The sequence below is a fragment of the Bacteroides sp. RCH18 genome, from assembly GCF_058231005.1.
Map to the genome: position 1 here is coordinate 1 of NZ_JBIPTC010000002.1, position 57671 is coordinate 57671.

Genomic DNA, 57671 nt, shown 5'->3' on the forward strand with positions numbered 1-57671 from the left:
TTCTTTCGGGGCATGCAGCTATCTTCGTCCATCGGGAGGACGTGGGCTGACGCTGGATAACACCAAACTTCCGGCTCCGGATGCGCCTTATTATACGACGGATGCTTTTGCTGATTATGCTATCCAGTTTGTGGATGAACAAAAGGATGACCGCCCTTTCTTTCTCTATTTGGCTTTCAATGCTCCTCATTGGCCGCTACATGCGAAAGAGAAAGATATACAGAAATTTACAAAGATATATCGTAAGAAAGGTTGGGATGAAATTCGGGAAGCACGGCGTAAACGGATGGCAAAGATGGGGATTATTGATTCAAATACAGACTTTGCCGAATGGGAAAACCGGAAATGGGACGAACTGACAGAACAGGAAAAGGACCAAGTCGCTTATCGGATGGCTGTATATGCAGCTCAGGTGCATTGTGTAGATTACAATATCGGCAAACTGATTGATTGCTTAAAGAAGAATCATAAAATGGACAATACTCTTATTTTGTTCATGTCCGACAATGGTGCTTGTGCCGAACCTTATGAAGAGCTGGGAGGAGGAAAGGTGGAGGAAGTGAATAATCCGGCTTCGAGTTTTGCGCCGACTTATGGCAGGGCGTGGGCGCAGGTTTCTAATACTCCTTTCCGAAAATATAAATGCCGTGCTTATGAAGGTGGCATTTCTACTCCTCTTATTCTGTCGTGGAAAGGAGCATTAGGGAATAAGAAAGGTAAGTGGTGTCGTGTTCCCGGATATTTGCCGGACATCATGCCGACTATTTTAGAAGCAACCGGAGCTAAATATCCGGAGACTTATCATGGAGGAAATAAAATTTATCCGTTGGTCGGCAGCAGTCTTTTTCCTGCTGTCCATAAGAAAACGGACTCCTTGCATGAATATATGTATTGGGAGCATCAGAACAACAGAGCGATCCGCTGGAGAGATTGGAAGGCTATCCGTGATGAAAAAGGCAAGGAATGGGAACTGTATGATGTCGTAAAAGATCGGACAGAACGCTTTAATGTGGCAGAACAGCATCCGGAAGTATTGACAAGATTGGTTACGGAATGGGAGCGTTGGGCGCATGCAAACTTTGTTTTACCGAAACATCCGAAAAAATAAAAGAAGGACAGATAATGAATAAACTGATCTTGGGGGCGTCTATGGTAGTAAGTGCAACTACATTGTCGTTTGCACAGCAGGTAGAACGCCCTAATATCGTTATTGTACTTGCTGACGATTTGGGATGGGGAGATGTCGGATTTCATGGCAGCGAGATAAAAACTCCTTGTCTGAACGCTTTGGCAGCAGAAGGAGTTGTACTGGATCGGTTCTATACAGCTCCTATCAGTACGCCCACTCGTGCCGGACTTATGACAGGGCGTTATCCCAATAGATTTGGCATACGTACAACCGTTATTCCGCCTTGGCGTGAAGACGGATTGGATGAAAATGAAGAAACTCTGGCCGATATGTTGGCACGTAACGGATATAGTAACAGAGCCATTATCGGCAAATGGCATTTGGGACATACCCGGAAGGTACATTACCCGATAAATAGAGGCTTTTCCCACTTTTACGGGCATCTGAATGGTGCAATTGATTATTTCGATCATATGCGTGAAGGAGAATTGGATTGGCACAATGACTGGGAGACTTGTTATGATAAAGGATATTCTACTGAATTGATTACCCAAGAAGCTGTCAGATGCATCAATACTTATGAGAAAGAAGGTCCGTTCTTGTTGTATGTAGCTTATAATGCCCCTCATACACCGTTGCAAGCGCAGGAAAAAGATATAGAACTTTATTGTGATGACTTTGGTAGTCTGACACCGAAAGAGCAGAAGAGAGTAACGTATCAGGCAATGGTGTCCTGTATGGATAGAGGAATTGGTACGATTGTGGATGCTTTGAAGAAAAAAGGGATAATGGATAATACATTTTTGATCTTTTTTAGTGATAATGGTCCCGCCGGTGTACCGGGATCGTCATCCGGCAAACTACGGGGCAGGAAGTTTGACGAATGGGACGGAGGTGTGCGTGTGCCGGCTGTCTTTTATTGGAAAAGGGCGGAAAGTAACTATAAGAATCTGAGTTCTCAAGTGACTGGATTTGTAGATATCGTTCCGACATTGAAAGAGTTAGTAGGAGATAAGAATCGTCCGGAACGTGCGTATGACGGAATCAGTATACTTCCGTTGTTAATAGGTAGTACCAGTTGTATTGACCGTAATTTCTATTTGGGATGTGGAGCTGTTGTGAACAAAGACTATAAATTGATCAGAAAAGGGCGTAAGCCGGGATTGAATTTGCCACAAGACTTTCTGGTAGACTATCAAACAGACCCTTACGAGAAAAAGAATGCTTCTAATGGAAATGAACAGATTGTGAGATCTTTGTATCAGGTTGCTCTGAAATATGATACCATTACTCCTTGTTTACCCGAGATTCCTTATGGTAAAGGACGTGAGGGGTTTAAAGCACCTGTGGAGTGGAAAGTAACACGCTGAATGAATCGGGCCGAGGCATTCCGAAATGCAGGGTATGTGTTATTAATTCGAGAGACTACTCAATTATAAGACAGCCTCTTTATTATATTTACATATCTTTCAATCCCAGAACTTGTGTCTCAATATCATATTTAGACATTTCTTTTTGTTTTAAATGTTCCACTTTCTCCATGAAAACAGTATGGCTATAGTTGTTCTCAGGAACTCGTTTAACTTCAGCAATAAGAGCTTTCTTACCACTGGATTTAAGAGCAACAATATCTATTTCATAAGAATTTATTCGTTGTTTGCCAATAGAACTTTTTGTTTCCCACCAAGAGCCTATTTCCTTGAAACCTCCGGTTTCTGCCAGTTTCTGTTTGAAGTATTTCTCTAACACCCTACCTGAATAGGTCGGATAATCAGCTTTTGCTAATTGTCTCAAATCATCAAAATTCTGTAATTCAATATAAGAGCGATTCTGCTCAATATATTTAAACCAGAAATTCAAGAAATTATCACCAATAACATATCGTACATTTTTCTTAGTTCCGGGTTTTGCAAAAATAGGACGTTCCCGGGTTATTAAATTGTATACATTCTCCAGTTTGCTTAAATAACCTCCGATAGCTGTACCGCCCAATGCCGATTCTATCTCGCCTTGCGTATAGTGCCCGTTGGCGATTTCTGACAAAATGGAAAAATAGGTACCATAGTTTTTCCCAAACTCAGTTATCAATAAATTACGTCCTTCATCTATAAACAAGGAGTTTTCCGAAAAGACAAAGTCATACATCTTATCTATAGTAAGCGCTTGGTTATCACAAAACAACTCTACATATTTAGGGATTCCTCCTGTCAACGTGTATAAAGCTAATAAGTCATCATTGCTATATCCGGAAGCAAGATCCTCCATTATTTGTTTCAGGACACCGATCTTAAAAGCACGCAGACATAAAATATTGTCAGCACGCCCAAATAGGGGTTCATTATGATCAGTGAATATTTTCTGCATTAAGGAGTACACAGAACCACTGATGACCAAATTTATTTTAGTTTCTTGTTTATACTCATCCCAAAGATTCTGCATATCACTAAAGACGTCAGGTCGGATATTATAAAACTCTTGAAATTCATCTATGACAATATTAAAAGCACGTGTTTTACCAACTTCAAAAAGATATTGCATCAAATTGGTAAAAGTAGGTATTCCTTCAGGAACGAATATGGATAGAGTTTCACGTACTATCTTTACAAAATCAGTAACTAATATGCTTTCAGCTTTTCTTCCAATGAATAAATAAACTGTAGGCGTTCCTTTCAAAGCCTCCTTTATGAGACTGGTTTTACCAATGCGTCTACGTCCTGTGACCACAATCATTCTGGAATTTTGAGTAAATGCAAGCTCTTGCACACGCTTCAATTCCGCAACTTCTTTTTCTCTATTATAGAATTTCATAATGATGATTTGTTTTCTCAACGGCCATTGACTCAACCGCTGTTGCGAAAATACAAAATAAATTGAGAACAATCAATTTTAGCATGCAAATTATGAATGTTTCATCCTATATTATAATTCTTTAAGTAATGCAGATTAAGTTTCTAATTCCGTTATAACATATCTTTCTATATGTCCAAACATTTTTATAACATGGGGGTATATGAATCGGATTAGAGGAGATAATGCAAATTTGTTGACATAGTACTATTGATAAATAGCATAAAGATTGAGTTAGAACAACACAAATACAATACGTTACCGAATTAAACCGTTGATAATATGCCGTTTACAACCTTGCTATACGGTTTGGACAGGACCCGGAGAACCAATTATGCACTGATGACTTCGCCGGTCATTGGGCTCATAATGCGAACCTTTCGGTAAAAGCGATCATGGGGGTAGCCGGATATAGCGAAATGGCGCACATGCTTGGCTTATATGATGTTGCAGAGAAATATGCAGGTATAGCCAAGAAAATGGCGGTGAAATGGGAAGAAATGGCAAATGAAGGTGATCACTATCGTCTTGCTTTCGACCGTGAGAATACCTGGAGCCAGAAATATAATATTATTTGGGATAAAATGTGGAATTTGAATTTATTCCCGAATAATGTAATCGACAAAGAAATTAACTATTATTTAATGAAACAGAATCCTTATGGATTACCATTAGACTCTCGCAAAGAGTATACTAAGTCTGACTGGATTATGTGGACAGCTGCTATGTCTCCAGATTTAGAAACTTTCAAGAAATTCATTGATCCACTCTATAAATATATCAATGAAACGACTTCACGGGTACCTATTAGTGATTGGCATCATACAGATAGTGGTGAATGGGTTGGGTTTAAAGCGCGTTCGGTTATTGGAGGATACTGGATGCAAGTGTTAATGGACAAAACTCGATGAAATGTTTAATTAACTATACATTTATTATTAACTAGAATGAAAAACATGAAATGTAAAATGAAAAAAGTATTGAAGGAATGGCGGTGGATATTGCTGGCATTATTCACGATTTGCATTTGTAGTTGTAAGGACGATGACAATGTAGAGACTGGAGCCTTTGATCCATCAAAACCTGTAGCAATTTCTGATTTTACTCCGAAAGAAGGAGGAGCCTATCAGAAACTATTGATTTATGGTGAAAATTTCGGAACAGATGCTTCGAAGGTAAAAGTGAAGATTGGTGGCAAAGATGCTATTGTTATTAATGTAAAAAGTACTTATGTTTACTGTTTTGTTCCTTCAGGAGCTTTTAGTGGTGAAATTGAAATCACTGTAGGAGAAGGAGAGAATGCAGTAACAACGACTGCGAGTACTACTTTTAGCTATGAGAAAAAGATGGTGGTAGGTACGCTTTGTGGCTATCGCAATAATCGTGATGATCAAGGTTGGAGAGACGGACCATTTGATGGACCGGAAGGTGTCAAATGCTGTGGCTTTAGCGATAACGGACGATTAGCTTTTGATCCGTTGAATAAGGATCATTTGTATATTTGTTACGATGGACATAAAGCTATACAGTTGATCGATTTAAAAAATCGTATGCTTTCTTCTCCTTTGAATATCAATACTATACCTACTAATCGTATACGAAGCATTGCTTTCAATAAGAAGATAGAAGGATATGCTGATGAGGCGGAATATATGATTGTAGCTATTGATTATGATGGTAAGGGAGATGAAAGTCCTAGTGTATATATTATTAGACGTAATGCGGATGGTACATTCGATGATAGATCTGATATACAATTGATAGCTGCTTACAAACAATGTAATGGAGCTACTATTCATCCAATCAACGGAGAATTATATTTTAATAGTTATGAAAAGGGACAAGTATTTCGTTTAGACTTGGTTGATTACTTTAAAACTATTAAGAATGGTGGAAGTTGGGATCCTATAGTAAAGAACAATCCTAATACTTTTAAGCAGTTATTCACTATTGCTGACCCAAGTTGGGAATTTCAGATTTTCATTCATCCTACTGGAAAGTATGCTTATTTTGGTGTGATTAACAATCATTATTTCATGCGTTCCGACTATGACGAGATAAAAAAGGAATTTATCACACCGTATAATTTTGTCGGGGGATATAAACAGACAGGTTATAGGGATGATGTAGGAACTGAGGCCCGTATGCACAATCCGTGTCAAGGAGTATTTGTGAAAAATCCGGATTACACTGGTGAAGAAGAGTATGATTTCTATTTTGTAGATCGATTAAACTTCTGTGTGCGTAAAGTAACTCCAGAAGGTATCGTATCGACTTATGCGGGACGAGGAGCGTCAACTTCCTTAGCTGACGGAAACCAATGGGGAACTGATGATGGTGACCTACGAGAAGTGGCTCGTTTCCGTGATGTAAGTGGACTTGTTTACGATGATGCGAAAGATATTTTTTATGTACATGATCAGGTGGGACATACTATTCGCACTATTTCAATGGAGCAAGAAGAGAATGTAGCCGGTGACGAGAATATGCCGGAAGATGAATCAACAGTGGAATCTAACGAATAAACACATTTATCAGATTATGAAAAAATATTTAGCCATTTTTTTGTTGATGCTAGTTGTCCCATTGACGATTTCAGCACAACAAACAATTACCGTGACTGGTACGGTTACCGACACACAAGATGAGCCGATGATTGGTGTTAATATCACTGTAAAGGATGTAGCAGGTTTGGGAACCATTACAGATATCAATGGTAATTTTTCTATAAAGATGGAACCTTATCATCGACTAGTCTTCTCATACATCGGATATGATGATGTGGAAGTACTTGTAAAAGAACAGCATACAGTTAATGTAAAGATGAAAGAATCAGAGGCCAGTGTACTGGATGAGGTTGTGGTAACTGGTATGGGGGCACAGAAAAAACTGACAGTGACGGGAGCTGTAACCAATGTGAATGTGGGAGATTTAAAACGTTTCCCTACTTCCAATATGTCTAACGCCTTGGCCGGTAATGTTCCGGGTATTATTGCCCGACAAACTTCTGGACAACCGGGAAAAAGTACTTCTGAGTTTTGGATACGTGGTATTTCTACTTTTGGAGCCAGTTCAAGTGCTTACATTCTGGTGGATGGCTTTGAACGTAGCAGTTTGGATGAACTTAATATCGAGGACATCGAATCATTCACAGTATTGAAAGATGCGTCAGCTACTGCTATTTATGGTTCTAAAGGTGCAAATGGTGTAGTATTGATTACAACAAAACGTGGTAAAGCTGGAAAAATCAATATAGATGCCAAGGTAGAAACTTCTTATAATACGCGTACCATCACTCCGGAATTTGTAGACGGTCTTTCTTACGCCAGTCTGATGAACGAAGCATTAGTGACTCGAAATTTAGGAATGGCCTATCAACCGGAAGAATTAGAGTTATTTCGTACACAAATGGATCCGGATTTCTATCCGAATGTGGACTGGATGGATTTGATCCTAAAAAACGGAGCATGGAGTTATCGCGCTAACTTGAACATGAATGGTGGTGGTAACACTGCTCGTTATTTTGTTTCTGCAAGCTATACGGAAGATCAAGGTATGTATAACACAGACCAAACGTTACGTGATGATTACGATACAAATGCCAACTATAAAAAGTGGAATTATCGTATGAATGTTGATATAGATATCACCAAATCGACTTTATTGAAACTAGGTATAGCAGGTTCATTAGCCAAACGTAATAGTCCAGGACTGGCTGATAACGAGATGTTATGGGGTATGCTTTTCGGATACAATCCTATTGCAACGCCTGTATACTATTCCAATGGATACGCGCCTATTTCCCACCGGGATAACGTAAACAAACTTAATCCCTGGGTTGCATCTACGCAAACTGGATACAATGAAGATTGGCAGAATAATGTACAAACTAATGTTACATTAGAACAAAATTTTGATTTCATTACCAAGGGATTGAAGTTCGTAGGGCGTTTTGGTTACGATACAGACAACAGTAACTGGATTAATCGTCATCGTCAACCAGATTTGTATAAAGCGAACGGACGTAGACAAGAAACGGGAGAGATTATTTATGAGAAAATGTTTTCCGCATATGACATGACACAATCAAGTGGTAGCTCTGGCAAACGTCGTGAATTCCTTGATTTACTGTTAAGCTGGGAACGTGCTTTCGGAAATCATCATGGAGGAGTTACTTTCCGTTACACACAAGATAGTGAGAAGCGGACAGTAGACATTGGTACGGATATCAAGAATGGAGTATCAAAACGTAATCAAGGGTTAGCTGGACGATTTACTTATAACTGGAACTATCGTTACTTTGTTGATTTTAATTTTGGTTATACCGGATCGGAAAATTTTGCACCAGGAAATCAATTCGGTTTCTTCCCGGCTTTTTCTCTTGCATGGAACGTTGCCGAAGAGTCATTTGTTAAGAATAACCTGAAATGGATGAATATGTTTAAAATACGTTACTCTCATGGTAAGGTAGGTAATGATAATATTGGAGATAATAACCGTTTTCCATACTTATATACTATAGCCACTACAGGATATAATAGCGAAGGAAAGCCTAATTATGTATATAACTGGGGATTTGGTGATTATGGAAAATCATTCATAGGAACTCATTACACTCAGATGGCTTCTAATGGTATTACCTGGGAAGTTGCGACCAAGGATGACTTGGGTATTGATCTTTCTTTATTTAATGACAAATTTACAGCGACGGTTGACTATTTCCACGAAAAACGTACAGGTATCTTTTTGACACGCGAGTTCTTGCCTGAAATTGCAGGTCTCGAGAGTAAACCAAAAGCGAATGTAGGTGAAGTGAAATCTCAAGGTTTTGATGGCAATTTTGCTCTTAAGCAGAAACTGGGTGAGGTGGATATGACTATTCGTGGGAATATAACTTATAGTAAGAATGAAGTGCTCGAAAAGGATGAAGAGAATCAAGTCTATTCCTATTTATATCAAAAAGGGTATCGTGTAGATCAAGTTAAAGGATTGATAGCTGAAGGATTGTTTGCTGATTACGATGATATTCGTACCAGCCCGAAACAAGAGTTCGGTACAGTGCAGCCTGGAGATATCAAATATAAAGATGTAAATGGTGATGGTGTTGTAAACGATAATGATAAAGTTGCTATTGGTGCTACTACCACTCCAAACTTAGTATATGGTATAGGGGCATCTTTCGCATGGAAAGGAATTGATATAAATGTTCATTTCCAAGGTGCCGGTAAATCCACTTTCCCTATTTATGGTAAGTGTGTATATGCATTCAGCGAAAGTGACTGGGGAAATATCTTTAAAGATATGATAAGTGATCGTTGGGTAGATTCAGAGACTGCTGCCAAACTGGGATTGCATGCTAATGAGAACCCCAATGCAACATATCCGCGTTTAACTTATGGGGAAAATAAAAACAACCAACAAACCTCTACTTATTGGATGCGTGATGGTCGATATATTCGTTTGAAGAATCTGGATATCGGTTATACTTTGCCAAAAAGCATAGTCAATAAACTGCATTTCAATAATATTCGTATCTATATTGCAGGATCAAACCTGATTACATGGTCTAAGTTCAAAACATGGGACCCGGAAACTGGCAATCCGCGGGGTGAAGCCTATCCGCTAACAAAATCGGTTACTATGGGTTTATCTGTTAACTTATAAAAATACTAAGAGATTATGATAAAGAAGATTTATATGTTATTATTAACCGTATTAGGGATGGGAGTAATTTCTTCTTGCTCTGATTACCTGAATTCGGAGAAATATTTTAAGGATCGTCTGACACTGGAGAAAACTTTCGAAAGCAAGGATCATGTGGAAGAATGGTTAGCTTATGCTTTTTCATTTATAAAAAATGAAAACTATGAGGTGACGACTAAAGGGCCAAGTGAGAATTCGTTTTGTTTTTCAGATGATATGTATTATGGTGACCGCGATAAGACAATCGATGCAACAAAGAATGAATTGTCATATAATATGTTCAAGTTAGGAGAATATGATGAGAATACTTATAATGTTGGGGCATGGGGGGCATGTTATAAAGGAATTTTCCAAGCATCAGTATTTATCCATAATGTTGACCGGTGTCAAGAGATGGCTAATTGGGAAATACTAGATTATAAGGGGCAGGCTCGTTTTGTTCGTGCTTACTATTACTGGTTGCTCTTACGTCGTTATGGTCCAGTGCCTATTATGCCGGACGAAGGAGTGGATTATACTCAAAGTTATGATCAAATAGCTACTCCACGTAGCTCATACGAAGAAGTGGCACAATATATCAGTGACGAAATGGTACAGGCTACTAAAGAGTTACAATATGACCGTCGTACTGATAATTATGCTATAGGCCGACCTACTCGTGGAGCTGCATTGGCAGTTCGTGCTTATGCACTGATTTTTGCAGCTAGTCCGTTTGCTAATGGAAATAATGATGAATATGCGCAGCAATTGGTAGATGACGAAGGGCGTCGTTTGCTTTCTTCCGAATATAGTGAAGAAAAATGGGCAAAAGCTGCTGCCGCTTGCCGTGATGTCATCGATTTAGATGTTTATGAGTTGAATATTGTAAATAAATCAACATCTGATAATGGACCTTCTGAACGTCCGACTGTTACTCCACCGGCTGATGGCGAGTTTTCCAATTACCCCTGGCCAAAAGGATGGACAAATATTGACCCGCTCAGATCATATCGTACTATCTTTGATGGTACTATATTACCTGCAAACAATAAAGAACTGATATTTACACGTGGTGCAACAAATATAGATATGTTGGTACTTCATCAGATGCCCAAGGATGATGGCGGCTGGAACTGTCATGGTATGACACAGAAAATGCTGGATGCATATTATATGAATAATGGTAGTAATGAGCCAGGTATGAACTCTATGTATCAAGGAGTAGCTAATTATCAAGGTATTGTAGATACTCGTGAACGTAGAACCGGATTTACTGATTTGCAAGACTTGAAGGATAATAAATATCCGGAATTAGGTTGGAAATATGATCCGAAGAAAGGAGATAACGATCAGGCTAAAACTGGGATGAATGTTTCTTTGCAATATGTAGAACGCGAACCACGATTCTATGCTTCTGTTGCTTATAATGGCTGTACCTGGTATTATTTGAGCCAGACTGAAAGCAAACCTGCCGATGTAAATCAACAGGTTTGGTACTACTTTGGAAGTTCCGATGGTTATCGTAATGACGGTTTCTACTTGCGTACAGGTATAGGAATTAAAAAGTTTGTTCATCCAAACGACTATCCTGGCAATTATGTTGCGAAAGCTGAAACAGCAATTCGCTATGCGGATATTCTACTGCTTTATGCAGAAGCATTGAATGAGTTGACTGGAACATACAATATACCTTCTTGGAATGAGGCGACAACCTACACTATTAGCCGTGATAAAGAACAAATGGAAAGAGGTATTCATCCGGTACGTATTCGTGCTGGGTTACCTGACTATCCAGACGAATTTTATCTGCAGAGTGGGGTTGATGATATGCGTAAAGCATTAAAACGTGAACGTATGATAGAGTTGATGGGCGAAGGAAAACGTTACTTTGATATTCGCCGTTGGAAAGATGCACCAGTAGAAGAATCTCTGCAAATATACGGTTGTAATGTCTTTGTTGGTGAAGCTAAGAGAGACGAATTCCATTCGGCAATTCCTGTTTACAATCTCCCGTCTACTTTCTCGGAAAAGCTATGGTTATGGCCTATCAAACATAGTGAGTTGAAACGTAATTCACGTTTAACACAGAACCCAGGATGGACAATGTATGATTAATTCTAAACATAAAGACTTATATATGAAGAAAATATATACTTTGGCAGCTTTGGCTGCAATGACAATGTTGGGAACTTCCTGCAATTCGGAATGGGAAGATGAACAATATGAGCACTACATTTCTTTCAGTTCACAACTGGATAGTAAGGGAGTGACGAATATATATGTACCTTATAGCCGCCATGATGCAGAAGGAAATTATGCAGAAGGAGGAGAAGGGAGGTCCAATTATCAGTTACCGATACTTGTCAGTGGTTCTACTGATAATCCAAGTAATGTCACTGTACACGTAGCACATGATGCTGATACATTGAATATTTTGAATTACGCTCGTTACGCTACACGTACAGAACTATATTATGAGGATATGGGAGCAGAAGGATTGGCATACGCTTCATATCCAGAATCTCTACAGATAAAAGCAGGAGAAAATAAAGGTTTGCTGGATCTTAAATTTGATTTTCGCAACATTGATATGTCAGAAAAATGGGTACTTCCATTGCAGATTGTAGACGATGCGGCTTACAACTACGTAGCTCATCCACGTAAAGATTATGCTAAGGCAATATTGAGAATCTTCCCATTTAATGATTACTCTGGCGATTATTCTGGTACAGGGATAACCAACAAGGTGGTGACGGGATATGATGGAAATGGTAAACCGATAGAAACAGCAGAATCTATCACAAAATCGTCAATAAGAGGGTATGTGATAGATGAACAGACTATTTTTACGTATGCAGGAATAGTAGATGAGGATTATACAGACCGTAGAAAGTATAAAATCAAATTTGCTTTTAATGGCGAGACAAATGGTTCGGTTACTATTTCCTGTGATAATGCAGAAGAGATTGGATTTGAATTAAACGAGGACGTGACTCCTTCATTTCGTATTTCTTCATCAATGGATGACGCGAAGCCTTATCTGGAACACCGTTATGTAATAATTAATAATGTTGATTATTATTTCAATTATATACCAGTGGAAGGTACCATCATTCGCTATCATGTAAAAGGCACATTGACATTATCACGTGATATCAATACTCAGATTCCGGACGAAGATCAAGCTATTGAATGGTAGTTCCTGTTAATCGCTAATCTAACGAATCAAGAAGAGGGTGAAGTTCAAAAGCCATTGAATTCATCCTCTTCTCTTATTTTGAAAAGTTATTTTAGGACTGATTGTGTGCCGTTTTTTGTCAAATATCCTGAAGCGTACTATTTCGTTTCTGCAACTGTAGAATACGTCACGCTCCCTAGCTTCCCGTCATTACTCAGTGTCTCAGCTTGAATAATCAACGGTGTGGAATACTGATTATTGTAACATTCGATCACTGCTTTTCCATTTTCATCCGTCTGTACAGACGGATTCCAGTAAAGAGTTCGTCTTTTATCTGCTTTATCCATGTATAATTCTTTGTCCGGATAAGCTGGCGAATAATATTCTAATGCCGGTGTATATCCCTGCATAACAGTCTGTCGGGTACCAAGAGCTGCAGTCTCGTGTTTATTCAGAACATCATGTCTGGGCAATGGAATGAGGTAGAAAATGCTATATTTGTCCAGTTCTGATACATCTACATCATTGGAATTAGACATTTTGGTATTCTGGATAATTTCATCATCTACTCCTCCTGTGCCTTTACTGATGATAATAGAAGCCAAACCATCTATTTCAGTCAGCATCATGTTTACTTCTGTCGACGATAGAATTTTGTTATCCATAATATAACAGATCGGTTTCTGACGATAGGTACAACTGTTATCTTTACGGTCCCAGTAAAAGAGTGGATTTAATTTTTCCATTACTTCCGGGATAGTGGTGACAACTTTGCCATTATCGCGAAGCTGATCGACAGCCTGGCGTATATCATAGTAGGCATCAATACTTTGCTCATTAATTTTAGTCGCCATATTCGTACTTTGACGGCGCCGCTTACTTTTGATTTCAACTTCGTCCAAAAGATAAAGTCCGTCCACCCGGCGGATGGAATCCATATATAAAGAGTCGAATTTTTCAGCTTCCTGTTGCCAGTGGGCTATGTTGCTCCACTCCGGGTGCAACTCTTTGTAACCGTATGCACGCGTAGCAGGCGAGAAATGCCGGTCGATGAGAATAGAAGCGTCCTTATTTCGTTCTTTTCCCACTTTGCGAGTCTGGATGACAGCTTCCATTGATCCCTCGAAATCTTCCAGCGGAATGCTGAAATGTCCGTTCTCATCCGTAACGGTCTGACCGGTAATAATCTCTGCATCTCTCTTCACCATTACGCTGAGAGCTATATCCTTCAGCTTGTTTTTGAGAATCGTAGATTTGACTTGTCCATAAAGTATCAGTTGGCTTTCTGGCAACTGGAGTGGGGTGAATGGGCTGATACCGATCTGTTGTGTCATATCATATTTACGCCATCCGTGTACCATTAACAGTATATCCAGTTCCTTCTGTTTCCGGAGAGAACTCTCTGTGAAGTAGTAGCCGGGTTGATGAATGTAGCCTTTCAAGTCCGATGTAAGCAGGAGGTCGGTGAAGATATTGTTATCATATTCCATATAATCAGAGCGGACGGCATCACGGATACTGACTGATAATTTGCCGGGCATCGGTTCTCCTATGGCGTTGTTCAACTGCAGTTCGCAGCGGATGGGAGCATAAGGAGCGTAAATCTCTTTTAAACCTTTGGGCGAGATTTGCAAAGGAGCCCGTGGAGAAGCAAAGACAAAGCGGTCGCATAAAGTATTTCCGGCACGATTGAGCAGACTGATTTGTAAGACTCCTGCCGGTAATTTGCGCGACAATACAGTAAATTGCTGAGGCTCATTTGCCTGACAGTGGATGAGCTGATAGGCATGGGGACGTCCCTGATGGCTTATAAAAACAGCTAATGTATCCTGCGGGGTCGCTACATTACATGATACCGTCACAGAAATAGCCCCTGCATTGTTGTCTACTTTCAGAACATACCCGTTTGGCAATGCTTTAGGGAGGTTAAATTCGTACTTCTTTCCTTGAAAGTTTACTTTAGCAATTGCCGGCAGAGCAGAAGGCGTATATTCAAAAGCTCCCATTCCATCGTGTAAAGTTTCAAAAGAGGTGATTTCTTGCCCCTCTTTGGTATAAAGTGTTCCTGATAATTGAAGGTTTCCTTCATTTTTGCTTTCTGCTTTGAAAGCAACCTGCGAAGTTACCCCTTCGACTAACTGTCCTCCTTCCGGAAAGAAACGCAGGCTCAACTTCTCTCTTGTTTCTTCCGGCCTTTTCTCCATCGAAGGACTCAATTCGTATGTGCTGATGCTACGCTCCAACTGATCGCTATGAGAAAGCTGATAGATAGGGAGAGTACGTGAAAAGTACTGCGGATCACTGAATGCAAGCATCCAGCGGGTGTAAGCACGTACTTCGTAATAACCGGATAGCATTGACTGGGGGAGTATAAACTGCCCGCTTCCTTCTCCTTGTGATAGTTTAATGATCTGTTTATCAGTAACGTGCCCTGCCTGATCCACCAGTTCCACATACAAAGGACGGCTGATTGAGCTGAAAACTTGTTTTTCGGCAAGAGTGACATATGCTTTAAACCATATCGTGTCGCCCACATAATAACTTGTATTGTCAAAATGCAGATATGCTTTTTCACGCGGATAGTTATCGGCAAAAGTTTGAGCTTGATTCATGTACTGTTCGAATATCACTTTAGCGGGTGGATTTTCTCCACGTGCAGAGATTGCTAAAAGTCCGCATACTGAGAGTAAAAATAATAACGGTTTGTTTTTCATATGAGTGCTGTCTATTTTTAGTTGTCTATTTTATTGTATGATTTTTATGTTCAGCACTTTCTCCGTGCTATTTTAGTATCATGTGAACTACTACAAAGATAGCGGTTTCGATGAATAAAGAAGGAAAAAAAACGTTCAATCTAAGAAAGAAACTGTTCATTACTCTATAAATACTAATCGGATTGCTGTTTCATGTTGATAATTCTTTTTATCAAAATTCGTTTGTACTGAATGAGAAAGGCTGCCTTATTTTTATTGTTGAATAGATTTTATCATTTTTTGAATAGAAAATGTTCGTGTTTTCATTGTTTTTTGTCGTTCTTTGTGTATCACATTAAACAAAATCTAATCAATGATAATAAATAGAATTATGAGAACACTTATTATTTTGCTTTTATGTACGAACACGAGTTTTGCGATAGCTCAGATTTCTCCCAAAGCAGTTGAGAAGAATAATCAATCAGTGAAAACTGCGGGTTTCTTTAATGATTCCGATTCTTTAAATAAGGCAATTCATCTTTCAGATGAGGCGATAGCTTTGGAGCCTTCATACAAACTGGCATATGCAAATAAGGTTAAATACTTAATGGCGTTGGGGCAGAAGGAGAAAGCACTGCAAACCATATTGCAAATGGAGAAATTCTCTCCGGATGATCCTTACTATATTTTAGGTAAAGGAATGATGCTGGAAGAGAATGCTAAAAAGAGTCTGGCTATGGATGCTTACAAACAAGCTGCCTCTCTTTTCGAAAAACGCTTGAAGGAGAAACCAACTGAAGCAGACCTGATGAATTATGTATTCGTACTCTTTTTGAGGGATAACAAAAATTATTCTTTGGATGAAATCGAAAAGGAGTATCCCCAAATCTTCAGTCCAGCAATAAGACAACACACGAAAAAGTTGATAGATGAACTTGGCAATAAAAGAGAGGATGTAATTCATGAGATGCTAGGTGGTAAATGAAAACATAGGGATTGCGGGTGGTTTACTTCATTCCTATTTTGTTGATGGAGCTATTCTGAATGATTCTTGCACGCTGTTTGTTCCGGATGGTGTTTCTCCGTTAGAATATCGTCAGTCTGATGCTTATCAACAAGCATCTAAGAATCAGCAGGAGTATGGTGGCTCTCTTAACCTTGTTGCCGATTCACTACAATATGCGTATATGAAAGCTCAGGTTGAGTCTATAATTTTGCCGTTTAAGAAACGGTTGGATGGTTTCACATATTGGCAAAGAGAATTGGAACCGGCCATTCATCCGGCCTTGAAAGCGTATGTCAAAGCGGAAAATGCGACAGGAGGAGTTTCTTCGGTTATGATATTTGAGGAAATAGCTAGGAACACGGATCATTTTTGCAGTGATTTTAAAACAGATCGTGATGTGCGAATGTTCCTGACGCTTTATTTCTGGAAATATTTGTGTTATTTTGCAAATATAGATTTTTATACCGGTCAGGATAAAACTGAAGAGATTCTGAAGGGGGAGGCTGATTAGTTTGGAAATCTGATTCTTATATTTCAATTTACTTTTATTGTTCTGTGTACATCATCTCAAACAAAATCCTAATTGTCATGAAAATAAAGTTTCTTTTCATTATCTGTTTCTCTATACTTTGGATCGGAAGTATGTCATGTGGTAGCTCTAAATCCAAAATAGAAGATGCTATTTTGTGGAAGATTTCGGGTAATGGTTTGGAGACGCCTTCTTATTTGTTGGGTACAAATCACACCATAAAATTGGGCTTTTTAGATTCTGTCCCACAATTTTGGGATATCTATCATTCGGTGGAATGCTTGATTGTTGAAATCGATATAACTGATAAAAAAGTGATGGACAATATAAAAACGTCAAAAGAAGATGATTATGAGACATATTTAATGCCTGTGGATACTACATACCAGATGCTATATTCTTCATCTGATTATCATTATGTTGATTCGGTACTAAAAGAAAAAGGCTGGACTTTATATCAGAAATTCATGCCGGAGTTTATAGCTTGTCGTTTATTGGATAGTGAAATTTTGGTGTCGGAAGATGGATGTATGGATATAGAGTTAACGCTGAAAGCCCGGAAAGATCAAAAAGAAATCGTAGGGTTGGATGATATGGAGCTATTAAAAAAATATGAAGAAAGTAATGCCATTGTCGGTTTGAAAGAGCAGGCGGAAACTTTGCTTGAAGCTGTCACCTATGTTGACGAGGTGCGTGAGAAAAGAATATGGATGGATTCTTTGTATTGTCAGCAGAAAATGAGTACTTTAACGGATGAATATATTGCGTCTATATTTTCTAAGTTAGGTTCACAAGAGCTGGAAATAGAGGAATCGGTTGACGATACGCTTTTTATAGAAAGAAATAAAGATTGGCTGAAGAAGATTCCTGCGTATATTGGTCAAAAGTCCTCACTAATTGCGGTTGGATTTAAACATCTTATTGGCGATGCAGACAAATATGGATTAATTCATCGTTTAAGGGCTTTGGGATATACGGTTACTCCCGTCAAGGATTAAATATAGGATCAGGCTTGATGTTTATTGCGTATTATATTAGTTTAAAACAAGAACCATTAATGTTATGAAATTGAGAATTGTACATTTGTTATTATTGCAGTCCGTAATGCTTCTTCTTTCCTGTTCCAATCAGAGCCGGAAGAATATGGATACATCGGCAGAACCAGCTGACGTACAGGCGAATGTGTCGGACAGTAGTAGAATTGAACAAGAAGCCATCGGCATGATTGAAGACTTTTATGAGGCTTATGCTGCCAGTTTCATGTCCACCGGTAAAGAAGCTCTCGCACTTGGGGATTCAATTAAGCAAAAGTTTCTGACCAAAGAGCTGATAGAGAAAGTTGATAGGCTGATAGAGGCGACAGATGCCGATCCGATCATTCGTGCGCAAGATTTAGGTGAAAATGACATGAAAACATTGTCGGTGAAACATCTGAATGATAATTGGTATGAGGTTAACTATACTTCGGCTAAAGGCAGCCAGTATGAACGTGCCGTGAGTATCCCGGTCAGAGTGGTTAACGTTGACGGACAATATCTGATTGATGATATAACTCCGGAAAACTGATCGTATCATTAAATGATATGAAAAAAGACAAACAGCATCTTTTACGCTAGGCAAAAGGGCTGTTTGTCTATATTCAACGAGGAAAAGAGTATTCGTTTTATTTCTGTTCTTTGACTTTTTCCATCAGTAGCTTCATGTAGTAGCCACCTACTACGGAACGTGCCTTGAAATTCATCATCTTTCCTGTATTCGTATCATGCCAGTCGCTGATAGGCACACGGGAAGTTGTTTCGTTCGCATAAGTATAGATCGGGTCGATGAACTTTTGGAACGTAGCATCGTCTGGAGACATACAGGCACTCCATAGTACCCAGTCGGATTTGGTATATTGTGCGCGGGAGTCCAATAGCAAACCATATTTATTTTGCTTGGTCAGATAGAAAGGAATTTCCGTATCAAATACTTTCTGCGGGAAAATGTTCATGTTAAACACTTTGTCCCATATCAGATTGTATTTCTGACTCCACGTTCCCGGTTTGTCAAATGCCAGTTTGTAGTGATCGCCGTCAAATGCCATCTTCTCCCATTCTATCGCCAGTCTTTTGGCGGTTTCGATGTATTTGTTCGCGGTCGTTTCTTTGCCCAGCATACGTGCCATTTCTCCGTATCCGGCGATTGCCATGATCGCTTTGGCGGAAAGATTGGCATTGTGTGCCAGATGTCCGGCAAAGTCATCTGTACAAAGTTGGTTTTCAGGGTCCAGACCGTTCTCAATCAGATAGTTTGCCCATGTTGATAATGTTTCCCAGTATTTGGAAGCATAGTTGGCATTGCCTTCCATCATAGAGATGGCTGTAGTTACCAGAATCATGTTTCCGGCTTCTTCGATAGGCATATCTTCACCATAAAGTTGCCCGTTGGCTATTGGATAAGTTCCTAAGTCATGAGCGGGGTAAGGCTTGTTCCAGCGTCCGCTTTCGCTGTAGTAGAAGATAGAGTTGAGCATTCCCTTCATCAGTTCCGTATTGTAAATAAGGTATAGTGGAGCGGATGGATAAGTTAGGTCTACTGTGTTGATGCAGCCGTTACTATGGTTCTCTTTGGATAAGAAAAGCAGGTTGCCTTCCTTGTCGGTAAGGAGTTTATGGGCGGTAATGGAGTGGCGGTAAGTCAGTGCGAGTAATTCGGCATATTTCCTGCCTCCGGCTTTTTCTGCATCAGCCATCAGTTGTTGGTCGAAGGCACGGCAACGTTTCATCAATGAGGGATAAGAAGCCTGCGCACGTTCGAAAGCATCAAAGATGCTGACTTGACCGTTGTGTTTCCAGTATGCCATGCGGCGTTCGTAGAAATATTCGATCGAGTAGATATCGTCGTAGCCTAACATCACATATCCGCTTTTCCCTTGATTGTCTACCTTGCCTAAGTTTTCGGTATAAGCCATAGCGGGCATGTCGCTTTCGCTGCGGGTAATGAAATCCTGGGAGTTGGGTAATAGTTTGCCATTGGTGATGAAGGCTTGCTTCATGTCATAGTAGTTACCTATGCTTAAGTCCTTGTTGGGTGCGCTGTTGCTTCCCAGATAAGCATATCCCCAGTCGATGCGTACACCGTCTCCTTTACGTTTTACGTAAGGCTGGTCGATGGTACCTGCCTTGAGGTAATCCATTCCGTTTTTGCTGACCTTTTCTGAGATGGTTGGTTGTGACGGTTCGTGTACGGCAAGTTGCGGGGTTGTTTCGATATACACTTGCACATCATGTTGTTTCTTGTCGAGTGAACGTACCCGATAGGAGATGTAGTTGATGGGAGTCGAGATAAGATCAAGATCTTCCATCAGCAGAGGTGCTGTGAATACGAGGTCCAGTTCTACCGGACCGCAGGTGAATGTATAGTAGGTCTGTGTCGGTAATACATCGACAGACTTCTGGATAGCAGCTTCCTTGAAGTTGCTGAGCTGTTTGTTTTCACGGAACAGGCCGAAATCAACGTATGCTCCGCCGGTTGTGTTGTGACAGTGTGCTGCAATAATGTTTGTTCCTTTACGGAGCTTGGCTTTAGCTGATGCGGATAGTTCGATGGTAACATCGTCATTCCATGAATAGTCGGTTGCCACCAGTTTTTCTCCGTTCAGATAGAGTTCGAATACATCGTCGTGTGAATAACGTAAGTAGATAATGTCGTTTGTCAGGTCTTGATCGAGGTTGAAACTACGGCGTACCCAGATGTCTTCGGTGTTCCACTCTGTACCGATGCGTTTCATGTCTTTGGTGCCGAAAGCGGCTTTGCCCTTGGTCCATCCGGAATCATCGAACTGGGGCTGTATCCAGTTGGCTGCCGGTTGGCTCATGGTGAACTTTGCTTCCCAACGTTCGGTGTTTGTCATCGGAAGGATTGTTTCGAGATTTAGCTTGTCCTTGCCCATGAAACGATATACTTTCCCGTCTACCCGAAGCGCACCCAGTAAAGGATGGGTGGCGGCTGTCCAGTGTTCGGTGTTCCCTTCGTTCAGTTCGTTGTAGGGAGACCAGATAGCGAGATAAGTATCGGAAGTGATCAGAGGTACGGACGGCGCGCGCAAAGCGATATCCTGACTCGTTTTAAACAGGTCAGTTGCCTGCACATTGCATGCGAGGCAAACTGACATGATTGTAGAGAATAGTTTATTCATTAATATGAAACTTTTATTTATTTAGCGAGTTACAAATTTTCTGGTTGATGGCTTTGATTTTAGGCTCGTCTACTTTGATCACTTTCCGGTCGTAAGTAACCAGACCGTTCACTTCTTCTTCCACATCTGTGATTTGTGTGTATACGGCAGCCGAGAAGCCTTTCTCGATCAGTTCCAATAAATGGTCTGCGTATTTTATGTATTCATTAGTTACTTCTTCCGGTGTGTTGAACTTCACGTAGCCCCAGTTCTTGTCTGCCAGCCACAGATGTCCTTTCAGTGCCATACCTATACCGCCATATTCGCCCAGTACGGTAGCGCGTATCGGATCGTAGAGATAGAGGTTCGGTCCGGGATAGTTATGAAGGTCGAGAATATCACCGCAAGTGTAGTGGTTACCTCCACTGGCAGGGTTTACCAGACGGCTGGGGTCGTATTCTTTCGTCCATTTAGTGATTTCAGGAGTCTTGAATTGTCCCCATGCTTCGTTGAAAGGTACCCATACGCCGATGCTCGGATAAGAATACAGGTAGTCGATAATTTCTTTCCATTCTTTGCGATAGTTAGCTTCTGATGCTGCGGAACGGATGGCGTCTGCGCCGTCATAGTACTTGTGCATTTGCCATTCGGCAGGACCGCGGCCACCGTTCGGCATATCTTGCCATACGATCAGTCCGAGTTGGTCGCAATAAGTATACCAACGTGCCGGTTCTACTTTTACGTGTTTGCGCACCATGTTGTAGCCGAAGTCTTTGATCTTCTTCAAGTCATATACCAATGCTTCGTCTGTTGGCGCTGTGTATAAACCGTCCGGCCACCATCCCTGGTCGAGCGGACCAAACTGGAAATAGTCTTTGTTGTTGAGTTGCAGGCGTGTAATGCCATTCTTGTCTTTATGAGTTGAGAATTTGCGGAGAGCGGTGTAACTCTTCACTTGGTCTATAGCTTTACCGTCTTTATAAAGAGTGACTTCCATATCATAAAGTGAAGGAGATTCGGGTGTCCATAATTTAACGTCTTCCGGCATTGTTAATTCTACCGGTACGCCATTGAGCGCTGCTCCTTTGGCTACGAGATTTTTGCCGTCGAATACTTTCACTTCCACTTTGTCCGGAGAACATACGTTGGTAGCTACTTCCACTTTGACAGTCTTCTTGTCGATATCCGGAGTCGTTTTCAGATGGGCGATATGCTGGGCAGCTACCGGTTCCAGCCATACAGTCTGCCAGATACCTGTGACTGGTGTATACCAGATTCCTTCCGGTCTTTCTACTTGCTTTCCTCTCGGCTGTTCGCCACGGTCAGAGGGGTCCCACACTTTCACAACCAACTGGTTATTGCCTTTATTCAATGCGGAAGTGATATCAAAGTAGAATGGAGTGAAGCCTCCTGTATGTTGTCCTACTTTTACGTCGTTTACCCATACATCGGCTTTCCAGTCCACAGCTCCGAAGTGCAGTAGTATTTGTTTGCCTTTCCAGGCTGACGGTACATCAAAAGTACGTTGATACCATAATTCTTGGTGCTCGTTAACGGTTTTACCTACTCCTGACAGGGAAGATTCGACTGCAAAAGGTACTAAAATCTCTCCTTGGTAATTGTTTGGTGCCGGTTCTCCTTTTTTAGTAATCGCATAATTCCAGCTACCATTCAGATTCTTCCAATCCTGGCGTTCCATAATGGGGCGTGGGTATTCCGGTAATACGTTTTTAGGATTCAACTGCTCACCCCACGGAGTCTTTATCTTATCACCGGCGGGCTTCCATTGAGCGAATGTCGGGCTACAAAGAGCCAATGCGAATAGCACTGCTAGAAAATTCTTTTTCATGGTAATTATCTTTATATGTATTAAATAGAAGAATTAATATTCATAAAAGGAATATTGCAAAGAAAAGCCAATCAGAGAAGAATGAAGGAAATTTGCTGTTCAATAAATGAAAAATGCTCGTCATTTTATAGTGAATGACAGTTTTTTATGCGATAATGGTTATTTTTTGTCCTTAATTGAATAATAAGTAGCTTATATTACCGGAGATAATTATGACTTTTGGAGGGAGAACAATCGTATGTTTCCGCGGATAGTAGTAAATAAACTGAAAAACAACTATAATAAACTTTATCAATGAGAATCCTTTTTTTATTAGTAGTATTGTCGGTTACTTCTGCCCTACAGTCGCAGGTAGTCATTAAAGAGAATGCTATTCAGAGTAAGTATGCTTTTCCCTTAGTTACTTCGAAAGCGAAAGCTGTAGTAGTTTATGATACTGATGACTATTTGGTGGTACGTAAGACTGCGGAGCTTTTTGTTTCGGACGTCGACTCAGTGACCGGACAACAATTACGGCTGACGGACAAACTGAAAGGCGACAAAGAGATTATTATTGTGGGTACAGTTGAGAAAAATCGGCTGATCCGCCAGTTAGCTGAGAAGGGCAAGCTAGATATCTCTTCTTTGGAAGGGGCATGGGAACGATTTCTGATTCAGACGGTTTCCCGTCCATTCCCCGGAGTCAGCAAAGCGCTGGTAGTAGCGGGAAGCGACAGGCGGGGAGCTGCGTACGGACTTTTCTCTCTTTCGGAAATGATGGGAGTGTCTCCTTGGTACTGGTGGGCTGATGTTCCGGTGAAAAAACATAAGACGCTTTATGTCGATGCTCCCGCCACTCTGTCCAAGACTCCTTCGGTGAAGTACAGGGGGATTTTCCTAAATGACGAAGACTGGGGACTGAAACCTTGGGCTGCCAAGACATTCGAGAAAGAAAGAGGAAATATCGGTCCTCGTACCTATGCCAAAATATGCGAACTGTTGCTGCGACTGAAAGCCAATCATCTGGCACCGGCCATGCATCCCGTTTCTACCGCATTTTATAAGATACCGGAAAATAAACTGGTAGCTGATACCTTTGCCATTGTTATGGGGTCCAGTCACTGCGAACCGTTATTGTTGAACACAGCCAGCGAATGGGATAGCAAGACGATGGGGCCATGGGATTATAACAAGAACAAAGATAAGATCAACGAGGTATTGAGTAGCCGTGTGAAGGAAAACTGTGCCTATGAAAATGTATATACGCTGGCTTTAAGAGGCTTGCATGATGCAGCTATGGGTGGCGGAGATGTGCCGATGCGGGAAAAGGTTAAAATGCTGGAAAGTGCACTGAATGCTCAGAGAGATATCATTGCCCGGCATATCGACAAACCTGTTGAAACAATCCCACAGGCATTTACGCCTTATAAGGAAGTGCTGGAAATCTATTCGAACGGACTGGAATTGCCGGATGATGTTACAATTATTTGGGCGGATGATAATTTCGGTTATATGAAACGTTTGAGTGGTCCGCATGAACAAAAGCGTTCCGGACGTGCAGGCGTTTACTATCATATATCTTATTTGGGGGTTCCTCATAGCTATTTGTGGTATAGTACTACCCCTCCGGCATTGATGTATGAAGAACTTCGCAAGGCGTATGATACCACTGCCGATCGTGTCTGGCTGGCGAATTGCGGAGATTTGAAAGGGGCTGAAACACAAATCTCCCTTTTCCTCGATATGGCTTATGATATAGACAGCTTCAATGCGGATAATGTTGCCACTTATCCGGCACGTTGGCTGGCAAAGATGTTTGGTGAGGAGTACTACGATACATTGGAAGATATTACTTGTTCTCATATAAATCTGGCTTTTTCCAGAAAGCCGGAGTACATGGGCTGGGGATATTGGAATAACTATTGGGGAGGCGGAGAGAAACGTACGGATACGGAGTTCTCTTTTGCTAACTATAATGAAGCGGAAAGACGCTTGACTGAGTATAGCCGTATTGGGAAAAAAACGGAGGACTTGTTAGCTTCATTGGACGAAAAGAGTAAACCGGCTTTCTATCAATTATTATACTATCCGGTGAAAGGGGCCGAACTGATGAATCATATGACCATCAAAGGACAGTTTTACCGTCAGTATGTCCGTCAGCAACGTGCTGCAGCCAATCAGCTTAAGGCTCAGGTGAAATGCTATCATGATAGTCTCGAAATCATAACCGATGGATACAACTCTCTGCTGGATGGAAAATGGAAGCACATGATGTCTTTAAAACAGAACTATGATGGTACAAGTTCCTATTTCATGATCCCATTGATGGAAGAGGAATACACACCTGTTGGCGCTCCTAAGCTAGGGCTTCAGGCAGAAAGCGAAAATTTGGATAAAGGAGGAATGAGTTTTCATACATTGCCCGCCTACAGCACTTATTCACGTAAAAGTCATTGGATAGATATATATAATCAGGGGACCGGAGAACTAAGCTGGAGCATCACGCCTTCGGAAGACTGGATACTAATCTCTCAGAAAAGTGGTAAGACGTCTGCGGAAAACCGTATCTATATATCTGTTGACTGGGATAAAGTGCCGGCAGGAGAAAAGGTGAAAGGGCAAATTGATATAACTTCCGGCACCCAGAAGGAGACTGTACTGGTTTCTGTATTCAATCCTGAGTCTCCTGCACGCACAGAAGTACAAGGGTTGTATGTAGAGGAGAATGGTTACATTTCTATTCCGGCAGCCGATTTCCACCGGAAGTTTGAGAGTAATGACATTCGGATGAGTATCCTTCCGGGACTTGGTTTTGAGGGGCGCTCTTTGCAGTTGGGGAATCCGACAGCTCCCTTACAAATGTATCGTGCAGGTGATGTCCCCAGAGTGGAATATGATTTCTATACATTTAATGCCGGGATTTATGATGTATATACGTATGTTTTGCCGACATTTCCCTTGCATGCTGAGCGGGACTACAAATTGCCGGAACATACTAACTCGGATACAAAGTATAGTGTCCGTATAGATGATGGTTCCATTTCTACTCCTTCCACTTCGGCTATCGAATATTCTCAAATCTGGTATGATAGCGTATTGAAGAATTGCAGAGTGAATAAGTCCACTTTATATGTAAAGAAGCCCGGTAAGCACACTTTGCAGATACGCTGTGGTGATCCGGGCGTCGTTATTCAAAAGATTGTCATTGACTTGGGAGGAATGAAGCGTTCTTATCTCGGTCCTCAGAGTACAATCTGTAATTAGTTCTGTTTTTTATGAATAGGGGAACCGGATGGTCTTGCCATTGGTTCCTCCTCTTTCTGAGGAGTTCCCAGCACGGGCATTCCGTCTTTGTCCCAGTCTATCTTCTGTAAACGGGGAGAACGGGAATCGGATGCGCCAGGAGCGTCATTCGGTATCTGGCGGGCATGATATAGCATATACCATTCTTTCCCATCCGGAGACGGAGTGAAAGATATTCCGCCGGGACCGTATACATTATTTTCTGGGTCTTGCTGTAGTACCGGAACCGGAGACTTCTTCCAGGAAGCCGGATCGAGTAAGTTGGCTTTTGCGTCTGCAGTCAGTAATCCGACACAATAATAAGGAGTCCAGCTACCACTGGCTGAATAGAAAATGCATGCTTTGTCTTTATTCTTCGATTCAAAATATTGGGGTGCTTCGTTTACATGTATCGGATAGGCTGTTTTGCTGCCATCCGGATTTACCCATTGGCATTCCCATTCGTATTCAGGTTTGGAGATGAGAATCCTGTCAGAAGATAGTGTCCATGGATTTTCCATAGTAGCGATGTAGATACATTGGGTTTCACTGTCTATCCTTCGTTTTTGCCAGCCGCACCATATCATATAGCGTTGGCCATCATGTTCAAAGGTGCTGGCATGGATTGCCCAGTTGTTGTCTTTATCTGTCTGTATGCGTCCTTTCATCACAAATGTTCCTTCCATGGGGTTAGCGGCTTCATTCTCGACAACATAAATCTGGTGATTATCCATATTGCCGTCGTCTGCGGCAAAGTAAATATACCATTTGTTATTTATACGATGAATTTCGGGTGCCCACAGATGATAGGAGTTGCTGGGGTCGGTGGGTATCCATACATCTTTTTGAGTAGCATGTGAGAGGTCTGTTATATCATCGGTTTCCCAAAGTATGACTCTGTTTTCTGAGCCTTGTGTATAATAATATTTGCCTTCATGAAAAATAGCCCATGGCTCTGCTCCACGTTCAAGTAACGGGTTCGTATAGGTATCTCCAGAGGCTACAGTTTCTTTTTCTGTTGTAGCCTTCTTATGCTGGCAAGAGACACCGATTAATAAGATAATGGATAATAAAAACAATCTGCTTCTCATGGTACTTCTCATTTGATAATGACAATGCAAAGTAAGCATAAAATATTGATAAATCATGCAAATGGAAGTAGAATGGTCAGTTTTTGTTGTTAAATGAACTGTAATTTCTGAAACTTTTCTTTGTTTTTTCTCATCTTTGCGAAGTGAACTTTTAAATAAATAATATATGAAACTTAGACATCTTTTTCTTTTCTGTGTAATTTGCTGTTCTGTATCTATATTTGCCCAAAACAAAAGTAAGCTTCCGAAAACGAGTGGTAATCCTATTTTCCCTGGTTGGTATGCCGATCCGGAGGGGATTGTGTTTGGAGATGAATACTGGATTTATCCTACCTATTCTGCCGCTTACGATGATCAGATATTCATGGATGCTTTCTCATCAAAAGATCTGGTGAACTGGACCAAGCATCCGAGAATACTGGAAAAAGAAAATATCAGTTGGCTTCGTCGTGCTTTGTGGGCACCGGCTGTCATACATGCGAACGATAAGTACTACATTTTTTTCGGAGCCAATGATATCCAAAATAATAATGAGTTAGGCGGAATTGGCGTTGCTGTAGCGGACAACCCTGCAGGACCTTTTAAAGATGCGTTGGGAAAACCGTTGATTGATAAAATAGTAAATGGTGCTCAGCCGATTGATCAGTTTGTATTTAAGGATGATGATGGACAATATTATATGTATTATGGTGGTTGGGGACATTGTAATATGGTGAAGATGGCACCGGATTTATTGAGTATTGTACCTTTTGAGGATGGTACTATCTATAAGGAAGTGACTCCCCAAAATTATGTGGAAGGGCCGTTTATGCTGAAACATAATGGAAAATATTATTTTATGTGGTCGGAAGGTGGCTGGGGAGGTCCGGATTATAGTGTAGCCTATGCCATTGCGGATTCACCGTTCGGTCCGTTTGAAAGAGTCGGAAAAATTCTGCAGCAAGATACTAATATAGCAACCGGTGCTGGTCATCATTCGGTAGTTAAAGGTCCCGGAGCAGATGAATGGTATATCATTTATCACCGTCGTCCGTTGGGCGAAACTGCAGCGAACAGCCGTGCAACTTGTATAGACCGTATGTATTTTAATAAAGACGGAAAAATAGAGCCTGTCCGTATGACTTTTGAAGGAGTAGGAGCTAGCCCTTTGGCAACACCTGTTCGTGCTAAAACATATGCTAATCCTGTAATAAACTTTAGTTTGCCCGATCCTACTATTATAAAAGGAGACGATGAATATTACTATCTATACGCAACTGAAAGTATTAAAAATGTACCTATTCATCGATCAAGAGACTTGGTAAACTGGTATTATGTAGGTACTGCTTTTACAGATGTTACCCGTCCAAACTTCGAACCTAAAGGGAGAATATGGGCACCGGATATTAATAAAATCGGTGATAAATACGTAATGTATTATTCTATGTCCACTTGGGGAGGTGAGTGGACATGTGGTATTGGTATTGCTACTGCTGATAAGCCGGAAGGACCATTTACTGATTTGGGTAAGTTATTCCGGAGCAATGAAATCAATATACAGAATTGCATTGATCCTTTTTATATTGAAGATAATGGAAAGAAATACCTTTTTTGGGGGAGCTTCCACGGAATATATGGTACGGAACTGACAGAAGATGGTCTCTCTTTGAAGAAAGGTGCTCCAATAGAGCAAATAGCCGGTACTGCTTATGAAGGTACGTATATTCATAAACGGGGTGGCTATTATTATTTGTTTGCTTCCATCGGTCGTTGCTGTGAAGGCTTGAAGAGCACATATACTACAGTCGTGGGGCGTTCGAAAAATCTGTTCGGCCCTTATGTTGACAAGAAAGGGCGTTCAATGTCGGATAATCATCATGAGATATTGATTCAGAAGAATAAAGCATTTGTCGGTCCGGGGCATAATTCAGAACTGGTGACAGATAAGAAAGGAAACGATTGGATGTTCTATCATGCGGTAAGTGTTGCTAATCCCGAGGGTCGTGTATTGATGATGGATCGTGTACAATGGAAAGGTGGCTGGCCATTTGTGAAAGGTGCTGAGCCTTCTTTGGAGGCTGTCGCTCCAAAATTCTGATCAGAATGATAATCTAAAATATACGGAGATATTGTATATAAATTCCCCTTATCCGGTACGCCGGGTAAGGGGAATTTATATATATACGCTGTTATCTGATACTTTAAAAGGGCGTTTTGGTCTGTATTTGTTCTTTATTGAATAGAGATTATCGTTCTTTTTCGTCTATTTCTGCAATCTTTGTAACAGGAAAAATATTAAAACTTATCAACTATCATGAAAAGCAAAATTCTTTTGGCGGTAGCTTTACTGCTGGCGATATCAACTACTACTGTATGGGCGGCTGATAGCTCAGAAAAAACGAACCAGAAGACAGGGTCTTACACCAATGAAGATGTATGGGCGGCATACGAAGGATTTAATAATACGCTGCTCGACCCGGATAAATATATCTATAAGACAACTTCATCCTATGAACAGGCGGTAGACCGTGGTCATGGCGCAGCGGCTATCTGGTGCCAGCCTATTTACTGGGATATGTCAATGAACGCCTATAAACTGGCGAAGGCTCAGAAAGATAAAAAGAAAAGAGCCTATTACAAAGAGCTCTGCGAAAAGATATTCGCTGGAAATAAAGCCCAATATTGTCACTTTGATTTTGATAATAATAATGAAAACACCGGATGGTTTATCTATGATGATATCATGTGGTGGACGATCTCTTTGGCACGTGCATACGAACTCTTTGGTGTGGATGAATACCTGAAACTGTCTGAAGAGAGCTTCAGCCGTGTATGGTACGGTTCTAAGAAAGTAGGCGATACAGGATCATATGACAAAGAGAACGGAGGGATGTTCTGGCAATGGCAGCCGATCCATAATCCCAAGCCGAACAGACCGGGTGACGGAAAGATGGCTTGTATCAATTTCCCTACCGTGGTAGCAGCACTTACACTATACAATAATGTTCCGAAGAAGAGAAAAGAATCAACCGAAGAATCACCTAAGTATCAGACAAGAGAACAGTATTTGGCTAAAGGCAAAGAGATTTATGAATGGGGAGTAGAAAACCTGTTGGACAAGAAGACGGGCCGGATAGCCGATAGTCGTCATGGCAACGGTAATCCAGCCTGGAAAGCACATGTATATAATCAAGCTACTTTTATCGGTGCTTCCGTATTGCTTTACAAGGCGACTAAAGAAAAACACTACCTGGATAATGCAATCCTTGCAGCAGACTATACAGTCAATGAAATGTCTGCGAAGCATAACCTGCTGCCCTTTGAAAGAGGAATCGAGCAAGGTATCTATACGGCTATTTTTGCAGAATACATAGCTATGCTGGTATACGACTGCGGACAAACACAATATATCCCGTTCCTGAAACGTAATATCGAATCCGGTTGGGCAAACAGGGATAAGACACGTAATGTATGTGGTGGAGAATATGAGAAAGTATTACCGGCCGGTGCTGAGATAGACAGCTACTCGGCTTCCGGTATACCGGCATTGATGCTTCTGTTTCCGGCAGAAAAATAATCCGAAGAGAAACGGGGTAACGACCAGATATAGAAATGAAAATACACCTGAATATCATGAACAATAAACATTTGCTGATTGCTCTCGGCTTGCTTCTTGCCTGCAATCATGCTACTTATGCGCAAAAAGGAAAAAGCAAAGAAGCAAAGACCACGTTTCAGACTGCTGAACCCTGGAAACCTGAAACAGACGTACGTGCTGATGCCACGATGGTATATGGTACACTGGATAAGCCCGGAGTAACTTTTGAACAACGCATTCAGTCATGGAGAGACAAAGGTTATCTGACGGAATTTATGACCGGAGTTGCCTGGGGAGACTACAAGGACTACTTTCTGGGGAAGTGGGATGGAGTAGACGGGCATCTGAAAGAAGGACAGCGCGACCGTAATGGAAATGAAATAGCTCATGGTCATCTGATCCCTTATATCGTACCTACCGAAAGTTTTATCCGCTATGTGCAGGAAACACAGATCAAACGGGTGATTGACGCCGGGATAACATCCATATATCTGGAAGAACCGGAGTTCTGGATGCGTGGCGGATATAGCGAAGCTTTTAAATCCGAATGGCAGAAATATTATAATTTCCCCTGGCGAGCTCAGCACGAATCTCCCGAAAACACATACCTTTCCAACAAACTGAAATATCATCTGTACTATAATGCGCTGGATAAGATATTCACTTATGCCAAAGAATACGGAAAATCGAAAGGACTGGACATCAAATGTTATGTGCCGACGCATTCTTTGATTAATTATACTTCCTGGCAGATTGTAAGTCCGGAAGCCAGCCTGGCTTCATTGGATTGTGTAGACGGCTACATTGCCCAGGTATGGACAGGGACTGCCCGCGAACCGAATTTCTATAACGGCGTGCAGAAAGAACGTGTATTCGAGAATGCGTTTCTGGAATACGGGTGTATGAAGTCGATGACTGCACCGCTGAACCGGAAAATGTATTTCCTGACAGACCCGATCGAAGACCGTGCGAAAGACTGGCTGGACTATAAAATCAACTATCAGGCCACTTTTGCAGCACAGTTGATGTATCCTATGGTAGATACCTACGAAGTAATGCCCTGGCCGGACCGTATCTATCAGGGACTGTACCGGATAGCGGGAACGGATCAGAAAGAACGCATTCCCCGTTCTTACTCCACCCAGATGCAGACAATGATTAATACACTGAATGATATCCGTACTTCCGATAAAAAGATTACAGGTACACAGGGCATCGGCGTACTGATGGCAAACTCACTAATGTTTCAACGTTTTCCTAATCATAACGGTTACGATGATCCGCAATTTTCTAGTTTCTACGGACAAACTTTGCCTCTGTTGAAACGTGGTATTCCAGTAGAACTGGTACATATGGAAAATACTCCTTTCAAAGAAACATTCAAAGGACTCCACATACTTGTCATGTCTTATTCAAACATGAAACCGATGAAACCGGAATATCACAACTATCTGGCTGATTGGGTGAAAAAGGGCGGAATACTTATTTATTGTGGAGAAGATATCGACCCTTATCAAACGGTACTGGAATGGTGGAATACAGAAGGAAATGAATATAAAGCGCCTTCGGAACACCTGTTCGAGAAGATGAATCTGTCCCGTAATCCGGGTGAAGGAACTTACCGCTATGGTAAAGGAACGGTGATTGTGATGCGTGAAGACCCCAAACATTTTGTTTTGAAAGCCGGAAACGATCAGAAATATTTTGAAACGATCGCATCCGCTTATCAGAAAAAGCAAGGGATAGAGATAGAAACCAAGAACAGCTTCATTGTAGAACGTGGTCCATATACCATTGCTGCTGTCATGGACGAAAGCGTTTCCAAAGAGCCACTGACGTTATCCGGATTATATATCGACCTGTTCGACAAAGACCTGCCGGTACTGACTTCCAAACAAATCCAACCGGGTGAACAGGGGTATCTTTATGATCTGAATAAAGTATCCAATAAAATAAAAGCAAAAGTACTCTGTGGAGCTTCTCGTATCTATGATGAGAAAGTCAGTAAACAAAGTTACTCTTTTGTAGCTAAAAGCCCGATAAATACAACGAATGTATCAAGAGTCCTCTTGCCTCGTAAACCAGAGAAAATACGTGTGAATGGAAAAGAGGAACAACCGGAATGGGACGAATCATCAAAAACTCTTCTGTTGAGTTTCGAGAACGATCCTGCCGGTGTGAATGTGTCAATAGAATGGTAAATAGATAAAATAAAACAGGTAATTAAATTATGAAACAACAACTGATGACGCTGTTGCTGGGAGCAGCCTCTGTATTTTGTAGCTGTGAGACCCAGCTGGAACAGCATGTGAAGAGCGAGTTGCGTGCTCCGGCTTATCCGCTGGTGAGCATAGACCCGTATACCAGTGCATGGTCTTTCACGGACAACTTATACGATGGTTCGGTCAAACATTGGAGCGGTAAAGATTTCCCTTTAATCGGTGTAGCTAAAGTCGACGGACAGACTTACCGCTTTATGGGAACGGAGGAACTGGAATTGAGACCTCTGGTGAAAACTTCGGAACAAGGTAACTGGACAGGAAAATATACAATTCAGCAACCTGCCGACGGATGGCAGAATGTCGGCTTCAATGATGCTGCCTGGAAAGAAGGTGAAGGTGCCTTCGGAACCATGGAGAACGAACATGTAGCCAAGACCCAGTGGGGTGAGGAATTTATCTGGGTACGCCGTGTCGCTGATATTCAGGAAGACTTGACTGGTAAGAATGTGTATCTGGAATATTCTCATGATGATGATGTGATTATCTATATCAACGGAATAAAGGTTGTAGACACAGGAAACGCTTGTAAGAAGCACGTACAGGTGAAGTTATCGGAAGAAGTGGTAGCGTCCCTGAAAAAGGGAGAAAACCTGATTGCCGCTTATTGTCACAACCGCGGAGCGAATGGCTTGCTGGATTTTGGTTTGCTGGTAGAATTGGATAATAACCGTTACTTCAATCAGACTGCACAGCAGACTTCTGCCGATGTACAACCTATGCAGACTTATTATAACTTCACTTGCGGTCCGGTAGACTTGAATTTGACATTTACGGCACCCCTATTTATGGATAACCTGGACTTGATGACACGTCCTGTCAACTATATTTCTTATGAAGTCATTTCTAACGACGGACAGGCGCACCAAGTTGAACTCTATTTTGAAGCTGCTCCTCAATGGGCACTCGATCTGCCTCATCAGGAATCCGTAGCCGACAGCTTTACTGACGGTGATCTGTTGTTCCTGCGCACCGGCAGCCGTAATCAGGACATCCTGAAAAAGAAAGGTGACGATGTACGTATTGACTGGGGACACTTCTACCTGGCTGCTGAAAAAGAGAACAGCACTTATGCTATCGGTGACGGAAAGAAACTCCGCCAAAGTTTTACAGAGAATAAGCTGGAAGCTCCTACCACCAATGGTTATGACAAACTCGCTTTAGTGCGCTCACTGGGTGAAACAAAGAAAGCGAACGGACACCTGCTGATCGGTTACGATGATATTTACTCTATCCAGTACTTTGGTGAAAACCTCCGTCCTTACTGGAATCGTACAGGCAGTGAAACAATCGTATCGCAATTCCAGAAAGCAGAACAGGAATACAAGACTCAAATGCAGAATTGTGCAGCTTTCGATAATAAACTGATGACAGAGGCAGAAGCAGTCGGTGGTCGCAAGTATGCCGAACTTTGCGCTCTGGCTTATCGTCAGGCATTAGCTGCCCATAAACTGGTACAAGCTCCGAATGGTGACCTGTTATTCCTTTCCAAAGAGAATTTCAGTAATGGTTCCATCGGAACAGTCGATCTGACTTATCCGGGAGCTCCGTTGCTTCTGCTTTACAATCCGGAACTGGTGAAAGCTACCATGAACCATATCTTCTATTATAGTGAAAGCGGAAAATGGACCAAACCGTTTGCTGCTCACGACGTAGGTACATATCCGCTGGCTAACGGTCAGACTTACGGAGGCGATATGCCGATCGAAGAATCCGGCAATATGGTAGTCCTTGCTGCAGCGATTGCTGCTGTAGAAGGAAATGCCGACTACGCACAAAAGCATTGGGAAACTCTGACAACCTGGACGGATTATCTGGTTGAGTACGGTCTTGATCCGGAGAACCAACTTTGTACGGATGACTTTGCCGGACACTTTGCGCACAATGCCAATCTTTCTATCAAGGCTATCATGGGTATTGCTTCTTACGGCTACATGGCAGATATGCTGGGCAAAAAAGACGTTGCTGAAAAGTACACGAAGAAGGCGAAAGAAATGGCTGCCGAATGGGTGAAGATGGCGGATGACGGCGACCACTACCGTCTGACATTCGACAAACCGGGAACCTGGAGCCAGAAGTATAATCTGGTGTGGGACAAATTACTGAAACTACAGATTTTCCCGGAAAAAGTTGCTGAGACAGAAATTGCTTATTATCTTACGAAGCAAAATAAATACGGCCTTCCGCTGGATAACCGTGAAACTTATACCAAGACTGACTGGATCATGTGGACAGCTACCATGGCACAGGACAAAGCTACTTTCGAGAAGTTTATTGAACCGGTATATCTGTTTATGGATGAAACGACTACCCGCGTTCCGATGTCCGACTGGGTATTTACGGACAATCCGATTCAGAGAGGTTTCCAGGCGCGTTCCGTAGTTGGCGGCTATTTTATAAAGATGCTTGAAGAAAAACTAACTAAATAAAACAAGAACACCATGAAAAAACTCGCTCTATTAGCTTTTACTTTATTTAGTGCGTGGAATATGGATGCTAAAACGATTACCGGACCAGTGGATTATGTCAGTCCGCTGGTAGGTACTCAGTCCAAGCACGCCTTATCTACCGGAAACACTTATCCCGCTATCGCCCTTCCCTGGGGAATGAACTTTTGGGTTCCCCAGACCGGAAAAATGGGGGATGGCTGGGCATATACCTATGATGCCGATAAAATCAGAGGTTTTAAACAAACCCACCAGCCCAGCCCCTGGATCAATGATTACGGTCAGTTCTCCATCATGCCGATTACCGGTAAAGCCGTTTTCGATCAGGATCAGCGTGCCAGCTGGTTCTCGCATAAAGCAGAAACGGCTACTCCTTACTATTACAAAGTATACCTTGCCGACCATGATGTAGTAACCGAGATTGCTCCGACAGAAAGAGCGGCAGCATTCCGCTTCACTTTCCCTGAGAACGATCACTCTTATGTGGTTGTAGATGCTTTCGACAACGGTTCGTTTGTGAAAGTCATCCCTTCGGAAAACAAGATTATCGGTTATACGACCAAGAACAGCGGCGGTGTTCCCGCAAACTTCAAGAATTACTTCGTACTGGAGTTTGACAAGCCTTTTACTTATACGGCAGCTGTTGCCAATGGTAACATCGATACCAATAAACTGGAAGCCAACGATAAGCATGTCGGCGCATTGATCGGCTTTAAAACCCGTAAAGGCGAACAGGTAAATGTACGTGTAGCTTCTTCTTTCATCAGCCCCGAACAGGCGGAACTGAACTTGAAAGAGTTGGGCAAAGATAACATAGACCAGATTGCGGCAAAAGGCCGTAAGGTGTGGAACGACGTTTTGGGACGCATCGAAGTGGAAGATGATGATATCGACCATTTGCGTACTTTCTACTCCTGCCTGTATCGTTCGGTACTTTTCCCCAGAAGCTTCTACGAAATAGATGCGAAAGGAGATATCGTTCACTACAGTCCTTATAATGGTGAAATACTTCCCGGTTATATGTTTACCGATACCGGTTTCTGGGATACGTTCCGTTGTCTTTTCCCTTTCCTGAACCTGATGTATCCGTCTATGAACATGAAGATGCAGGAAGGATTGGTAAATACCTACAAAGAAAGCGGCTTCCTGCCGGAATGGGCAAGCCCGGGACACAGAGGCTGTATGGTTGGCAACAACTCGGCTTCGGTAGTTGCTGATGCTTACCTGAAAGGTCTGAAAGGATATGATATCGAAACTCTTTGGGAAGCTGTAAAGCACGGAGCTAATGCGGTACATCCGCAGGTTTCTTCTACCGGACGTCTGGGCTATGACTACTACAATAAGCTCGGTTATGTTCCTTACAACGTAGGCATCAATGAAAATGCAGCCCGCACACTGGAGTATGCTTATAATGACTGGTGTATCTATCAGCTGGGTAAGGCCTTGAACAAGCCTAAAAAGGAAATTGAGATCTTTGCAAAGAGAGCCATGAACTATAAGAATCTGTATGATCCCGAACATAAACTGATGCGCGGCAAGAATGAGGATGGCAAATTCCAGTCTCCGTTCAACCCGTTGAAGTGGGGAGACGCTTTCACCGAAGGAAACAGCTGGCATTATACCTGGTCCGTATTCCATGATCCTCAGGGATTGATCGACCTGATGGGCGGAAAAGACGGCTTCAACCAGATGATGGACTCTGTATTTATCCTGCCTCCTGTCTTTGACGACAGCTATTATGGCGGTGTCATCCACGAAATCCGTGAGATGCAGATTATGAATATGGGTAACTATGCACACGGTAATCAGCCAATCCAGCATATGCTGTATATGTACAACTACTCCGGTCAGCCGTGGAAAGCGCAGCACTGGATTCGTGAAGTGATGGATAAGCTTTATACTCCTGCTCCCGACGGTTATTGTGGTGATGAGGACAACGGCCAGACTTCTGCGTGGTATGTGTTCTCTGCTATGGGCTTCTATCCGGTATGTCCGGGTACGGATGAGTATATTCTCGGTACTCCTTACTTCAAACAGATGAAGCTGCATCTTGAAAATGGAAAGACAGTAACCATCTCCGCTCCAAATAACGGAGACGACAAACGTTATATCTCTTCCATGACCTTGAACGGCAAAGACCATACAAAGAACTACGTGACTCATGAGGACCTTATGAACGGTGCTTCCATCACTTTCAAGATGGATTCCAAACCCAATGAGCAGCGTGGTACCAAAGAAACCGATTTCCCTTATTCTTTCTCCAACGAATTTAAAAAGAAAAAGTAATTTATGAAGAAGCAAGTAAAATATATCAGTGCGGGTATGCTGGCAGGCATGCTCCTTTGTGGCGGTCAGATGCAGGCTGCAAATACGATGTCCGGAATGCATGTATGTGTGACGGACGCTATTCAGAAAGACAATCGTCCGGAAGTTTCCAAACGTCTTTTCCGTTCGAATGCGGTAGAAAAGGAAATCATTCGTGTGCAGAAACTTCTGAAAAACGAGAAACTGGCATGGATGTTCGCAAACTGTTTCCCCAATACCATCGACACTACCGTACACTTCCGCAAAGGCGCGGATGGCAAACCGGACACATTCGTTTATACGGGCGACATTCACGCAATGTGGCTTCGTGACTCGGGTGCGCAGGTATGGCCGTATGTGCAGTTGGCAAACTCCGATCCCGAACTGAAAGAGATGCTGGCAGGTGTTATCCTCCGCCAGTTCAAATGTATCAATATCGATCCGTATGCAAACGCATTTAATGACGGTGCCGTTGAAGACAATCACTGGATGAGCGACCTGACCGATATGAAGCCGGAACTGCACGAACGTAAATGGGAAATCGATTCACTTTGCTACCCGCTGCGTCTGGCTTATCACTACTGGAAAACAACCGGAGATGCCAGTATCTTTTCAGAAGAATGGATTCAGGCTATCACCAATGTGCTGAAAACATTCAAGGAACAACAACGCAAAGACGGAGTTGGCCCGTATAAATTCCAGCGTAAGACAGAACGTGCATTGGATACATTGAATAATGACGGACTCGGAGCACCAGTAAAGCCTGTCGGGCTGATTGTGTCCTGCTTCCGTCCTTCGGATGATGCAACGACTCTTCAATATCTGGTACCTTCCAACTTCTTCGCCGTATCTTCTTTGCGTAAGGCAGCCGAGATTTTGGAAGCGGTAAACAAGAAAACAGCTTTGGCTAAGGAATGCAAAGACTTGGCTAAAGAAGTGGAAACAGCTCTGAAGAAATATGCAGTATACAACCACCCGAAATATGGTAAAATCTATGCATTCGAGGTAGACGGCTTCGGAAATCACTTCCTGATGGATGATGCCAATGTACCGAGCCTGCTTGCCATGCCTTATCTGGGTGATGTAGATGTAAACGATCCTATCTATCAGAATACCCGTAAATTCGTGTGGAGCGAAGACAATCCTTACTTCTTCAAAGGCAAGGCAGGCGAAGGTATCGGCGGACCGCATATCGGTTATGATATGGTGTGGCCGATGAGTATCATGATGAAAGCCTTCACCAGCAAGGATGATGCGGAAATCAAAACCTGTATCAAAATGCTGATGGATACCGATGCCGGAACAGGCTTTATGCACGAATCTTTCCACAAAGACGATCCGAAGAACTTTACCCGTGCCTGGTTTGCTTGGCAGAATACGCTTTTCGGAGAACTGATTCTTAAGTTAGTCAACGAAGGCAAAGTAGATTTATTGAATAGTATCAATTAATAGAATACCATGAAAAAGTTATGTGTATGGGCAGTTGCCGCCCTCTTAATGGCAGCTTGTACACCGAAAGCCGAGAAAACAACGGATTCCGGTTTATTGCAAAGTAACTTCCAGATGGAAGTGGATGGAAAGAAAACAGATTTGTATACCTTGCGCAACAAGAACAACATGGAAGTTTGTGTAACGAACTTCGGTGGTCGTATCGTTTCAGTGATGGTACCCGACAAGGACGGACAGATGCGTGATGTAGTGCTCGGCTTCGATTCGATTCAGGATTATGTCAGCAAGCCTTCGGACTTCGGAGCAAGTATCGGCCGTTATGCTAACCGTATCAACCAAGGTCGATTTACTTTGGACGGTACTGAGTATCAGTTGCCTCAGAATAATTACGGTCACTGCCTGCATGGCGGTCCGCAAGGATTCCAGTACCGTGTGTTTGATGCCGTTCAGCCGAATCCGCAAGAACTGGAATTGACTTACACGGCAGAAGATGGCGAAGAAGGTTTTCCGGGAAATATCATTTGTAAAGTGTTGATGAAGCTGACAGACGATAATGCGATCGATATCCGTTACGAAGCGGAAACCGACAAGCCGACCATTGTGAATATGACCAACCACTCTTACTTCAATCTTGACGGAGACGCAGCCCGTAATGAGGCGCATCTGCTGACAATTGATGCTGACTATTATACTCCGGTAGACAGTACCTTCATGACTACAGGCGAGATCGCTCCGGTTGAAGGAACTCCGATGGACTTCCGCACTCCGACTCCGGTAGGCGCACGTATCAACGACTACGATTTCGTACAGTTGAAGAATGGTAACGGTTACGATCACAACTGGGTATTGAATACCAAGGGCGATGTTACCCGTAAGTGTGCTACTCTCGAATCACCGCTGACTGGTATCGTACTCGATGTATATACTAACGAACCGGGTATTCAGGTATATGCAGGAAACTTCCTGGATGGTTCGTTGACCGGAAAGAAAGGTATCACTTACAACCAGCGTGCTTCCGTATGTCTCGAAACTCAGAAGTATCCCGATACTCCGAACAAACCGGAATGGCCTTCGGCAGTACTTCGTCCGGGTGAGAAATATATGAGTCAGTGTATCTTTAAGTTCTCTGTAGACAAGAATTAAAGATAAGTTATATCATTAGTTAACCCTATCCTGTCATTCAGAGCGTAGCGAAGAGTGACGGGATGATACTATTTTAGAAGCATGAAAAACAACCGAAGCAGATGGTATGCCCTTCTTTTAGTCGTGTTATCTATCATGACACCGTCAGTTGCACAAAATACAAAGTATGTCAACTTGTTTATTGGTACTTCCGGTGATAACGGACAGGTAGCTCCGGGCGCTGCCGCTCCTTTCGGAATGGTTTGTGTGTGTCCGGACAACGATCCGCGTAGCCATGCCGGTTATGATTATGCAGTGACGAAAGTCTCCGGTATCTCTGTCAACCGCCTCTCCGGAGTGGGATGTAGCGGCGGAGGAGGAAACCTGCGCATTCGTCCGGTAGCTCCTTCACAGGAGTTACATATTAAAAAGTCCCGCGAGAAAGCAACTCCCGGATATTACTCGACAGCTTTTACCAATGGTATCAAAACTGAATTGACAGCGACCAACGCTATGGCGGTGGAACGCTATAAATTTCCCCGAAGCCTTTCCGCAGCCCTTTGGATAGACTTCGCCTCTACGTTTGAAGACGTAGCTACCTGCCATTACAAACGTATATCGGAGACTTGTATCGAAGGCTATGTACAGGCAAGGAATGTCTGCGGACATGGACGCTACAAACTCTATTTCTCCTTAAATACCAGCCATCCTTTCCAGTTGGAAGAGCAAAAAGAGACGACTGCCTGCCTTACCTTTGGCAAAAAGGTACGTTCGGTGGAAGTCCGTATCGGACTGTCAGCGTTAAGTTCCGAACTGGCGAGCTGGGAATGTGCTCGTTGGGAAAAGATGGACTTCGAAGATGTGAAATCCCGGACCGCTGATCAGTGGGAAAAGCAACTGTCGGCTATCGACGTCAAAGGAGGCAAGAAAGATGACAGGGTCATTTTCTATACTTCCCTGTATCGTACTTACCTGAGTCCGGCAGATGTCAGTTCTCCGGACGGAGCTTATCTGGGTACGGATGGAAAAGTGTATATCTCAGAAGACTTCCGATATTACAGTAACTGGTCGTTATGGGATACCTTCCGCACTAAATTCCCTTTGTTGGTACTGACCGAACCTGCGAAGATGCGGGATATGGCGACTTCCCTGATTCATCTGTATGCAACGGGAAAGAAAGACTGGTCCACCGGATTCGAGTCTACCCCGACAGTACGTACGGAACATGCCGTGATTCTTTTGTTGGACGCTTACCGGAAAGGAATTACCAACCTTGATTTCCGTAAAGGATACGCTGGTATGAAGCAGGAAATGGAGCGGCTGCCCATGCGTTCGCCCGACCAGAAGATGGAATCGGCATATGACTTGTGGGCAATGGCAAGGATAGCGGAAATCATCGGTGAAAAGGCGGATTCCGAACAATACCGGCAACGATCGGTCTCTCTCTTTGAAGAAACATGGAAGAAGGAATTTATGAATGTGACTCCCGCTTTTGAAGTGATGAAGAACAACGGACTCTATCAGGGAACCCGTTGGCAGTACCGATGGGCTGCTCCACAATACATTGATAAAATGATAGAATGGGTAGGGCAGGACTCTCTTCGTTCGCAACTTACCTATTTCTTCGACCATCACCTTTATAATCAGGGAAACGAACCGGATATCCATGTTCCTTACCTGTTCAACCGACTTGGGGCACCGGAGAAAACCCAGCAGATAGTACGCAGTCTGATGACCGAACCGATGATCCATAAATATGGAGGCAACTCGGAATTTAAGACTCCTTATCTGGGTAAAGCATTCAAGAATGCCCCCGAAGGGTATAGTCCCGAAATGGACGAAGACGACGGTACGATGAGTGCCTGGTACGTGTTCGGTGCAATGGGTTTCTATCCTCTGCTTGTGGGAGATGAATACTATGATCTGACCTCTCCGCTTTTCGACAGGGTACTGTTGCGGTTGACGAATGGAAACGTACTTACTATTCAGACAGAAGGACGAAAAAAGAAAGACGCACCGATCAAAAGTATCCATTTCAACGGGAAAAAGATTGATGATTACCGTATATCTCACAATGAACTGATAAAAGGCGGAGAATTGATTTATAATTATAAATAAACCGAATTAAAACAAGGCTGACTAAAAAGTCGGTAGTATCTAAAACTCCCCTCCTTCGGGAAGGAGGGGTGGCAAAGCCGGGGTGGTAGGTGAATGCATAGTTCGCTGTAATATAGAAAGTTATAATTTACTTACCACCTCCCCCTTACGGGTACTCCTCCTTCCCGAAGGAGGAGATTGGAGAAACTACCGACTCTTAAGTCATCCCCCAAAAAAATATTCAAAATGAAACAGAAACGATCTTTTAAAATAGGTGTTGCGGGTACGCTGCTAACTGTCGGGTTACTGACAGCAGCTTTTACTACACGCACTGCCAGTGAGTCTGTAAGGGTGATGGACCGCCCCGACACAGAATCGACGAATGTGAATTATGTGAGCTATCGGGCTCCGCTCCGTCCGTTGAATTTTATTAAGCTGCCTGTCGGCAGCATTCAGCCGGAAGGCTGGGTAAAGAAGTACCTCGAACTACAACGTGACGGGTTGACCGGACATTTGGGAGAAATCAGTGCCTGGCTGGAGAAAGATAATAACGCCTGGCTGACAACCGGTGGTGATCATGGCTGGGAAGAAGTACCTTACTGGCTGAAAGGTTATGGCAACCTTGCCTATATCCTGAATGACCCGAAGATGATTGCGGAAACAAAAACATGGATTGAAGGTGTATTTGCCAGTTGCCAGCCCGATGGATACTTCGGTCCTGTCAACGAACGGAACGGCAAGCGTGAATTGTGGGCACAGATGATCATGCTCTGGTGTCTGCAATCTTATTATGAATATTCTCAGGATCAACGGGTTATTGACCTGATGACGAACTACTTCAAATGGCAGATGACTGTCCCCGACGATAAGCTTCTGGAAGACTATTGGGAAAACAGCCGTGGCGGTGACAACATCATCAGTATCTATTGGCTTTATAATCATACCGGAGATGCCTTCCTGCTGGACCTTGCCAAGAAGATTCACCGCAACACAGCCGACTGGACAAAATCAACTTCCCTGCCCAACTGGCACAATGTGAACATCGCCCAGTGTTTCCGCGAACCTGCCACTTATTATATGCAGACCGGAGATTCCGCTATGCTCAAAGCCTCTTATAATGTACATCATTTGATCCGTCGTACTTTTGGCCAGGTTCCGGGCGGTATGTTCGGTGCCGACGAGAATGCCCGTCTGGGATATATCGATCCTCGTCAGGGAGTGGAAACCTGCGGACTGGTGGAACAGATGGCTTCCGATGAGATCATGCTCTGTATGACAGGTGACCCGATGTGGGCTGAGCATTGCGAAGAAGTAGCTTTCAACTCTTATCCTGCCGCTGTGATGCCGGACTTCAAGGCTTTGCGCTACATCACTTGTCCGAATCATACTGTCAGTGACTCAAAGAACCATCATCCGGGTATTGACAACCGTGGTCCGTTCCTTTCCATGAATCCGTTCAGCAGCCGTTGCTGTCAGCATAACCATGCACAAGGCTGGCCTTATTTCTCGGAACATCTGATATTGGCAACTCCCGACAACGGTATTGCCGCTGCCATCTATGCTGCTTGCAAAGCAAAGATCAAAGTGGGTAATGGAAAAGAAATCGTCCTTCACGAAGAGACTAACTATCCTTTTGAAGAAGGTATCAAATTCACCGTTTCTACCGATGAAAAGGTCGATTTTCCGTTCTACCTCCGCATTCCTTCATGGACTGAAGGAGCCGAAGTGCGTGTCAACGGAAAGAAGATCAGTGTGAAGCCTGTATCCGGTAAATACCTTTGTATCGAACGCGAATGGGCGGATGGTGATAAAGTAGAAATGACTCTTCCGATGTCTTTGTCCATGCGTACGTGGCAAGTCAATAAGAACAGTGTAAGTGTGGATTATGGTCCGTTGACTTTATCTCTGAAGATTGACGAGAAATATATAGAAAAAGACAGTCGTGAAACGGCTATCGGTGACTCCAAATGGCAGAAAGGTGCTGACCCGAAGAAGTGGCCTACTACTGAAATCTATGCTAACAGTCCCTGGAACTATTCGTTGGTATTGGATAAGAAAGAGCCTTTGAAGAACTTCAAAGTCGTTCGTAAGTCCTGGCCTGCTGATAACTTCCCGTTCACGGTGGCCAATGTGCCTTTGGAAGTGAAAGCTACCGGCCGGATGATCCCCGAATGGCAGATTGACGAAACCGGACTTTGCGGTGTATTGCCCGAAGAAGATGCGGTGAAAGGCGCTAAAGAAGAGATCACATTGATTCCGATGGGAGCGGCCCGGTTGAGAATATCGGCTTTCCCGAATACAAAGGAGTAGCTGGTGATGGAATCAGTTTACTTGAATTTGCTATAAGATAAATCATTTTGATTTAGAAAGATATAAGTGTTTATGATTGCATCATTGGCGAAATGACTGATTTGTGCTATTATTTGGAAAGAATGTTGCCTCCAAACTATCAGAATTTCGCCAATTTTGCAATCTAAATAAAAGATGTTCGTTGAACTAATTTATAATAATACTTATATCAACCATGAAGAATTTAGCATTATGGGCTGTTTCTGCCCTTTTTGTAGCTGCTTGTACCCCGAAAGCCGAGCAACCAACCGACTCCGGCCTGTTAAGAACTAACTTCCAGACTGAAGTAGGTGGTAAGAAAACCGATCTGTACACCCTTCGTAACAAGAACAACATGGAAGTTTGTGTGACGAATTTCGGTGGACGCATTGTTTCTGTGATGGTCCCCGATAAAGACGGTAAGATGCAGGATGTAGTTTTAGGTTTCGATTCTATTCAGGATTATATCAGCAAACCTTCTGATTTTGGTGCCAGCATCGGTCGTTACGCAAACCGTATCAATCAAGGTCGATTCACATTGGACAGCATTGAATATCAGTTGCCTCAGAATAATTACGGTCATTGCCTGCATGGCGGTCCCAATGGATTCCAGTATCGTGTGTTTGACGCTGTACAACCGAATCCGCAAGAAGTGGAACTGACTTATGTCGCTGCGGATGGCGAAGAAGGTTTCCCGGGTAACATTACCTGTAAAGTCCTGATGAAACTGACAGACGATAATGCAATCGATATCCGCTATGAAGCAGAAACGGATAAGCCGACTATCGTAAATATGACCAACCATTCTTATTTTAACCTTGACGGTGATGCGGCAAATAATGCAGATCATCTGCTGATGGTGGATGCCGATTATTATACTCCGGTAGACAGCACATTCATGACAACCGGCGAGATTGTTCCGGTAGAAGGTACTCCGATGGATTTCCGCACTCCGACTCCGGTAGGTGCACGCATTAACGACTACGATTTTGTACAATTGAAGAATGGAAATGGTTATGACCATAACTGGGTATTGAATGCCAAAGGGGATATTTCCCGTAAATGTGCTTCACTCGAATCTCCCAAAACGGGTATCGTACTGGATGTATATACCAACGAACCGGGTGTTCAGGTATATGCCGGCAACTTCCTGGATGGTTCTCTGACAGGAAAGAAAGGTATCACATATAATCAGCGTGCTTCCGTATGTCTTGAAACTCAGAAGTATCCGGATACTCCGAACAAACCGGAATGGCCTTCGGCTGTGCTTCGCCCGGGAGAAAAATACATGAGTCAGTGTATCTTTAAATTTTCTGTAGATAAGGAATAATCTGCTCGCTCCCAAGAAATAAAAAAAATATTTTAGTCTCACGGTCTCACTGTCTTTCTGTAAAGATCAGATAACTAGATGAATAATGAATGAGAGATACCTTCGGAGCAGGGTGTCTCTCATCGTTTTATCCCATAATATGCTCCCAAACAGTGTATCTCTCATCCTTTTTTAAGTTGTCTCTCATCATTCTTTCTGCTACAGACTACAGCTGTATTGATTTTACTCTGCCTATCATTTGTATGTTGTGACACTTATGTCCTTAGCATATCTCCCTTACATTCTTATATTATCTTACCGACATCTTCATCGTTCCACCCGGGTGAACTGATCATTGCACCCAGGTAAACCGATCGTGTCACAGACGTAGACAGTTCGTTCTACCCGGGTGGAACGATGAAGATGTCCCTACGAAAATCTGATAACAATAGGTGAAAATCAGGTGATTATAGGGTTGCTTGGACGAAGAGAAGCAGTAAGTCAGACAATAATTGCCGCAGTTTATAATTATGTCCGTTATTTGTTTGTATTCTAATAATAATTAGAGTATATTTGTAAGAATGTATAACACAATGAAGTTAACTTGACTTCATCAACAAAACTATTATATGATGAAAAAAATCCTTTTCTTAATGGTGATCTGCGTAGCCACATCGCTTACTTCTATTTTACCGGCTTCGGCTCAGAATTCAGACCAGACTGACGAGTACAAAACTTTACTAAAAAAGATCATGACGCTTTCCGGCAGTTCGGCATCCTCTGAAGCTATAATGTCTCAATTGATGGCGAGTATGAAAAATGGGCCTTTCCAACAAGATGAGGCTTATTGGAAAGATTTTGCTTCAAAATGGACACGGAAGATTGAAGATAAAGTCATGGAAGTATATGCTCCTATTTACCAGCAACACATGACACTGGATGAACTGAAAAAAGTGGTTGCTTTTTATGAATCTCCTGCGGGAAGAAAACTTGGGGAGACTGCAACTGCTGTTGCAACTGAATCAATGCCGATGATACAGCAACTGTCAATGGAAATGGTGCAGGAAATGATGCCGAAGCTTCAGAAATCAAGAGAGTTGGTAAGGGATGACGCTGCCGAACAGGCCAAGGCACGCGATCAAAAGTTATTTGATGCGGCTTATACAGCTCCTAAAGATAGCATAGAGATCGTTGCCGATAGAACCTATGAGCATGGCATGGGTACAAAGCCTTTATTGCATTCTATTGAAAGAAGGAAAGATGATACTAAAGTTACGTTCCTGCAACCCATCTATTTCGACTGGCAATGGCTGTACTATAGCCCGGGATTTAAAATAGTAGATAAGAAAACCGGTGATGAATACATGGTGAGAGGATATGATGGTGGAGCACCTATGGATAAGTTGATGATTATTAAAGGTTGCAATCGTAAATACATATATGTCAGCTTGTTGTTCCCCAAATTGAAAAAGAACGTGAAGGAAATCGATATAATAGAGGCGCTGACTGATAAAGAGGAGTTGCCTTCCAATGATGACGGTAAAGCTAAGTCTTATTTTGATGTAAAAGTGGACGATTATTTGGTACTTTCCAGAGAAAACAAGAAAGTCTATTATTGATTGGACAGATTTATCTATCATTGAAAATGAATATAACTATAAAAAAACACAATGGTTTGGATCATAACCATTGTGTTGATGTCCATTGATATATGTATAGTATTCATGGACCCTTTGGAACGGCAATATGATTTGACGCAAGTCGTAATAGCTTGGTATCTTGTAACGTTGCTGCTTGACTTCCTTTTTCGTCATAATAAAATATACAAAGAGATAAGAATATTGGTATACATTATTTTTCTTGCTCTTCTATGTTGGTTGTTTCCGACATAAAAAAAATAATAAATAATATTTTATATTTAACAAAATCAGATTTTAATGTTATGGTAAAAATAAGAAAGAACCCTGTTATTTAGCTAGGAATGGTCTTAATAAGTGTTGTTATTGTGACCTCTGGATGTAGTTCTAACAAAATTTCTAAGAACCATAGTAAGACTATAAATTCTTATGAGGATGTGCGGGATCATCTGGAAATTAGTAAAAAAGAACGTGCGTTGGTTGATTCTATTACAAATTTGGATGAGTTTATAGTATTTACTGATTTATGCCAGAAATATCTCGAAAAGAAGAAATCATTAAATAAGGATGAAGATATTGAGAAGACAAAAGAATTTAATGACTATGCAAAAGCATATTCAACTATCTTTGGTATTTTGGATACAGCGGGATTAAGTGTTAATGCGTCTGTAGCTGTATTTGACAAAGCATTCAAATTAAGAAAGTAATAGTAATAACTGGCCTGAAAATTGTTTATGTTCTGATATAGAAGTAATATATTCAGAATAAATAATAACAGATTGTATGTCAATGATTTATTTAGATTTGTTAGACGGACTAAAGCTTTAGTCCGTCTAACAAATCTAAATAAATCCCGATAGCCTCTTCTATCTCTTTCAGCATAATATACTCTTCAGCTGTATGTGAACGTGAAGAGCGTCCCGGACCGATCTTTACCGACGCAAAGGACATCAATGCCTGATCTGACAAAGTCGGGGAACCGAAAGGTACACGTCCCATCTTCACCGCTTTCTGTACGAACGGATGTTTCTCATCAATTCGTGAAGAGTTGAGGCGGAACGAACGGGCTTTCGCATCGCAGGCTATATGCTTTCTGATCTCTGCAAATAAATCTTCGTTGGAGTAAAGTTCATTGCTTCGGATATCGACAACAAATGTACATTTATCGGGAACTACATTGTGCTGAGTGCCCGCATTGATGACCGTAACGCTCATTTTTACCGGCCCGAGCAAAGGCGATTCTTTCTCGAAACGATAATCACGGAACCAAGCGATATCGTTCAATACCTTATAAATGGCATTATCTCCTTCATCGCGTGCGGCATGTCCGGCTTTTCCCGTAGCAGTTACATCCAGTACCATCAACCCCTTTTCGGCAATGGCAGGTTGCATTTCCGTAGGTTCGCCTACGATAGCGAATGAAACAGGGGGTAACCCCGGCAATACACTTTCAATTCCATCCTTACCCGAAACTTCTTCTTCGCAGGAAGCAAGGTAGATGAGATTGTAATTTTGAGAAGTGCGACATAGTTGCAGGAACACCTGTAAGAGTGAGACAACACTGGCTCCGGCGTCGTTACTGCCCAATCCGTATAATTTCCCGTTTTCCTCGCGGGGCGTGAAAGGGTCTTTGCGCCAGCCATTTACGGGTTTAACCGTGTCGATATGAGAATTGAGCAGGATTGTCGGCTTTTTAAGGTCGAACATAGGGCTGAGGCACCAAACATTGTTTCCCTTGCGCCCGGTCTGCATCCCTTCGGCTTCGATATAATTTTGCAGGAAATCAGCTGCTTGCGTCTCTTCCCGACTGATGGACGGAATGCTGATTAGTGATTTCAACAGGCTTACAGCTTCGGCTGTCATGGTTGGAATATCGTATTTCATATACAAACTTGTTAATTTAGAGCTTAATATTTGCACAAAGATACTCGTTTTGCGCAATAGTTTCAAATAAAACTAATACCTTTGTACCATATTTATCAATACAAAGAGTATGACTTATCATCATTTATCTGTCTTGGTCCATCGTCAGGCTGAAAAGTATGGCGACAGGGTAGCCTTGAGATATCGCGACTATGAGACAGCACAATGGATTCCGATTACCTGGAATCAATTCTCCGGAACTGTACGACAGGCTGCTAATGCTTTCGTTGCGCTAGGAGTGGAGGAACAAGAGAATATCGGTATTTTTTCACAGAATAAACCTGAATGGTTCTATGTCGATTTCGGCGCATTTGCCAATCGTGGGGTTACTATTCCGTTCTATGCAACGAGTTCACCCGCACAGGCACAATACATTATCAACGATGCGCAAATCCGTTATCTTTTTGTAGGCGAACAGTATCAGTATGATTCTGCATTCAGCATCTTCGGCTTTTGTTCCTCGTTACAACAACTGATTATTTTCGACCGTTCGGTAGTAAAAGACCCGCGTGATGTCTCCTCCATCTATTTTGATGAGTTTATGGCAATGGGCGAAGGATTGCCGCATAATGAGGTGGTGGAAGAACGTACCGCACGTGCTTCTTACGATGATCTGGCTAACATCCTTTATACTTCCGGTACGACGGGGGAACCCAAAGGAGTAATGTTGCATCATTCGTGCTATCTGGAGCAGTTCCATACGCATGACGAGCGTCTGACGACAATGACCGACAAGGATGTTTCTATGAACTTCCTTCCGTTGACACACGTATTCGAGAAGGCATGGTGCTATCTTTGTATTCATAAAGGAGTACAGATCTGCATCAATCTTCGTCCGGCAGATATCCAGACAACCATTAAAGAAATTTGCCCGACACTGATGTGCAGCGTACCCCGTTTCTGGGAAAAGGTATATGCCGGTGTACAGGAGAAGATCAATGAAACGACAGGATTGAAGAAGGCGCTGATGCTGGATGCCATCAAAGTTGGCAGAATCCATAATCTGGATTATCTCCGGTTGGGAAAGACCCCTCCGGTGATGAATCAACTGAAATATAAGTTCTATGAGAAGACTATTTATTCTTTGCTGAAGAAGACGATCGGTATTGAGAATGGAAATTTCTTCCCGACAGCCGGTGCAGCCGTGCCCGATGAAATCAATGAATTTGTTCATTCGGTAGGAATCAACATGGTGGTCGGCTATGGACTGACAGAGTCTACGGCTACGGTATCATGTACTTTGCCGGTAGGTTATGATATCGGTTCGGTAGGTGTGGTATTGCCGGGACTGGAAGTGAAGATAGGCGAAGACAATGAAATCCTGCTCCGTGGAAAAAGTATAACCAAAGGATATTATAAAAAAGCGGAGGCTACTGCCGCTGCTATCGATGCTGACGGCTGGTTCCATACAGGCGATGCAGGTTATTTCAAGAATGGGCAGTTATTCCTGACAGAGCGCATTAAGGATTTGTTTAAGACATCGAATGGTAAATATATTGCTCCGCAAGCATTGGAAACCAAACTGGTGATAGACCGTTATATTGACCAGATCGCTATTATCGCAGATCAGCGGAAGTTTGTTTCTGCCTTGATCGTTCCGATGTACGGGTTTGTCAAGGACTATGCGAAGGAGAAAGGAATCGAATACAAAGATATGGCCGAACTGTTGCAGCATCCAAAGATTGTCGGTCTGTTCCGTGCACGGATAGAGACCTTGCAACAGCAATTTGCGCATTATGAACAGATCAAACGTTTCACATTACTTCCTGAACCTTTCAGCATGGAGCGTGGAGAATTGACTAATACATTGAAGTTGAAACGCTCAGTGGTATCTGAAAACTATAAAGAACTGATTGAGAAGATGTACGAAGAGTAATGGAAAATACTCGGGGATAAGAGGCTGTCTAAAAAGTCGGTAGTAACGACTTTTTAGACAGCCTCTTTGTTTTTTCTGTATCGTTTGGTTTTAGTAACCGAAGATTTGTTCCTGAGTGAGTTCTTCGATAGGGCCTACTGCTTTCAGCTTATTCATATCAAGGTCTTTCTTGTCTCCCAAGATGCAATAAACATATGTGCGTCCTTTCACCCATTCCTTTTGGAAATCAACGATATCTTTCAGTGTCATAGTCTGCACGTCATTATAGAGTTTGATGCGTGGATCTACGCTTTGTCCCAAATCCTGTGCATTGATATAAGTCCAGATAATATCGCTTTTGATGATGCGGTCGGTACGCATGCGGTTGATTAATCCTTCTTTTGCCAATTTGAAGGCTGCTTCGGATTCCGGCATATTGTTGATAATATCGTTGAACGTATTGACGGCATCAATCATCTTGTCATTCTGAGTTGCAATCTGGGTACGTATCGTATATGGATACTTCAGATAGCTTGGCGGCATTATGCCGGCCCATGCGGAATAAGCCAGTCCACGTGTTTCACGCATTTCCTGGAAGACGATGGAGTTCATGCCTCCGCCGAAATATTCGTTATATAATTCGCGGGTAGGTTCGATAGCCGGATCATATTTCTTATCAAGATTGGAAACTTGCGCCATATAAATCTGTTTGGCTTCGTAAGGAGCTACCAGCACTTTGGTCGCCGGAGTTTCAAGATAAGAGTATTCGTTTCCTGCAGGAATATCTTTCAGAGTAGCCGGTACCTGGTGGTATTGATCGATGGTAGCCAGCAGGTCTTTGCTGCTGCTAGGGCCATAATACAGGATACGATGTTTGTAGTTGTTCTGATTATGAATCCGGTCAACCAGTTCCTGTGGATTCATGCTGGCGAGCTCTGCTTCCGTCAGTAAATTGGTGGCGGGAGACTTCGGACCGTACATCGCATAATTCATCAGGCGGGAGAAGTTCTGTCCTTGATTCAGTTTGGCATCTGCACGGGCTTTCAGTATATCTCCGACCAGATTGTCGTAAGCTTCCTTATTTACTTGTGCGTCCGCCAGTAACTTTTCGAATAGTTGCATGGCAGCCGGCATATTCTCATTCAGACCGGAAAGAACCACGTAGGTGCGTTCGTTGCCCGGAGAAACGTAGAAAGTGCAGGCCAGACGATAGAACTCGCTCTTCAGTTCTTCCGGTGTCATGTCGGAAGTGCCCAGATATTCAAGGTAGTCGAAAGCCGTTCCCAATGCCTTGTCGTTGTTGTTACCCATATCGAATACGTAGATCAGTTGGAAGAGATCGTTGGTGGTATTCTGTTTGTAGAGTACCGGAATATCGGATTTCGCTGTCAGCTGGCTCATATCTTTCTTGAAGTCGAGGAATACGGGCTCGATGGGCTTTACTGCATTCTCCTGTATGGAGGTAAGGAATGGACTTGCCACATCCCGGTTGGATACGATGGGAGTAATCTCCGGTTTTGTCATCTTCTTCTCGTTCGGGTCCTTGCCTTGTTTCTTGTAGACAACGGCATAATTATCCTCCTTCAGATATTTATCGGCAAAGGCTACGATATCCTCTTTGGTCAGTTTAGCCATGCGGTCGATGGCGGTTACTTCGTCCTTCCAGTTTGTTCCGTTAATAAATGAGTTGACGAATATGTCGGCACGTCCTTCATTGCTTTCCATGCTCTGGAGTTCGTAGAGCTTGAAGTTGTTGATATTGGCTTGCAGCATCTTCTCATCGAACTCTCCGGCACGAAGTTTCTTTATTTCGTTCAGCAAGAGATCCTTGACTTCTTCCAGCGTTTGTCCCTGTTTGGGAAGTCCGCCCAATATGAAGGCTGAGTAATCTGCCAGTCCCATCGGGTAACCGTAGCTGTTCAGCACCTTCTGCTGCTGGTTCAGATCAAGGTCGATGAGTCCTGCCTTTCCATTGTATAATACTTGCGAAACAACTTGCAGAACCTCGAAATCCTTGCTGGCCAATCCGGGGAATCTCCATGCCAGTGCAACGCTTTCCGCATCAGGACCTAATACCTCTTTAACTACAGGTGCGGTGATCGGATCTTCTTTCGGCAGATTCAGTTTGGGAAGTTCCGGATTCGGCTTCAAGCCTCCGAAGTATTTATCTATCAAGGCAATGGTTTCATCCGGGTCTAAATCTCCGGACATACAGATCGCCATATTATTGGGAACGTACCATTGTTTATAGTAATTCTTGATATTGGTGATGGAAGGGTTCTTCAGATTCTCCTGTGTACCCAATACGGTTTGTGTTCCATAAGGATGCTTGGGGAAGAGAGAGGAGAAGATCGCCTCCTGCACTTTGCTGTTGTCCCGGGTCAGAGACATATTTTTTTCTTCGTACACAGCTTCCAGTTCCGTATGGAAACCGCGGATGACATTATTCTCGAAGCGGTCTGCCTGAATCTTTGCCCAGTTCTCTATCTGGTTGGAGGGGATATCCTCCTGATAAACAGTCTGGTCATACCATGTGTAGGCGTTGCTGCCGGAAGAACCGATAGCAGCCATCAGCTTGTCATATTCGTTGGGAATGGCGTATTTGGATGCTTCGTAAGAGAGGCTGTCGATGGTGTGGTAGATCGCTTTGCGCTCTGCTTCGTCCGTCGTCTGGCGGTATATCTCAAATTGCTGTTCAATTTGGTCCAATAGTGGTTTTTCGGCAGCATAATCCTGTGTGCCATACTTGTCGGTACCTTTAAACATCAGGTGTTCAAAGTAGTGTGCCAGTCCGGTCGTTTCTGCCGGGTCGTTCTTTCCGCCCACCCGCACGGCGATGAATGTCTGAATGCGGGGAGTTTCCTTGTTTACGGTGAGGTAAACTTTTAATCCGTTGTCCAGTGTGTAGATGCGGGCTTTCAGCGGGTCATTGGGCACTGTCTCGTAGCTATACTTCTTTTGTGAGCTACAACTGCTCATCACTAATGCAAGGAAGAGCGATAAGCATGAAAGTTTCAGGAGTTTGTTCATATTGTGACAACATTTTAGTGACAGAAACAAAGGTAGCGGAATTTTTCTTACCTTTGCACCGAAAAGAGAAATTTGTAAATTGTAAATGATAAAATTGTAAATCACATGATTACTATTGAACAACTTAAAGACGTGAAAGAGCGCACTGATGCGCTGAGGAGGTATCTTTGACATCGACGGGAAGAAAATTCAAGTCGAAGAAGAGCAACTAAGAACGCAGGCGCCGGGATTCTGGGATGACCAGAAGAAAGCGGAAGCCCAGATGAAACTGGTGAAAGACCTGCAAAAGTGGATTGACGGCTATAATGAAGTCAAGACACTGGCGGACGAACTGGAACTGTCGTTCGATTTTTATAAAGAAGAATTAGTGACTGAGGGAGATGTGGACGCGGCTTATGCGAAAGCCAGTGAAGCGGTAGAAGCACTCGAACTCAAGAATATGCTGCGTGATGAAGCCGACCAGATGGCCTGTGTGTTGAAAATCAACTCCGGTGCGGGTGGTACGGAAAGTCAGGACTGGGCATCTATGCTGATGCGTATGTATCTGCGCTATGCTGAAACGAACGGTTACAAGGCTACTATTGCCAACCTTCAGGAAGGGGATGAGGCAGGAATCAAAACCTGTACCATCAATATTGAGGGAGATTTCGCTTATGGCTATCTGAAAGGAGAGAACGGCGTTCACCGTCTGGTGCGTGTTTCTCCGTACAATGCGCAAGGCAAGCGCATGACATCTTTTGCTTCCGTGTTTGTCACTCCGTTGGTGGACGACAGTATCGAAGTGAATATTCTGCCTGCCTGCATTTCATGGGATACATTCCGAAGCGGTGGTGCCGGTGGTCAGAACGTTAATAAGGTAGAATCCGGCGTTCGTCTGCGCTATCAGTACAAAGACCCTTATACGGGAGAAGAAGAGGAAATCCTTATCGAGAATACCGAAACTCGTGACCAGCCGAAGAACCGTGAGAATGCAATGCGCCAGTTGCGCTCTATCTTATACGATAAAGAATTGCAGCACCGCATGGCAGAACAGGCGAAAGTGGAAGCCGGTAAGAAGAAAATCGAATGGGGATCGCAGATTCGCAGCTATGTATTCGATGACCGCCGCGTGAAAGACCATCGTACCAACTATCAGACTTCGGATGTAAACGGAGTGATGGATGGTAAAATCGAGGAATTCATCAAAGCCTATCTGATGGAATTTTCATCGCAGGAATCATAAAAACAAAAATTAGCGAGTGTTATTTTTGGAAAGTTAAAAGATTTGTTTTTACTTTGTTAGCGTTGAACTTTAAAGCTAACATTATGGGTAAAAGTAAGAGAAAAGTAGCACATAGTAAGAAAGAGGAGGAGCAGGCCCAGCGGGTAGTCAAGATAGTATTTGTTTCACTCATTATTTTGGCGCTGATTATGCTGATCGCATATTCCTTTTTCGGTTGATTGATTCACCACAGGTTACACAGTTTTGCATGGACGGGGACACGTTGATTGTCGACGGTGAATATCCATGCTGACGAGGGTAGTCCGTGGTGAATTCTTTTTTTGTACCCCCTTTGTTATCCGTGTAACAGTATTGTAACCTTTCTGTAATTTCACCGTATCTCTTTTGTAATCTCTCCGTATCCTGCTCATTGTACCTTTGCCGCGAATTAAGTAGCAAACAACTGAATGAGTAGAATTACAACAACCGTCGCCCTGCTTTTGATGGCGACAGCAGCCTGCGGACAGGCTAAAGAAGATGCCGGGGATGGCAAACAGCTGGATAAGCAGATCATGGAACTGAAAGATTATTTGCCTGAAATTCATGGAACGATCCGGGGAAAATATGAGTTCCAGACAGAAACCAACGAAAGCCGTTTTGAAGTGCGGAATGCCCGCTTCAGTGTTTCGGGAAATGTACATCCGATTGTAGCCTATAAAGCGGAGATCGATTTGTCCGATGAGGGGTCCATCAAGATGCTTGATGCGTATGCCCGTGTGTTTCCTGTCAAGGACCTGAATTTTACGATTGGTCAGATGCGTGTACCTTTCACGATCGATGCCCATCGTTCTCCCCATCAGCAGTATTTTGCCAATCGTTCGTTTATAGCCAAGCAGGTGGGCAATGTGCGTGATGTCGGCTTCACCGGTTGTTATACACAAAAAGAAGGTCTTCCTTTTATCCTTGAAGGTGGATTGTTTAACGGCTCCGGACTGACTAATCAGAAGGAATGGCATAAGACCTTGAATTATTCGATAAAAGCACAGTTGCTGCCTAATAAAAATTGGAATCTCACTTTGAGCACTCAAATGATAAAGCCGGAACATACCCGTATTAATATGTATGATGCCGGCATCTACTATCAGAATAATCGTTTTCATATCGAAGCGGAGTATTTGTATAAAATGTATGGACACGAAGCGTTTAAGGACGTTCATGCGGTCAATAGCTTTGTGAATTATGATTTGCCGTTGAAAAAAGTATTCAATAAGATTTCTTTTCTGGCCCGTTATGATATGATGACTGACCACAGTAATGGGCTGGCGGACAGTGAGACAGGTGTTTTGAAGATAAACGACTATGCCCGTCATCGTGTGACAGGCGGTATCACGCTGAGCCTTTCCAAAGCTTTTATTGCCGATCTCCGTCTCAACTTTGAGAAGTATTTCTATCAGAAGTCCGGAGTTCCCAAAGAATCGGAGCGTGATAAAATCGTTATTGAGTTTATGACGAGATTTTGATTTTTAATTATCTTTGTGCTATGGCACAAGAAATAGAACGTAAATTTTTAGTTTCCGGTGATTTTAAATCCTTTGCTTTTGCGCAGAGCCGGATTATGCAGGGATATATTTGCAGCGCCCGTGGTCGGACGGTGCGGGTTCGTATTCGTGACGATAAAGGTTATCTCACTAT

General features: G+C 42.6%; 34 protein-coding genes and 2 pseudogenes (1 of these 36 running past the window's edge). 29 read left to right on the forward strand and 7 right to left on the reverse strand.

The genetic code is table 11. The annotated features are described in order from the left end of the window. Together ACHLI0_RS15405 and ACHLI0_RS15410 are read left to right on the forward strand one after the other, a co-directional pair. Nucleotides 1-1108: sulfatase-like hydrolase/transferase (locus ACHLI0_RS15405; protein ID WP_490749599.1), on the forward strand; the 1108-nt coding region annotated here is incomplete at its 5' end. A 41-nt stretch (nt 1109-1149) separates the two neighbouring features. Continuing rightward, the gene (locus tag ACHLI0_RS15410) at nt 1150-2499 is read left to right on the forward strand and encodes an arylsulfatase B (protein WP_050547434.1); all 1350 of its coding nucleotides are present in this window, start codon (nt 1150-1152) and stop codon (nt 2497-2499) included. A gap of 88 nt (nt 2500-2587) precedes the next feature. On the opposite strand, the gene ACHLI0_RS15415 is transcribed toward ACHLI0_RS15410, so the two are convergent. Then, nucleotides 2588-3937: an ATP-binding protein gene (locus ACHLI0_RS15415; RefSeq protein WP_008767666.1), complete on the reverse strand. Its 1350-nt coding sequence runs from the start codon at nt 3935-3937 to the stop codon at nt 2588-2590. Between the two features lie 347 nt (nt 3938-4284). Between ACHLI0_RS15415 and ACHLI0_RS15420 the strand changes: the two are divergent. The 5 genes and pseudogenes from ACHLI0_RS15420 to ACHLI0_RS15440 form a co-directional block, all read left to right on the forward strand. Further along, nucleotides 4285-4887: pseudogene (locus tag ACHLI0_RS15420) on the forward strand (DUF1793 domain-containing protein); the annotation flags it as partial. A gap of 57 nt (nt 4888-4944) precedes the next feature. Next, the gene (locus ACHLI0_RS15425; RefSeq protein WP_055220889.1) at nt 4945-6501 is read left to right on the forward strand and encodes an IPT/TIG domain-containing protein; all 1557 of its coding nucleotides are present in this window, start codon (nt 4945-4947) and stop codon (nt 6499-6501) included. 16 nt (nt 6502-6517) lie between these two features. After that, a complete protein-coding gene (locus tag ACHLI0_RS15430) occupies nt 6518-9640 on the forward strand; it encodes a SusC/RagA family TonB-linked outer membrane protein (RefSeq protein ID WP_234119053.1) in 3123 nt (1040 codons plus the stop codon). Between the two features lie 15 nt (nt 9641-9655). Further along, nucleotides 9656-11773: a RagB/SusD family nutrient uptake outer membrane protein gene (locus ACHLI0_RS15435; RefSeq protein WP_490749600.1), complete on the forward strand. Its 2118-nt coding sequence runs from the start codon at nt 9656-9658 to the stop codon at nt 11771-11773. Between the two features lie 22 nt (nt 11774-11795). Beyond that, nucleotides 11796-12857 carry a DUF4973 domain-containing protein gene (locus ACHLI0_RS15440; RefSeq protein ID WP_117578046.1) on the forward strand — a complete coding sequence of 354 codons (1062 nt, stop codon included), beginning with the start codon at nt 11796-11798 and terminating at the stop codon, nt 12855-12857. A gap of 137 nt (nt 12858-12994) precedes the next feature. On the opposite strand, the gene ACHLI0_RS15445 is transcribed toward ACHLI0_RS15440, so the two are convergent. Beyond that, nucleotides 12995-15550, reverse strand: a complete 2556-nt coding sequence (locus tag ACHLI0_RS15445) for a hypothetical protein (protein ID WP_490749601.1) — start codon at nt 15548-15550, stop codon at nt 12995-12997. A 370-nt stretch (nt 15551-15920) separates the two neighbouring features. On the opposite strand from ACHLI0_RS15445, the gene ACHLI0_RS15450 reads away from it, so the two are divergent. From ACHLI0_RS15450 to ACHLI0_RS15465, 4 genes are all read left to right on the forward strand, one after another. Beyond that, nucleotides 15921-16514, forward strand: a complete 594-nt coding sequence (locus ACHLI0_RS15450; protein ID WP_217719539.1) for a tetratricopeptide repeat protein — start codon at nt 15921-15923, stop codon at nt 16512-16514. After that, nucleotides 16504-17046 carry a hypothetical protein gene (locus ACHLI0_RS15455; RefSeq protein ID WP_490749602.1) on the forward strand — a complete coding sequence of 181 codons (543 nt, stop codon included), beginning with the start codon at nt 16504-16506 and terminating at the stop codon, nt 17044-17046. Before ACHLI0_RS15450 ends, ACHLI0_RS15455 begins: the two co-directional genes overlap by 11 nt. Nucleotides 17047-17123: 77 nt before the next feature. After that, nucleotides 17124-18062, forward strand: a complete 939-nt coding sequence (locus ACHLI0_RS15460; protein ID WP_490749603.1) for a TraB/GumN family protein — start codon at nt 17124-17126, stop codon at nt 18060-18062. Between the two features lie 64 nt (nt 18063-18126). Then, complete coding sequence (locus ACHLI0_RS15465; RefSeq protein ID WP_008762475.1) at nt 18127-18630, forward strand: DUF3828 domain-containing protein; 504 nt, start codon at nt 18127-18129, stop codon at nt 18628-18630. A gap of 97 nt (nt 18631-18727) precedes the next feature. On the opposite strand, the gene ACHLI0_RS15470 is transcribed toward ACHLI0_RS15465, so the two are convergent. Both ACHLI0_RS15470 and ACHLI0_RS15475 read right to left on the reverse strand, forming a co-directional pair. Then, nucleotides 18728-21241, reverse strand: a complete 2514-nt coding sequence (locus tag ACHLI0_RS15470) for a glutaminase domain-containing protein (RefSeq protein ID WP_061473632.1) — start codon at nt 21239-21241, stop codon at nt 18728-18730. A gap of 13 nt (nt 21242-21254) precedes the next feature. Continuing rightward, nucleotides 21255-23069, reverse strand: a complete 1815-nt coding sequence (locus tag ACHLI0_RS15475) for a glycoside hydrolase family 2 protein (RefSeq protein ID WP_055220793.1) — start codon at nt 23067-23069, stop codon at nt 21255-21257. A 294-nt stretch (nt 23070-23363) separates the two neighbouring features. Between ACHLI0_RS15475 and ACHLI0_RS15480 the strand changes: the two genes are divergently transcribed. Beyond that, nucleotides 23364-26312, forward strand: a complete 2949-nt coding sequence (locus tag ACHLI0_RS15480) for a glycosyl hydrolase 115 family protein (protein WP_490749604.1) — start codon at nt 23364-23366, stop codon at nt 26310-26312. Here ACHLI0_RS15480 and ACHLI0_RS15485 read toward each other — a convergent pair. Next, the gene (locus tag ACHLI0_RS15485; protein WP_490749605.1) at nt 26309-27421 is read right to left on the reverse strand and encodes a glycoside hydrolase family 43 protein; all 1113 of its coding nucleotides are present in this window, start codon (nt 27419-27421) and stop codon (nt 26309-26311) included. The genes ACHLI0_RS15480 and ACHLI0_RS15485 overlap by 4 nt on opposite strands. A gap of 166 nt (nt 27422-27587) precedes the next feature. Between ACHLI0_RS15485 and ACHLI0_RS15490 the strand changes: the two are divergent. From ACHLI0_RS15490 to ACHLI0_RS15550, 13 genes and pseudogenes are all read left to right on the forward strand, one after another. Next, a pseudogene (locus ACHLI0_RS15490) lies at nt 27588-28571 on the forward strand (glycoside hydrolase family 43 protein); the annotation flags it as partial. Continuing rightward, nucleotides 28569-29498, forward strand: a complete 930-nt coding sequence (locus ACHLI0_RS15495; RefSeq protein ID WP_490750162.1) for a family 43 glycosylhydrolase — start codon at nt 28569-28571, stop codon at nt 29496-29498. The pseudogene ACHLI0_RS15490 and the gene ACHLI0_RS15495, both read left to right, overlap by 3 nt. 216 nt (nt 29499-29714) lie before the next feature. Next, nucleotides 29715-30977 (forward strand): glycoside hydrolase family 76 protein, encoded by a 1263-nt coding sequence (locus ACHLI0_RS15500; RefSeq protein ID WP_490749606.1) that lies wholly within the window; start codon nt 29715-29717, stop codon nt 30975-30977. A 56-nt stretch (nt 30978-31033) separates the two neighbouring features. Further along, nucleotides 31034-33199 carry a hypothetical protein gene (locus ACHLI0_RS15505; RefSeq protein WP_490749607.1) on the forward strand — a complete coding sequence of 722 codons (2166 nt, stop codon included), beginning with the start codon at nt 31034-31036 and terminating at the stop codon, nt 33197-33199. 29 nt (nt 33200-33228) lie between these two features. Continuing rightward, nucleotides 33229-35706, forward strand: a complete 2478-nt coding sequence (locus tag ACHLI0_RS15510) for a glutaminase domain-containing protein (RefSeq protein WP_490749608.1) — start codon at nt 33229-33231, stop codon at nt 35704-35706. Between the two features lie 12 nt (nt 35707-35718). Continuing rightward, nucleotides 35719-38010, forward strand: coding sequence for a GH92 family glycosyl hydrolase (locus ACHLI0_RS15515; RefSeq protein WP_490749609.1), 2292 nt, complete (start codon nt 35719-35721; stop codon nt 38008-38010). A 48-nt stretch (nt 38011-38058) separates the two neighbouring features. Continuing rightward, nucleotides 38059-39477, forward strand: coding sequence for a glycoside hydrolase family 125 protein (locus ACHLI0_RS15520; RefSeq protein ID WP_229101427.1), 1419 nt, complete (start codon nt 38059-38061; stop codon nt 39475-39477). A 9-nt stretch (nt 39478-39486) separates the two neighbouring features. Beyond that, nucleotides 39487-40620 carry an aldose epimerase family protein gene (locus ACHLI0_RS15525; RefSeq protein WP_259022165.1) on the forward strand — a complete coding sequence of 378 codons (1134 nt, stop codon included), beginning with the start codon at nt 39487-39489 and terminating at the stop codon, nt 40618-40620. Between the two features lie 81 nt (nt 40621-40701). Beyond that, nucleotides 40702-42717 (forward strand): glycoside hydrolase domain-containing protein, encoded by a 2016-nt coding sequence (locus ACHLI0_RS15530; RefSeq protein WP_490749610.1) that lies wholly within the window; start codon nt 40702-40704, stop codon nt 42715-42717. 225 nt (nt 42718-42942) lie between these two features. Further along, entirely contained in the window at nt 42943-45006 is a 2064-nt protein-coding gene (locus tag ACHLI0_RS15535) for a beta-L-arabinofuranosidase domain-containing protein (protein WP_414232472.1), read from the forward strand. 214 nt (nt 45007-45220) lie between these two features. Then, complete coding sequence (locus ACHLI0_RS15540) at nt 45221-46354, forward strand: aldose epimerase family protein (RefSeq protein ID WP_008762495.1); 1134 nt, start codon at nt 45221-45223, stop codon at nt 46352-46354. Nucleotides 46355-46962: 608 nt separating this feature from the next. Further along, nucleotides 46963-47952 (forward strand): DUF2059 domain-containing protein, encoded by a 990-nt coding sequence (locus ACHLI0_RS15545; protein ID WP_490749611.1) that lies wholly within the window; start codon nt 46963-46965, stop codon nt 47950-47952. A 362-nt stretch (nt 47953-48314) separates the two neighbouring features. After that, complete coding sequence (locus ACHLI0_RS15550) at nt 48315-48677, forward strand: hypothetical protein (RefSeq protein ID WP_490749612.1); 363 nt, start codon at nt 48315-48317, stop codon at nt 48675-48677. Nucleotides 48678-48786: 109 nt separating this feature from the next. On the opposite strand, the gene ACHLI0_RS15555 is transcribed toward ACHLI0_RS15550, so the two are convergent. Continuing rightward, a complete protein-coding gene (locus ACHLI0_RS15555) occupies nt 48787-49854 on the reverse strand; it encodes a M20 family metallo-hydrolase (RefSeq protein ID WP_117977614.1) in 1068 nt (355 codons plus the stop codon). 109 nt (nt 49855-49963) lie between these two features. Between ACHLI0_RS15555 and ACHLI0_RS15560 the strand changes: the two genes are divergently transcribed. Next, nucleotides 49964-51769 carry an AMP-dependent synthetase/ligase gene (locus ACHLI0_RS15560; protein ID WP_490749613.1) on the forward strand — a complete coding sequence of 602 codons (1806 nt, stop codon included), beginning with the start codon at nt 49964-49966 and terminating at the stop codon, nt 51767-51769. 90 nt (nt 51770-51859) lie between these two features. On the opposite strand, the gene ACHLI0_RS15565 is transcribed toward ACHLI0_RS15560, so the two are convergent. Beyond that, complete coding sequence (locus tag ACHLI0_RS15565) at nt 51860-54778, reverse strand: M16 family metallopeptidase (RefSeq protein ID WP_490749614.1); 2919 nt, start codon at nt 54776-54778, stop codon at nt 51860-51862. Between the two features lie 105 nt (nt 54779-54883). On the opposite strand from ACHLI0_RS15565, the gene prfB reads away from it, so the two are divergent. From prfB to ACHLI0_RS15580, 3 genes are all read left to right on the forward strand, one after another. After that, a protein-coding gene (gene prfB, locus ACHLI0_RS15570; protein WP_161800204.1) for a peptide chain release factor 2 occupies nt 54884-56000 on the forward strand; the annotation gives its coding sequence in 2 pieces (ribosomal slippage) (nt 54884-54946 and nt 54948-56000; 1116 coding nt in all). A gap of 446 nt (nt 56001-56446) precedes the next feature. Next, entirely contained in the window at nt 56447-57499 is a 1053-nt protein-coding gene (locus ACHLI0_RS15575; protein ID WP_221656131.1) for a porin, read from the forward strand. A gap of 20 nt (nt 57500-57519) precedes the next feature. Beyond that, nucleotides 57520-57671, forward strand: partial view of a CYTH domain-containing protein gene (locus ACHLI0_RS15580; protein WP_048698949.1) — the start only. It continues 316 nt past the right edge of the window; 152 of the gene's 468 nt are visible here — the first part of the coding sequence; it begins with the start codon at nt 57520-57522; its stop codon lies beyond the right edge, outside the window.

Coding starts and splice junctions, on each gene's coding strand:
- ACHLI0_RS15525 (WP_259022165.1), top strand. CDS start 39,487: ATGAAAAAGTTATGTGTATGGGCAGTTGCCGCCCTCTTAATGGCAGCT.
- ACHLI0_RS15545 (WP_490749611.1), top strand. CDS start 46,963: ATGATGAAAAAAATCCTTTTCTTAATGGTGATCTGCGTAGCCACATCG.
- ACHLI0_RS15440 (WP_117578046.1), top strand. CDS start 11,796: ATGAAGAAAATATATACTTTGGCAGCTTTGGCTGCAATGACAATGTTG.
- ACHLI0_RS15460 (WP_490749603.1), top strand. CDS start 17,124: ATGAAAATAAAGTTTCTTTTCATTATCTGTTTCTCTATACTTTGGATC.
- ACHLI0_RS15565 (WP_490749614.1), bottom strand. CDS start 54,778: ATGAACAAACTCCTGAAACTTTCATGCTTATCGCTCTTCCTTGCATTA.
- ACHLI0_RS15520 (WP_229101427.1), top strand. CDS start 38,059: ATGCTCCTTTGTGGCGGTCAGATGCAGGCTGCAAATACGATGTCCGGA.
- ACHLI0_RS15510 (WP_490749608.1), top strand. CDS start 33,229: ATGAAACAACAACTGATGACGCTGTTGCTGGGAGCAGCCTCTGTATTT.
- ACHLI0_RS15415 (WP_008767666.1), bottom strand. CDS start 3,937: ATGAAATTCTATAATAGAGAAAAAGAAGTTGCGGAATTGAAGCGTGTG.
- ACHLI0_RS15430 (WP_234119053.1), top strand. CDS start 6,518: ATGAAAAAATATTTAGCCATTTTTTTGTTGATGCTAGTTGTCCCATTG.
- ACHLI0_RS15475 (WP_055220793.1), bottom strand. CDS start 23,069: ATGAAAAAGAATTTTCTAGCAGTGCTATTCGCATTGGCTCTTTGTAGC.
- ACHLI0_RS15540 (WP_008762495.1), top strand. CDS start 45,221: ATGAAGAATTTAGCATTATGGGCTGTTTCTGCCCTTTTTGTAGCTGCT.
- ACHLI0_RS15560 (WP_490749613.1), top strand. CDS start 49,964: ATGACTTATCATCATTTATCTGTCTTGGTCCATCGTCAGGCTGAAAAG.
- ACHLI0_RS15425 (WP_055220889.1), top strand. CDS start 4,945: ATGAAAAAAGTATTGAAGGAATGGCGGTGGATATTGCTGGCATTATTC.
- ACHLI0_RS15465 (WP_008762475.1), top strand. CDS start 18,127: ATGAAATTGAGAATTGTACATTTGTTATTATTGCAGTCCGTAATGCTT.
- ACHLI0_RS15450 (WP_217719539.1), top strand. CDS start 15,921: ATGAGAACACTTATTATTTTGCTTTTATGTACGAACACGAGTTTTGCG.
- ACHLI0_RS15410 (WP_050547434.1), top strand. CDS start 1,150: ATGGTAGTAAGTGCAACTACATTGTCGTTTGCACAGCAGGTAGAACGC.
- ACHLI0_RS15555 (WP_117977614.1), bottom strand. CDS start 49,854: ATGAAATACGATATTCCAACCATGACAGCCGAAGCTGTAAGCCTGTTG.
- ACHLI0_RS15505 (WP_490749607.1), top strand. CDS start 31,034: ATGAACAATAAACATTTGCTGATTGCTCTCGGCTTGCTTCTTGCCTGC.
- ACHLI0_RS15575 (WP_221656131.1), top strand. CDS start 56,447: ATGAGTAGAATTACAACAACCGTCGCCCTGCTTTTGATGGCGACAGCA.
- ACHLI0_RS15485 (WP_490749605.1), bottom strand. CDS start 27,421: ATGAGAAGCAGATTGTTTTTATTATCCATTATCTTATTAATCGGTGTC.
- ACHLI0_RS15530 (WP_490749610.1), top strand. CDS start 40,702: ATGAAAAACAACCGAAGCAGATGGTATGCCCTTCTTTTAGTCGTGTTA.
- ACHLI0_RS15535 (WP_414232472.1), top strand. CDS start 42,943: ATGAAACAGAAACGATCTTTTAAAATAGGTGTTGCGGGTACGCTGCTA.
- ACHLI0_RS15500 (WP_490749606.1), top strand. CDS start 29,715: ATGAAAAGCAAAATTCTTTTGGCGGTAGCTTTACTGCTGGCGATATCA.
- ACHLI0_RS15470 (WP_061473632.1), bottom strand. CDS start 21,241: ATGAATAAACTATTCTCTACAATCATGTCAGTTTGCCTCGCATGCAAT.
- ACHLI0_RS15480 (WP_490749604.1), top strand. CDS start 23,364: ATGAGAATCCTTTTTTTATTAGTAGTATTGTCGGTTACTTCTGCCCTA.
- ACHLI0_RS15435 (WP_490749600.1), top strand. CDS start 9,656: ATGATAAAGAAGATTTATATGTTATTATTAACCGTATTAGGGATGGGA.
- ACHLI0_RS15550 (WP_490749612.1), top strand. CDS start 48,315: ATGGTCTTAATAAGTGTTGTTATTGTGACCTCTGGATGTAGTTCTAAC.
- ACHLI0_RS15515 (WP_490749609.1), top strand. CDS start 35,719: ATGAAAAAACTCGCTCTATTAGCTTTTACTTTATTTAGTGCGTGGAAT.
- ACHLI0_RS15445 (WP_490749601.1), bottom strand. CDS start 15,550: ATGAAAAACAAACCGTTATTATTTTTACTCTCAGTATGCGGACTTTTA.